The following is a 40616-nucleotide window of genomic DNA, read 5'->3' as shown; positions in this document are numbered from 1 at the left end:
TGTTCGTCTTTTAGACTCCAAAAAGCTCCTACATTGAGGAAAACTCTGTTTTCCTCATCCCCAACCTCTCACAGTCCCCCGGACTGTGAGAGCCTCGCGGGGCTGGGACGACGAACTAAATTTTTAAAAATTTAGTTCTGTTCCACCGCCAACCTATCATTTTGAAATAAGAAAATGATAGGCAACGAGCTGCTCAGGAGGAAGCTAAAAGCTCCTATCCTGAGGCAGTTTCAAACGGTGAACGCTGCGGCCGGCAAAAAACTGAATCTCATTGATTTCGACCAGCGGTTCGTTAAAGAGACCGCGGCCCGGCACTACTTTCTGATCGTTAAAGATAGTCCCAAAAGTTCCCATCGGCACATTTTGGCGGAGGCGTTTGAAGAAGGGGGTAAACTTCGTTTCAATGCTGTTTTGATAGCCGTGGTAAATCAAATGAATGCCCACGGAAGAAGCTTTGGTAAAAATGGTATTCAGATCTTTTTCTGTCAGGACAATCCGATCGCCTGTCAGGTGCACATCCGGAAGGTAGACAAACATCGGCTTCTCCTGAACCTTGGCGGATTGGATGAGACTGAGCAGCTCTCCGAAGAACTGGACAACATCGGCTTCTTCCACGATGGTGTCAAAGCATTCTTCCATACCGGCAAAGCGGCCGTCAATATCCACTGCTATACGGCTGACCCGACCGGCAAAGCTGCGAAAGGCTGCCAGCAGGGTCTGCTCCATGCTGTAGGTCTGTGCAGGACTGTCATCCATCAGCAGGACAAAGTCATAGGCCAGCGGCTCAAGGGAGCGGACTTCTACACTTTCTTTGTCATAGCCAATCGGAATGCTCAGAACCTGACGCGCCTCTTCAACTGCTGCATCCTGCTCAAAGTCATCAAAGCTGATGTCACTGGCCAGCATAGGAATAGCCTGCGGCCTGTCTCCCTGCCATGACTGACTGATTCGCTCAATACTGGCTTCCAGCTGCTGAAGCCGCTCAAGGTCAGTCTCTCCTTCGGCAGCAAGATAGACCTGAAAACGAATCGGCTCTTCCAAGCGGACCTGACCGCGGCCGGGGATGACCTGGTCAGCCAAAGCATCAAAGCCAATCACTTCTTTCTTGCTGTCCTTGTCCACCAGATACAGGACCAGCTGGGTGGCAAAATGGCTGCGCATATTTAGTTTCATACTGGTATTGCGCAGGACTGTCGCGATTAGATAGATGCCCAGACTGGCCCCCTCGCGCAGAACCTGATGAAAGAAAGGCTCAATCTGCTCTTCCAGCGGATGGTCGCGAACCGTATCATAGGAGTCAATGATATTGACAATCAGCGGCAGAGACACTCCGGTCTTTTGCTCGTACTGCTCAATAGAGGTGACCCCATACTCCGCCAGCAGGTCCCGGCGTTCCTGCAGCTGCTTCTGCAGGCGCTTGAGGAATTTCAGCAACTTTTCCGCATCATCCAGAGTAGCAATGTCCGCTACATGCGGCAGGTCTTTCAGCGGGAAAAGTCCCTTGGTTCCAAAGTCAAACAGATTAAAATGAAGCTGATCCGGCTGGTTGAGACGGGCAAAGTTCATGACCAAGGTCTGCAGGGCCTGTGACTTTCCAAAACCGGGCGAAGCGTAAATCAGAGTATGGCCAAATTCCTCCAAGTCAAAATCAAGCACGCGCTGGCTCTGCTCTGAAGGAATATCCATCAAGGCAAACGGAGCCTTGTACTGCTTTGCTTTCGTCCACTTGGCAGTCAAAATCGGAGAGACAAGGCTGTCTTTCAGCGGCGGCAGCCAGGGCTTGCTCGGCATGCGCAGCTTGACAGACTGGGCATACTGGGCAATGTAGTCCACAACGGCATCCAGCTCCGTCTCATCAGAACTGCCGTCAGTCTCTTCTTCATTCCGATAGGACAGATCCACCGTTGCCAGCTCATACTGGCCCAATTCATTGATGGTCCAAAGCCGATTGTCCGCTTCCTCCTGCCGGCTCTGAGCCGCCGGTGCATAGGGGGCCCCGCTCCATGCGGATTGGAAAAGCTCGTAGATTTCATTATTCCCGACCTGCAGGTAGGCGCGCCCGGGCTGGGTGATGCTGGCTGCGTCAGGGGTCTTGATGATTTCATTTGAATCCGCTGTTTCGGCTACTTTCAGAGCCAGCTTGAAGCGGGAGTTGGACCAGATTTGGTCATTGACAACGCCGGAGGGCTTCTGAGTCGCGAGAATCAGGTGAATCCCCAAAGAACGGCCGATCCGGGCTGTAGATACCAGCTCCGTCATAAAGTCCGGCTCATTCTGCTTCAGCTCAGCAAACTCATCGGAAATCAAGAAGAGGTGGGGCAGGGGTTCTGTCGGAAAGGTCCCTTCTTTCCCGTCCCGGCCTTCCTTATAGAGTTTTGTATAGCCGTTGATGTGATTGACACCAAACTGGCCAAAGAGACGCTGCCGTTTCTGCAGCTCTGCCCGGATAGAAGCCAGAGCCCGCTGCGTTCCGGCCCCATCCAAGTTGGTAATCCGTCCCATCAGGTGCGGCAGGCGCTTGAATAAATTTGCCATACCGCCGCCCTTAAAGTCAATGGGCAGAAAGCCAATATCCTCCGGACTGAAGTTTAGGGACAGAGACAGGATGTAGGACTGCAGAATCTCCGACTTCCCAGAGCCGGTCGTGCCGGCAATCAGGCCATGAGGTCCATGAGCCCGCTCATGCAGATTGAGAGAGACCAGATCATCCTTCCCCCGCACACCGAGCGGTACCGCCAGACTTCTGGATGTATCGCCGCGGGCCCAGCGGCTGGCAATATCCAGCTGAGCCACTTCTTCTGCACCGTACATTTCTAAGAAAGTGATGGCATCCGGAAGGGCATTTTGCTGCTTTTCCTCATGGACGAGATTGCTCAAACTGCGCACGGTCATCTCGTAGTCATCTGTCATAGGATAGGGTCTGAAGGCTTGATTGACATAGTTCCCTTGGTTGTTCACCAAGGTAGCTGTATCGCTGTTTTTGACCTCGATCAGTGTGGTCACTGTCTCCGACAGCTGCCGACGGCTTTCCTTGAGCCAGATGACTGTCACTCCCAGAGCAGGCAGGTCAGGACTGGACAGATGCTCATTGATAGCATGGCCGGACAAGAGGCGGTCATCAGAAATCGCGATGACCAGCTGCGGCAGAAACAGCTGCTCCTGCTGGCTTTTTTTCTCCTGCCGGCGGGCCTGCAGAATCTGATAGAGACTGGTCAAGACAGCATCCTTGCTGCGTTCGTCATAGACAAAGGAGCGGACATTGATGGCCGGCATCTGAAAGTGCGGCAGGAAGCGCCACTTCCTCCATATCTGCCGGTAGTCAGCAGGCGACAGCAAATGAACAAAAATCACATCCTGATAAGAATGAAAGGCCGCAATCTGCAAAAGAAGCTGCTGCAGAAAGGACTGGCCGGTATCATGCTGGGCTACAAGACCGATAACATTGCCGGCCAGATTGGTCGTAACAGGAGCCTGCTCATGCTTTTCATATTTTTTCAGCACATTCTGTGAAAAAACCGTTAGGTCGTCTTTGGTCAGAAAATCACTCTGATAGACAAGCTGCAGCTGACTGTCAACCTCTCCCAGCCCAAGCGACAAAGCCATGAAATCTTCATTGGAAGGCAGGCGCTCATAAAGCCGGCCGTCATACTGCCGAATCATCTTCATAAGATCGTGCAGGTGGGGCTGACGGTAAGAGAGAATCGCTCTCTCTTCCAGAAAATGCCGGTGCAAAATGGAGATTTGCTTCAGTAAATACGCCTGGTAATCTTCAGCCCGTTCTTTCTTTTTCTGCTTGTATTCTTTTTTATCAGAAAAGTAGCCAGTGATGGAAAAGGTCGCCGTCAGGACGCTCATACCGCCCATGGTAATCATCATCAGGCCGTTGCGCCCCAAGAGAGTGACCAGCAGCACAGAAAGAGCAATCATCCCTAAAGGCGGAATCAGGGCCCGCCAAATAGCATTTTTAGGCTTGGTCGGAGGAACCGGGGCTTTCTCCAGCCTCTGCTCATCCTCATAAACTGTCGGCAGGATACGGGGACTGCGATGGTAATGGGGAAAGCCAGCCTGATAAATGGTCTTTCTGCTCTCAACGAGAGTGGTCTTTGGATGCAGGCGCGGCGCGGCAAAGAGGGCAGAAATCTGCCACTGCTCTTCCCGCCGCTCAATAAAATGATGGCTGACAAAGATTCGGTCGCCTGTCCGAAAGGGCACAATCCTGTCCACAGCAACCGGCCGATCATTGAAATAGAGCAGCTGGCCATTAGGATACAGGTAGGCCTTGTCCCTTGCAAAGAGGACAGAGGCCTCTGTTTCAATCACAAGGTCCGCTGCTGCCTCATCCTTGGACAGCAGAAAGTCCCCGCCGGGAGGAAAGATATACTGCACTGACAAATCTTCGGCTGTCTCAAACAGGAAAACGGTGCAGCTCTGAAGAACGGTCTGTCCCTTCGCCAGCTCCTCCCCATCAGCATAGATCCTGCCGTCCGACATGTGAAAGATCACATCTTCTGCTGCCGCCCTTTGGCCTTCAGAGAGGGTGAGGACAGCGAGTTTCCTGCCGCATACAATGATTTCAGTCTGATTCAGCTCATCATCCAGCAAACTGTCGCCCAGCTGGTGAAAGAGAGTTTTATCCTTTTTACTCATCCTGTCCACCTACCTTTACGCCCAATTTCTTAGACAGTTCTTCGATTTCTTTGCGGTATTCATCCAGTTTTTTCTGCTTCTCTGCCCCTTTCATTTTCTTGTCTTCACGGGTCTGCTCATATAGATTTGTATAGGCATGCAGGGTCAGCTGGTCATCGCCGATATTCTGAGCCAAGTCCAATGCTTTCTTATAATTTCCCCGTCCCAGGAAAATCCAGTAATCCAGCAGGTTGTCTTCGCTGGAAGGAGTGATGGTATTGAGCACACTTGCTTTTTGTTCCTCAGATAAATCATCTAAATGGACATAGGAAGCAGCCAATACATACTTTGCTTCTCTGCCCAGACGGCCGGTCTGGAAGACCTCCAAATCATCAGCCACATCATCATAATGCCTGCCGATAAAATGGCTCTGGGCCTTCACTGTTGCTTGCTGGACGGGCAGAGACCAAAAGTAGAAATAGGCAGCGAAACCGCCCAGCAGCAGGGCCGCTGTCCCAAAGATCCCAGTCCCAAATGTAAAGAGATACCAATTCCGCTTGCTTACAAGCCTCTTGCTCTTCTTCTCATCCTGGCTGGCCTGATGGTAAGCTTTATGAATATAGCGAACCACTTCATCATAGCTCTGACAGGCAGCAATCTCCTGCACCTGCTGGTCTCTGACGGCTGCGATTCCATCAATCAGCAGCTCAAAATCAAGCTTGGGCCGCAAAATCGAGACGACCAAGGCCTTGTACACCATGAGAAATTCTTCCGCACTCAGAGCAGCTGGCCCCATCATATTTTTCAGCCCATAGTGAAGCAGACGGATGCTGCCGCCCCGAACAAAGATATTCTTAGGATGGAGGTAAGGCACTTTAAAGCTGCGCTCATCCAAGGACAGGCTGTCCATTTTCTGAGCCAGTTCCAGACGTTTCAGCTCAGGCAGCTCCTCCTCCGTCAGCTCAGCAAGGCTGCTGGAATAAGGCGGCTTATCGTAAATCAGCGACAAAGCCCCGCTCTCTTCTAAGCTCACGGCTGCATCTGCATAGTTTTCTATGGCAGACAGCTGTTGACGGACAAAATGGCTGGCCGGCAGGATGACCTTGACCTGTCTCTTGCTGTACTTTATCTCAATCTTGTCATCCATCTACCACAACCCCCAATACATCGCCGTTTCCCAGAGGATACTCTGCCAAAGGCCTGTGCTGCTCCATTCGGAGCTGCTTATAGACCGGCTCCAAATGCCAGTGCTTCGCTGCAAGATCCAGCTGCTGTACCAGACCGTTTTCTTCGATCAGCTTTTTCAGCTCTCTTAAAGACAGCAGGCAGGAAAAACGCAGGTCCAGCTCTTTGTCATCATGCTTAATCGTCACCTTTAAATAGCCTTTTGCCATGAAAAATCCTTCCTAAATATACACCCAGTCCGGCCATCAGGCCGATAAAGAGGCCTGACAGTAGGATGACCCAGACAGGCATCGTTTCTGCCTCCTCCCTCTCTACTGCAATATGATCCGATACCGCATAGTCCTGAAAAAGAGCTTGACGATAGGCCTGAGTCGGCAGTTCAGTGCTGTCCAGCAAGCCAGCCGTTGCAAAATTGGCCCTATCAGCTGCACCAAGCATTTCCTTGGCATCTGTTTTGGCCTTGGTCGCCTGCTGCTCAGTCCTATCCATAAAAAGATTGGGAGCATAGTGATGTTCGATTTGATTGCCGCCCGAGCGCTGTTTTTTCTGCGTAATGGAGTCTGTTTTCAGGTCTAATTGCCCCTCTTGGGCATAGACCGTCCCATTAGCCGAGAACAGCAGCAGGAGCAGGATTAGTGCAAAAAAATTTTTTACCATCGGCCTCATAATCATTCTGTTTTCCATTTGCCTTCTTTTCTCAAGCGTATGAATTTGATTTTCTTCAAAGGTAGCTTTCCTTCCCTTGTCAAGCTTAGGCAGCTCCTGCTCTGGAAGCCGGGTCAGTCTGGACTGCGAGAGAACAGGCTATTCCAGATATTTCTTGGCATACTCCTGATAGTTGGGGGTCTTTTTCTTGTTCATGGCATAAAGCATGGTTCCATACAGGTCATCTTCGGCCGAATCCGGCTCAATCATGATGGCAGTCTGGTCATCATCTTTCTCAGGAAAGATAACGGAATAATTCTTGCCGTTCTGCTCAATCTGATAATAGGTCACCCCGCCTTTCTGCTTGACTGATTTCTGCTTATAATCAAATTCCTCCCCATTTACCGTGACCTTATCTTTTGCAAAGTGAATAGTGGAGTTGCTGCCGTCGCCAGTCTGCGCTTTCCAGTCCCCCTGCAGACGGTCAGACTGACCGCCTGAGAGCAGGCTGCAGGCCGAAAGCAAGAGAAGACAGGCAGACAGGAAGCCTATGAGGCCTAAGGAAGATGTTCTTCTTTTATTCATGAATGGTCACACTCCTAAAGATATTCTGAATGGCTGTATAGTCAGGATTCTCAGCCTGACCCAAGAGACCGACCGTTCCCGTAAAGCTGATCATAAATGTGACAGGGCCGCTTTCCACAAAGGCAGCTGCCAAAAACTGAGCCAGCGGACCGGAAACCTCATCGATATAGGCATATTCGACCACCTGCCACTGCAGGCCGTTGACCTCATGCAGACCGTCTGACACCAGCCTGAACTGGTCAAGCCCCTGACTGTAGTCCTCGATCTCAGCCCTGTAGGCGGCAAAGTCATAAGCCCGGTCAACGGTCCGGATATTCATCAGAATATTGGGCATAAAGCCGCTTTCTTGGGGCTTATGCAGCGAGAGGACCGAGCCCGGCAGGTTCCAGTCCTGCCAGCCGCTTGCGGCTTCCAGCCGGATGCTGGGAAAGGCTGGAAAAGCTGCGCTTGGAAATGTTCGTAAAGTCATCTTATTCTTCTCCTTTATTTAAGGCAATTAAATCATCCAGTCTGTCGTGGATGGTATCAACATCTAAATTTTCGCTCAGATAGTCGCAGAGCATGCCCTTTTCATAAAATACATTGACCGGCAAATCCGCTGCTTCCCTTTCCGGAGAGGCCAGCAGGACGATACTGAAGATGCCGCCCGGACCGGTTCTGTCAGCGAAACTGCCTTCAAAGCTATAGGTAAAGGCCCGAAAAGCTGCGCCCTGATAAACACCCGATAGGACATAGGCTACTTTAATATCGCCGCCCCGGCCGAAAGGATAGTGGGTAAATGCAGCATATTTTTTAACATAGGGATTCTCAAACAGGCTGAGATACTGCTGATCGGTCGTTTTATTTTTTGAATACTCTCGGTAATACAGATTTCCCTGCGCCTGATCAAAAACATAGCCATGCTGTGCAGCGAATTGCTCATAGCGCCTGTTCTTTCTGGCTGAACTGCTGATTGCCCAGTAAACGACCCAGCCGACCAAAGCAAACAGCAGCAGCATCAGGATGATAAACAGCATTACAAAGTCCATTGCACTCTCCTACCATTTAAATTGAATACCGTTTTTTGCGAAATTAGCCACATCTTTTGCTGCCGAAGCATAGTCAAAGTCCACTTTGACACGGCCGCCGGCACCGCCGCCCCAAGCACCGCCGAGACCCAGATCCAGATTCACATGCCCGTCTCCTATTTTCACGCCGCCATTGGCTTCTGCACCGGCACCCTTTTTCACACTGCCTTCAAGACTGACAGTGGTATAAGCAGCCTTGCCGTGAACTTCTCCTTTAGCTTCTGCTCCGGCAAAAGCACCCGCACTGGCATTGGCATCTATCCCTCCAGTTGTTGTCGCTTTCAGCTTGGCATCCGCATTGGCTCTGGCTCCCGCAAAGGCCTCTCCCGAAGCGCCCACATTAACTTGGCTGATGCCATGACTGGTATCGCCCAAGGTCAGATCCGCTTTAGCCTTGCCTTCAGCGCCAGCCTTAGCCGAAACAGAACCGCTGGCATCCAGCCCAGTGTAGTCCAGTTTTGCTTTGCCGTTGGCATCCGCCCAGACACCGGCTTTGCCTTCTACACTGCCGCTGCCCTGGGCCGTCAGCAGACCGCCTGAACCGACCTTAAAGCCGCCGCTGGCCGAAGCAGATACGCCCAGCAAAGCATTGGCGTTGGCAGAGATGTCGATACCGTCCTTGGTGACATTGGCCTTCATATCGGCAGCTGCTCTGGCCCCTACAAAGGCCTTGCCTTCACCGTTGAACTTGACGCCTGCGATTTCGGTCTCGCCTTTTTTGCTGACATCCAGCAGATAGGCCTTGGCTTCTGCACTGCCGTCAGCATGAAGCTGGCCTTGGTCGTCGACCCAGATTTTGCCTGAGGCTACCGCACGCTTGCCTATATTGTCCATGATGAACTTCTCCCACCATGAAATGCCTATATCCACAAAACTGTTCAGGGTGGTGGAGACATTTTTTAAAAGTTCTACGGGAGTGGAGTTGGAGACAGCTTCAGCAATTTTGCTGACTCCCTGCAGAAATTCGCTGTTTTCATAGAATTTCTTGGCGTCCGCCGATGCATAGCCGCTTCCGGTCAGACCTGACAGCGATTCCAATGTTTTGGTCTGGGAAAGCAGCAGGTCAGCCAGCTCATTTCCTCTTCCCCAGCCGTTAAAGGATTCCATATTGGTCTTGGTATCTGTCAAGACGGTCTTGCCCTCTGATAAAGGAGTGCTAATGGTCGAACTGTCCGGGTTGGTCAGGGCAATAATATCCGCAATAGAGGAGTAGATTGATGCTGTCTCTGTATGAATGGTCGAGATGCTGTTTTCAATGCCGGAAAACTGCTCCAAAAGCCCCTGCAAATAATCCGTGTCAATGATGGCATCTGCTGCATTCTCAGACACTGTGCTCTGAAACTGCTCCACGGTCTTGTCATACTGCGCGGATAAGGTGGCTAAAGCGCTGCTGAAATTGGTCAATAAAGGCAGCTGATAGTTGGTAATCTTAGCATCAATCGCTGTCTTAACGTCCCCTGACAGGCTGTCTGAGCCTGTCAGTCCTGTAAAGGAGGTCTTTGCCGTATCGATCTGACTGTTCAGATTGGTAATGGACTGGCTTAAAGCTGTTTTCTGACCGTGAACCTCCGTCATATCAATCTTCATACTGATCCTCCTTTTACATGGTAAACCTCTGAAACAATGCTTCGGCTGAAGTAGTCCTTGCGGTACTGATTCTCCACATACTGCTCATCAATCGCATCGCTGTAGCCTTCCTGCAGCACCTGCTTGATAAAAAAATTAGGCATATAAATGGGATCCACATCTGGCCGCAGACCGTATGGATAGAGGCTTGCCAGATAATCAGCATATTCCTGCTTTTCCAGACCGACCAGCAGGCGCCGTCCCAAAATAACAGCCAAAAAGGGAATGCCGGCTTCGTCCATGGAAGCGGCCAAAGCTTCAGGGAGCAAATCTTTGTTGAGCTCCACAATCGTCCCCAAGGGCAAAACCGGAGACAGCAGCAAATCCGTATAGGCCAGCCAGGACCGAAAGTCAGACAGCTGCAGCTCAATCTCCCTGTCCAGATACAGGACTGTTGCCCGGTGCTCCTCCCAATCCAGCACAAGCTCAATAGAAGAGCCTAAGATACTGCGGTAGAGATAGGATGTCCCCTGCTTAAAGAAGACGGCCTGAAGCTCGCGAAAAGCGCCTTCCTGTCTCACCAAAGACAGTCCCACATCTTTTAATACTTCTCTGTCAGCTTCCTCAATTGGCAGGCGATTCAGCGACAGCTGGTAGAGCGCTCTGCTATCACTCATTGTCAAATTCCCCTTTCCTTGTACCGGCTCTAACCTCGAGCCTGTGCTTTGTTTTTATCATCCTTTACCTTATTTTCTGCTGCCTGGTTCATATGAGTCACATCTGCAGCAGTATAGGTCCTCAGACTGCTAAGGGCTGTATTAAAGCTGCTGATGTCCTCATTGAAGCCGGTAAAAGGTGTCGTGGTCGTTGTTGAAAAGGTCAATGAAGCCAAGTCCGCTATTCCAGAAATACTGGTATCTACCGTACCGGTCAGTCCTGACCAAGTTGCATAATCTGTACCTGTTTTTGCCATCTTGCTGCCCTCTTTCATTCGCTGACTGCCGCATTGGCAGATGCCTGATAAGAAACCATGTTGTTATAAGCCGTATTAGCCGCAGTTTGCAGTTGTGACGATTGGGTCTGCAGTTCCGCAATCTTATTGGCTATACTGGTCAAATTTGTGTCATGGCTGCTTTTATTGGTCCTTGCAGCCGAAAGGGCCAAAGCATACTGTTCCGCATATTTGTTTTTGCGGTCTCCCCTGAACTGCGAAGAATCCTCGCCTTCAATATCGGACAGCTTATCGACAATATCCGTTTGAAAACTGTTAATCTGTGTGGTTAGATTTGTTTTAGCAGTTTCTAAGCGGGAAATCTGTGCATCAACCGCTGCCTTCTGCGATAGGGCTTGATTGTAGTTGGTCGATTCTTGATTTGCTAAATTTTGATAATGGGCTGCTGAAGTATCTGCCATCCCTGCTTCCCTCCGTTCTATCCACTAAATAAAGAGGGCTAGGACATCATCTCCCAGCCCTCCATCTCCAGAGCACTTTATACTCAATGAACATCATCAGCAAACGATGCAGGAGCAGACAGCTCAAAAGCTCCAGCGGAGGTTTTGAGCTAGCAGATCAAGCTTCCGCGCTAGGAAGCAGCAAAAGCAAGGCGATTGGACGAAAGCTGCACTTTCGTCAGCTGCTGCCTTCCTGCCTCGCCATCTCATGTCTGGGTTCGGGCTGAAAAGACCTTCCCTGCTTTTCAATTTCTGGGCAGGGGCTAAAAAGGTCCCCCGGACCTTCCCTGCTTTTCAATTTCTGGGCAGGGGCTAAAAAGGTCCCCCGGACCTTCCCTGCTTTTCAATTTCTAAGCAGGGGCTAAAAAGGTCCCCCGGACCTTTTTAGTCTCCCAATGTTGGAGCTGGCGTCGTTTGAAGAGATTTTCGAAGAGGGTTACTGCAAACCAAAGCTGCTGGCATCTGCCGCATCCCGTTCGGATACAGTATGGGCATAGCTCGTCAGCTGCTGGTTGATAGATGTCAGCAGTTCTTGAAATTTCACTACATTCCCATGCAGCTGATCATACTGCTGCAGGTAGGAATTAAAGGCGCTGCCTTCCCAATGTGACTGCATTTGACCATTGGCAGAATTAACGGACTGGATCGCTGCTTCGATTTGGTCGCGGGCACTTGAATAAACCGCTGCCTGCGCGATGAGTTCTTCTGGTGATAATGAAACTTTAGCCATGGTTGGCCTCCTTTTAAGATAAAAATTTAAAACAATTCCAAAGAACTATTTTATTATTACAGAATATTATACTATTCAACAATAGGCTGTCAACCGAAATTCCAGCTTCTTAATCAACTGTAAATGAGAAGTAAATTTATTCATTTCGCCGTTGATGCAGCGTCATATTTTCACTTGGCAGTAACTGACTGTAATATTTTACCTTATCCCTGCTTTTCGCTGCTGACACCCTCAGCTGCAAAGCAAGGGAGAGCAGCAGGCGAGAGAAATGTGACAGTTCGGTAACTTTTTTTCAGCAGGTTTATCCGCACATCCCTGACTGCTTTGCCGTCCTGAGACGGGGAATTGCCTAAAACCGGCCAGCCGGCAAACAGAAAGGTTTTTCAGCCTGCCAGTTTATTCATGAATGGTCACAGTCCGAAAGACATCCCGAATGTCTATATAATCCAGATTCTCAGCCTGACCCAAGAGACCGACCGTTCCCGTAAAGCTGATCATAAATATGACAGAACCGCTTTCCACAAAGGCAGCTGCCAAAAACTGAGCCAGCGGACCGGAAACCTCATCGATATAGGCATATTCGACCACCTGCCACTGCAGGCCGTTGACCTCATGCAGACCGTCTGACACCAGCCTGAACTGGTCAAGCCCTTGACTGTAGTCCTCGATCTCAGCCCTGTAGGCGGCAAAGTCATAAGCCCGGTCAACGGTCCGGATATTCATCAGAATATTGGGGATAAAGCCACTTTCTTGGGGCTTATGCAGCGAGAGGACCGAGCCCGGCAGGTTCCAGTCCTGCCAGCCGCTTGCGGCTTCCAGCCGGATGCTGGGAAGGGCTGGAAAAGCTGCGCTTGGAAATGTTCGTAAAGTCATCTTATTCTTCTCCTTTATTTAAGGCTATTGCGGTTTCATTTTACCATGGATGCTTCCAATATCCAAATCCTTGCTGACACGGATGCACACCATCAGACTCGATGAACAGCAGCAAATCAAGCAGGAGCAGACAGACCAGGAGGCAGCCAAAGTATTGCTATGAGCTTGCAGGACAGACCGGCCCAGTCAATATCAAAGAAGAGGGCAGACTGGATTTTATACTCTTTGGGTATCAGTATTGCAGAAAGCGAGCGATTTCATCTTTGCTGATTTCTTTGCCATACTGACAGACCGGGCAGGTCAGATAGTATTTTCTGGCATAAGGGAAGGTCGGAATCCAGTAGAGGGTAAACTTGCGGCCGACTTCGGTAATGTCCCAAGGCGCTGCATGCTTGCAGTTGCTGCACTCAATCGGGCTCTGGGTCTGCCCTACTTGCTTTTGATAACCTTTGTGTCCCCAGACAATCATCGTCATTTCCTCCTTTATCAGTTGGACCGCAGGGCTTACCCCCCTGCCGCCGTCTTCGAAAATCAACTCCATACGCGCTCATTCGAAAACAAGAGCATGAATTCGGCAATATAGTCTTTTCCTTTGCTTTTAGCAGTGAAACTGACCGAGGGACAGTTTCAGCCTATCGCTTAAATCCAGGACGATAGGGCAGCGAGCTCATCCACAGCCTCTCTACCTCACTATCTTGTTTCTAGGTTCGGACTGTTACAGCAAGGCGAGTTAAGGACGGAACAAAAGATAAACGAAATGACCATATCACCAAAATGGGTTGATAAAATCCAAAAATTCACCAACATCATCCAGAGCTGACTGGTAGTCAAACTCTAAGTCAATCTTAAAGCCAACACCAAACCCGAGAGCTGCATCAACCTCTATGCTTGTTCCTATCTTCCCATTACCGGCCTCAAAACTGGCATTGGCTTTAGCACCGACACCAACCTTTCCTTTCACTCCAACTGTGCCTTTAGCATAGGCCACTTTCGCGCTGTTTTCTAATTTGGCTTCTTTTCCGGCAAAAGCCTCAGCTCCAGCCTCAGCCTTTATTTTCCCATAGGTTGCAGCTTCAAAGCTTGCCTTGGCTTCTGCACGGGCGCCGGCAAAGGCTTCTTTGCTGACGCCATATGTGGCATGCGTGATACCATATTTAGTATTGCCTATTTCAGCATCAAATTGAGCTTTCGCCTTAGCGCCAGCCATGGCATCGGCAGAAGCTTCCACCTTCACTCCTCCTCTGCCGATGCTGGCATTGGCTTTGGCACTGGCTTGGGCGCCGGCAAAAGCACTTGCTGAGCCGCTGAATTTAGCATGCGCCATACCGTTATTGCCCATTATTAACTTACCTTCCAGCTTGGCTTCGGCTCCAGCCTTAGCATCTGCTGTGGCATCAATCTTGAGGCCTTTTTTATCAAACTTGAGGGTTCCGTCAGCATTGGCCCAAGCTCCGGCCATAGCGTCCGCTTTCGCATCTCCTTTGGCAGATAGGATGCCTGAGCCAACCTTGAAGCCGCCATTTGCCGAAGCAGACAGCCCAAGCAAGGCCTCCGCATGCGCTGTCAGCTCTAACTTTTCCTTCTCCACCAGCGTTTTCTTAAAACTGGCCGCCGCCTTAGCACCGATAAAGGCTTTTCCCTCACCATTGAACCGAACGCCAAGAATTTCAAAGCCGCCCTTGGTATTGAGATTGGCCAAAAAGATTGCCGCTTCTGTGCTGCCGTCTGTCTTGAGCTGACCTGTTTTGTCCACCCAAATCTTGCCCGAGGCCACAGCATGCTTTCCTTGTCTCTCAATCATAAACCGCCGCCACCAAGACACATCCGATTGGCTAAAACTATTCAAGGTATTGCCTACATTGGTCAGCAGCTCCACCGGAGTAGAAGAGTTGGCGGTCATTTGGTCGATTTGATTGGTCCCCTGCAAAAAGCCAGTCTGATTGTAAAAGGCTCTGACATCATTCTCAGTATAGACAATATCAGAAATATTGGATAAAGTAGCAATCATCTGGTCCTGAGAAGACAGCAAATCTTCAAATTCATCTCCCTGTTTCCAAGCATTAAAAGCTTCCATGTTTTTCTTGGTGTCGGTCAAGATGGTTTTCGCTTCTGACAGCGGAGTTTGAATGGCTGAGCTGTCCGGATTGGCCAGAGAGATAATATCTGCAATGGAGGAATAGATGGCTGAAGTCACCGTATCAATACCGGATATACTGGCCTCAATCTCCGGAAACCTGTCCAAAAGAGTCTGCAGGTATTCCGTATGGATCACAGCATCCGCCGCATGCTCAGATACCGTGCTCTGAAACTGCTCAATGGTTCGGTCATACTGCGTCGAAAGCACCGTCAGCGCATTGATCAGATTGAGAAATATGGGCGCTTGGTAGTTATTGATTTTGGCGTCAACAGCTGACTTGACCAGACCTGTCAAACTGGTCGAACTGACAATTTTTGCAAAACCATTCTTAACCACATTCAGCCGGACAGTCATATTGGTAATGGAAGTATCTAAGGTCGTTTTTTGATGATGAACCTCCGTCATATCAATCTTCATGATGTTCTCCTTTTATACTCAAACTATGAACATGCACACTTGGCAGGAGCAGACAGGATGGCTGCTGCTTTCCCGGCCTGTCACGAGCATTCCTCCAGAGCTTTCTCTCCCTCCTGCACGAAGCTGACGGCGCGTAGGGTTAAAATTGAAAGAATGGAATCCAGTTTGAAGAAGGGCGAAAATACTACTGCATCTTATACCCTCTAGCCTCAGCCTGCCTGCGGTCATCCTTTGCCTTATTTAGCCCTACCGTGTCCATATTGTCCAAATCATCGAAAAGATAGCGCATATAGCTTCTTTTGCTATTGTTAAAATGGGCAATCGCAGCGATAAAGCCAGTGAACGGCTTCAGGTCTGTCGATGAAAACTGCAAATCGTCTATATTTAGGGCCTCCAGCCCATCACAGAGGCTTCTGGTGGAGCCCAAAAGCGATTGCCATGCTGCATAATCTGTACCTGTCTTTACCATCCGCTTCCCTCTCTATTCTGTATTGGCTGCTTGAGCAGAGGCCTGATAAGAGACCATCTGGTTATAAGCTGTGCTGGCTGCAGACTGCAGACTGGCAGACTGACTCTGCAATTCCGCAATTTTTGCTGCAATACTGGACAAATTACTGTCATGGCTGCTTTTATTTTTCGATGCCGCGGAACTGACCAAAGCTTGCTGTTCCGTGTATTTATTTTTACGTTCGCCCTTGAATTGTGAGGAATCCTCTCCTTCAATCTTAGACATTTTGCCAATCACATCGCTTTGGAAATGATTGATTTCTTTCTTTAGGTTTGTTTTGGCGGTTTCTAAGCGAGAAATTTGTGCATCAACCGCAGCTTTCTGAGACATCGCCTGATGATAGCTTGTGGATGCCTGACTTGCTAAATGTTGATAATGAGCTGCTGAAGTATCGGCCATTTCTGCACTCCTTTCTGTGATCGTTTTTTGAAAATCAAAGATGGCAAGGCCAGCCTCTTTGATGAACCCCCGGCTGCTGGACACCTGTTTTCTTTAGCTGCAGCCTCCAACAGCCCGAAAGGCTGTTGGAGCCATTAAAGAAAGAGGACCAGGACATCATCCCAGCCCTCTATTCTTAGAATCCTAATGCAAGCCAAAGCTGCTGGCATCCGCTGCATCGCGCTGAGACACTGTGTTGGCATAGCTCTTCAGCTGCTGATTGATGGAGGTCAGCAGCTCTTCAAACTTCACTACTTCGCTTTGCAGCTGATCATACTGCTGCAGATAAGAATTAAAGGCGCTGCCTTCCCAGTGTGACTGCATTTCGCCATTTGCTCCCTGAACAGCCTTGATTGCTGCATCGATTTGGTCGCGGGCTCTTGAATAGACCCCCGCCTGTGCAATAAGTTCTTCTGGTGACAATGAAACTTTAGCCATGATTCTTCTCCTTTTATTGTGTTATAGTCTTTTAGTTTGCTTTTAGGACTGTTAAAGCAAGGCCAGTTAACGACGGAATAAAAGACAAACTAAATGGCGATATAGTAATACTCAAAGAACATCAGCAGCAAACGCCTACTCCTCAAAAATCAAAAGCAACCTTTGGCAGCACCAAGAGTCAGAATAGCTGTTGGAAGTTGCAGACCGAGCAAAGGCAGTTTGCGCCAAAGAGCCTGTCCGCAGCCTCAAAAATCCCACCGGAGCTTTTGAGCGTCTCACTGCCTCGCCTGATTTCGATTTTCATTGAGTATGAGCAGGAGCGGACACCGCGGCAGTACCTGCTGCCGTATCCCGAAAAATCCCAGAAGGCTTTCTCTGACTCCTGCACAAATCAGCCGCAGATTGCACTGGAATGGCTGATTTAGTTTGAAGAGATTTTCAAAGAGTATGACTAGACTAAATCGTCTAACCACCCTTAGTCTACCATCTATTTTTCTCTTTTCGCGATTTTCTCAAATAAGAAATTTTTTATTCTGTTTTTTCCTAAAAGAAAAAACACCCTCTTAGCTGGAGACAAATCCAACTAAAAGGGTATTCCTATTTCAGTCCGGCCGCCAAAAGACCAGCCGCCAAGCGGGCAAATTCTTCCAAATCCAGCGCTTCTCCGCGGACGCTGGGAGACAGCTGAGCAGCTTCCAAGGCTGCTGTCAGCTGAGCCTTGGTCTCTTCTGACTTGCCAAAAGCACTGGTCAGGTTATTCCAGAGGGTTTTGCGGCGGTGGGCAAAGCTAGCCTTGGCCACCTTAAAGAAAAATTTCTCGTCACTCACCTCAACAGCCGGCTGCTCCCGCCGCACCATCTTGAGAATGGCCGAGTCCACATTGGGCGCAGGGACAAAGACGGTTCGCGGCACGACAAAAGCGATCTTGGCCGTCATATAATACTGAACCGCAATGGACAGGCTGCCGTAGGCCTTGGTCTTGGGCTGGGCCGAAATCCGGTCGGCTACTTCCTTCTGCATCATAACGACAAACTCACTGAAAGGAATGCCGCTCTCAATCAGGTGCATGAGGATAGGCGTCGTGATATAGTAGGGCAGGTTGGCCACCACCTTGATGGGCAGATCAGGATTTTTAAACTCAGCTATGTACTGAGCCAGATCCACCTTGAGAATGTCCTGATTGACCACCTGAACATTGTCAAAATCCCGCAGGGTATCGGCCAAAATCGGCACCAGCCGCTCATCAATCTCAAAGGCCATGACCTCGGCCGCTCTCTCTGCTAAAAACTCGGTCAAGGCTCCAATACCGGGCCCGATTTCGATGACATTGACCTGCTCATCAATCTCAGCCGTACCCACAATTTTCTGGAGAATATTGGTGTCAGTCAGGAAATTCTGACCGAAAGATTTTTTAAAGGTAAACCCGTGGCGCTCCAGCACGGCCCGGGTCACACTGTAGTCTGCGATACGCATGTTGTCTCTTTTCTAATTTTTTATTTGGAAGTCAGCTGCTCTAACAGTTCACAGAGTTTTTCCTGCTCCGCCTCCTGATAGGCAAAGGAATTGGCCTTGACCTCTCGGCATTTTTCATTGTAAAGAAAGCCTTCATAGCCGTCCTCTGTGGCTAGCATTGTATAAACTCTTGCCATTTGCTCAGGGCTGATGGAAAACTTGGATTTGATTTTATAGAGCTTCCTTGCCAAAACTTTGAGATGGGCATAGCGCCTCATATCCACCTTGACATTAGTCACACGGACAGCCTGAATCTTGATGGCTGTCCACTGCCTGCGCAGATAGAGCGAAAGCATCAGAAGGGCCAGCTTGTTCTGATAGTAAGTCTGGGCAGGACTGTAATGCTTTTGTCCCTTTAAATTATCAAAATCCAGCTTGAGGAAGGGATAGAGCATCAGTCCCTGAGAGGAAATATTGAGAATCCGGCCGTCCTCAGACTGCTCCAGCAAATCTCTGAGAAGCTGCGAGAGCAGAAAAGGCGCTGCCACATTGGTCGCAAACTGCTTTTCCAGCCCGTCTTTGGTGATGATGGGCTCCTTGACCGATAAGTCAAAATCCGCCGCATTGTTTATCAAGACATCCAAGGTCTGCTGCTCCTGCCTGTAGCGGCTGACCGCCTGCCGGATGCTCTCCATATCGGCAAGATCAGCCAGCAGATAGCTCACATGAGGATGGCCTGTTTGCTGGATAATTTCCTGACAGGCCCGCTCCGCCGCCTCTTTTCTCCGGCAAAGCATGGTCACCTGCCAGCCTTTCTCCGCTAATTGTTTGACGGCCTGATAGCCAATCCCGCTGTTGCCGCCTGTAATAAGGGCTTTTTTCATGACAATCACGCTTTCTATCAAAAATGAATGATACCAAGGGCAAACAGCAGCCCCACAAGCAGTACCAGCAATATGACGATGGCCAGGCCTTGCCCGTCTGATGAACTTTGTCCAATCATCTGGTCCGCCTTCTCTGCCTCCCTGTCCCTGTCTCCCCTTTCCAGCACGTTCAGGTGCTGAGAGGAAAATGCTGCCTCTGTGACTTTCCGCTCATCTCCGACAGCATAAATCACCATATCGCCTGTCGCGTAAAGCTTCAAATCCTCTGTCATCCGAAACTGATCCGAGCCCGGCTGCAGATTTTGGTCCAGGGTTTTAAATTTCGCCCTGATTTCCTGCATGGCTGGCTCAAAGTCCTCCTCCAGATAAAGCAGGTCAGACAGGTCAAAACAGCACACATCATCCGCTCTGCCATTGAGCTCAACCAACTGGACAAAGACATCATAATCACTGACAGCATCAGGAAAGTGCTCTCTGATAAAGTTCCGATGCCTTTGGGCATTCTGCAGGGCCTTTTCATAGGGAAGCCGGAGCTCAAAAGCCTGCTTCTGATCCAGCGAATCAAAGCGGTCAAGATGCCCGTGCTGGAGAAGCTCTCCTCCCAGCCGCCACATATCAATGGCTGCCTCCAGACTCTCTTGATCCCAGAGAAAATACCAAAAATCCGGAATTTCCTCATCGTTTTCGCTTATGACCGCTTGATCCGTCCCTTTTTCAGCAGAGGGATTCTGCAGATAAAAGACCGCATTTTCAATCAAGCCTTCTTGCATGCTCTCATCTCCCTTCCTGAGGGTAGGCAGACATGGCCGCTTCCACCTCTGCCAAGGTCACTCCAAAGAGCTCCAGCCGCTTGAGCAGCTGCTTGCCGTTGGAATAGCCGATGCGGAGTTCCTCGCCCAGAAATTCCCGGCGCTGGCGGCTGTCAGAAGCCATGAGCAGGCCCAGCCGCAGCAGGTCGCTCTTGCTAATATCAAAATTTTCCTCATCGTCAAAATGGCCGACCACTCCGCTCAGGGCTGCCTGCAGGTCTTCAAAAGAAGCGTGTTCTACACCCAGTGAGCGGCCCTTGCTCTTGGACTTGGGCGCTGCCTCCCCTCGCCTGAGAAAGGCATGTTTGGCCGTCGGCACCGCCTCCATAATAATCCGGCGGATGCGCTCGCCATTGTAGTCGGGATCGGTAAAGACAATGACCCCCCGCAGGGCATTGAGCTTGTCAATCCGCTCCAAATCCTCTTCATTGATGGCAGAACCCCGGGTCTCGTAAGTATCCACCTCATAGAAACGGCGGAGATTGGCCGTGTCGTCCTTGCCTTCAACGACCAGAACTTCCGAAATCTTTATTTTCTCAGTCAAGGCCAAACACCTTCTTTGCATTAGCATAAGTTGCCTGCGCTGTTTCTTCCACGGTCAAACCGCGGAGCTCTGCAATTTTCTCCACCACATAGCGGGTATAGGCCGTCTTATTTTCGCGGCCACGCTTGGGCACCGGTGCCAGATAGGGCGCATCCGTCTCGACCAGTATCTTATCCAGCGGCAGCTGGCTCGCTGCTTCCTGAATATCGGCCGCCTTTTTAAAAGTCACCACACCAGAAAAGGAAATGCTCATGCCCAGCTCGACAAAGCGCTCTGCCATTTCCAAAGAGCCTGAGTAAGAGTGCATGATGCCGCCGCGAGGTCCGACGCCCTCGCTCTTGATCACCGCATAGGTGTCTTCCAAAGCATCGCGGGTATGAACCACAAAGGGCAGATCCAGCTCTTTCGACAGCTGAATCTGCCGGCGGAAAACCCGCTCCTGCACTTCCTTGGGCGCTGTCATCCAGTGATAATCCAGCCCAATCTCGCCCAGCGCCACCACCTTAGGATGGCGAAGCTTATCCAGCAGATAGCTTTCAACCTGGTCATCATAGCTGCCAGCCTCAGTCGGATGCCAGCCCAGGGTGGCATAGAGCTGGTCATAGCGGTCCGCCAGCTCCAAGGCCCGCTCGATGGTCGGCCGGTCAAAGCCCACCACATTGTGCAGGACCACTCCCATCTCTGCAGCCAGTTCCAGCTCTTCCGCCTCCCGGCCGGCAAATTCTTCCACATTCAAATGCGTGTGTGTATCAAAAATCCTCATGGTTTACTTCCTTGTATTTCCTGTCCTTTATTATACCAAAAATGACCTGAAAAATCAGAAGTCTCTTCAAAGCAGAAAAATAAGACAGCTGCCATTCAACAGCTATCCGAATCTGCCTTCAAGTTCTTCATTGGAATAATCAAGTAGAAAGACAGTGCCAGCATTAACACAAGCGGGAGGAGAATATAAATAACCCCCAAACTGCTGGCAAGAGCTATTAACAGCATGGATAAAACACTCGGAACAGCCATACTAAATAGATTAATAGCCGACTGGATGGCTCCCATTGCTTCTTCTGGAATCATACTGAATACAGATTTCTGCAATCTAGGACTCAGCAGACCGACTGTAACTGAGCAAGCAAAGCTCGCTATCAGGACAAGTAAAAAGTTTTGCCAGAAAAAACCGCAAAGAATAAAACCTTCACATACTTGGCTACTATACATAGCAAGCTTAGTCGAAAGTTTTTTCAGCAAACCGCCACTCAAAATATTTCCTAAGATCAGACCAGCGGAACTTAGAACAATTAACACGGCAATGGACTGACCGACCTGCAGATTCCAAAAAGGCCTTTTCAGCAATAAAAGAGTCGCTACTGGCGTCAGAATGTTCAGAGTGACCTGCCCAAAGGTTGAAACCAATAACAACCTCACAACGTTTTTCAATCCCAGCAAGACTTTAAGAGAATTCAATAAATGCTGCCAATAATTTTCTCTATTTAGCTCCTTGGCACTGCTGAACTCCGGTTCTAAGTCCTGTAAGCTTTTACTAATATGCCAAAACCCAAGGTAAGCTAGCAAGAATGTCAGAGCATTTAGTCCTGTCAAAGCTCCAATACTCATCCAAGCAATGAGAAAACCGCCAGCTAGATTCCCCAAAATATGAACCAAACTCATACTAGCCTGCCGAAAGCCCATTGCAGAGGTCATATCTTGCTTAATCACCTTTACATAAACTGGGGTCAGCATGGCACCTGAAAAATAACTCATGCTGTCCGACAGGAAATTAACCAGACAGATCACAAGCAAAGCGACAAGGGAAAAATTCTGCCTCAGCAGCATAAGCATCACCAAACCATATAAAATCACCTTGCCGAGCTGTATCAGCAGGCACTTGCGGATGCGATTCTTCTGAAAGTCCGCCGCAACTCCAGTAAAAACTTGAATTAACTGAGGTAGCGTTTCAGAAAGAGAAATCAATAAAACCGCAAGTGGAGCAAAGGAATAGGCGGAAACATAGTTCATCAAAGCCAAATAAAAAACAATGTCTCCAAAACCTGAAATCCATTGATTGATGAGCAACTGGCGAAAATTTTTGTTTTTTGCAAAAACAATCATACGGCATCTCCTTTACTCTTGTTAGATTTTTGTTTAACAAATTATAACAATTAATTAATCGATTGTCAAATTTTTGTTAGATTGTTGTTTTACAAAAAGAAGACCTAGAATGAATCTAGGTCTTCTGAAACTATGTTAGGTCCTGTTTGAACTTCTCTATAATTTTTTGAATCAGTTCTTTATTGACCGTGTATTTAACCGCATCTTCGCCCACGGCAAGCTCCAGCAAGCCAGAGTTTAAGAGTTTCTGCGTATGAAAGGAGATAGAGGCTCTTGTAAGCCCCAGTTTTTTAGCTATATCTTTATTCTTGGCATGCGGCTGAATCAATTCAATCAAGACTTTATAGCGGGTTTCATCACCAAGAGTTTTTAAGCTCAGAGCCAATGTTTCATCGTTAAGCTCCGATTCCGCCTTTGATAACTGGGAACTTCTCGTCGAAAGGACTAAGGAATAGGAAGTGAAATCAGGAACCTTTTCGAGAAAAGAGTCAATAAACATGGGTGACAGAACAAAGACTTGTGTGTCCTTTTCAAGAAGCTTAGCGTTCTGCTCTTCATCATCCATCACATCAGATAGGCTAAATTCTTGTTCAAAAGCTAGAACTTCCTGCTCAAACTGCTCATAAATAGGCTGATAAAGCTCAAACACTCTTTCCAGCAAGGAAACTAATTGATCCCGAAGCTTCTCTGGATGCTGAATAGCTTGGTACCAGTACCATTTATTTTCCGGAGACTTGTCACTATTCTCTATAAAAGCCAACAGCTCTTCAGGATGTCGTTCGGCAACTTCTCCAGCAGAAAGCTTAAGCGATAAGCAATAGATGATTTGCTCTGTGTCTAGTTTTTTCAAACATTCTAACAAGTCATGCAAATTGGCCGGCTCTTCTCCTTTCTCTAGCAAGTAGAGGTAGAGGAGCGGAGCCAGTCCCACCGTAGCTCCTTCAAACAAACTAATCGCAATAAGCTCGCTTTTCAAAGGTAGTAAATCCTGATAGAGCTTATCATAGTGCGGCTGTACATCAAGAAGCAGCTCCTTTTGATTCTGTCGTAAATCCTTCCACATATGTTTATTATCCCTTGAAACGATGGCAGGCACCATGAGAAATTCATATAACTTACTATGATAATGAACAAGCTTTACGCCCACAGATTCTTCCCTCCTTACATATACTCCGTCTCTGACCGAAAAGAGTATACATTTCTTGTTTTTCATTATACCAAAAATCAGGCAAAATATTCATCCCCTTCTGCTCTGTTCATCTCCTGACAAGAAATCCATCTCTATAAAATAAGAGATTTTTAGAAACTTTCATCTAGTCCTTAAGACTGATTTTACCTTTTTTCGATATTTTCTTATTGATTATCGATAATATTCGTGTTATAGTTACTAAGAAATGAAACGTTAGTCGGAGGAAATTATGACAGACAAACTGAAAAAGACTGCTGAAGATACGAGCATCACTCTTACAAAAATCAGTATCAGCCTTTTATTTATTGCTTCCATTATCCTGATAGCCCTAGGACCTTGGGTCGTCAACCTAGTTATTGAATTTCCCTCTCCTTTCTTTCAAGGAGAGACACGCTTTTGGATCTTGCTGCTGTTTGGCTATGTCCTAGGCTGCCTAGCGCTGGCCTGCATTGTCCATCTCTATCGGCTCCTTAGCCGCATCGGTAAAAATCAGGTCTTTATCACACAAAATGTTCAGTACATGCGCTATCTTGGCTGGGAAGTCGGCACTGTCGCTCTTATCTCCCTCTTTATGGGACTGACAGCCTATTTGCCCATGCTCTTGGTCACTGTTTCTTGCAGTATCTTGACCCTGATTATTCGTGTCATCCGCAATGCCTTTGGCAAGGCCATTGAGCTGCAGGATCAAGTGGACTACACTATTTAGGAGGTCTTATGATTCAGATAAATTTAGACCTTGTCATGGCGCAAAAGCGCATCAGCGCTAGCCGTTTAGCAGAGTTGATTAACCTAACACCAGCCAATCTATCTATCCTAAAAAATAATCGAGCCAAGGCTGTCCGCTTCTCAACACTCAACGCTCTCTGCCGTGAACTAGACTGCCAGCCTGGCGACATTTTGGAGTATATCCCTGATGAGGAGGAGAAATAATTATGGAATATCCAGCACCAGAACAGATGAATGTCCAGCCTTGTCTGCCCGCAGAAGCAGAACGACAGACCATCTTCACAGGCCTAGAGGACAAGCAACTGCGATTCTTTAAAATCAGCTATCTAATCCTATATCTCTTAACCTACTTTTACTCTGCTGTATTTTTTAATTATCAAACTGCATCCTTTTTCCCTTTTGCAATCGGTCTTATATTATTAAGCGAAGCCTTAATCAGGAAATTGGCCTATCCATCACTGCAGATAAAAAATCTTGACAGCAGATTAGAGGCTAGAAGCTTTCTGATCATGACGCTAGCTCAAGCCCTAGCTTTAAGTCTCTGGGGACTTCATCGCCAGCTAGAATTTTTTCAATTTCTGGCCATCCACATCTCATTCGCCTTCTATATTCTGTCACGTACCGGCTGGTTAAGCCAGGGACGTTTGGGGATTCTGGTCTGGTTTGACACCATTCAAGCCTTCTGCATCCTGCCCTTTAAAAATTTCATTGCTGCTATTCTAGTCTTTATAGAAGGCAAGCAGCAGGACTCTTCCGACAGTTCTGACAGTCTGTCTTCAAAGAAAGCTCAACAGCTCGCGATTATAGTCAGCAGCCTCTTTGTTGCAGGAATTTTGGTCTACTTTGTCTGGTCCCAGCTAAGTCAGGTTTCAGACAGCTTTGCCTCCTTCTTCAGCAATACCGCTGATTTCATTGAGAATCTACTTGACTCCCTCTTTTCAAGTCTTGATAGCAGCATGATTCTCTTCAAGGCCTGCCTGGCTGTCCCTGTCAGTCTGTACTTGTACGGCCTCCTAGCTGGCAGTCTGTTAGGCAAAAAAGATACTAAACTTAGCTACAAAAAATTTCAAGCAAATATCCGCCCTTTGCGGGTAGCCCCTGCTTTCGCAGCCTACATTATCATCGGCAGCCTCTGCCTGACCTATGCACTCTTCTTCCTGACGGGTCTGGGTGAGCTCGGCCAGCTCCTAAGCGCCGGAACAGTAGCTCAGGCTATTTCTCCGCAGAATGCTTCGACTGTTGCCGTAGCTGGCTTCTGGCAGCTGGTTCGGGTCTCTATCCTTAACTTTGCGGTCCTAGGTGTCTTCTATCTGATTGCCAAAAAACCGCTCTGGGACCAGAAAGGGACGCGATTCGCAGCTACTATTCTCTTTATCTTTACGGGTCTGCTGGCCTTGCTAGCTGGCTGGAAATTATTTGGCATCTACATCTATCTCTACGGACCAACACCGCTGCGCTTGATTTCAGCATGGTTCATCCTAGTTCTCTTAGTCTGGTGCCTGCTGACCCTGATTCGTTTCTACAAACCTATCCAAGCTATTCGCATCGGTATCTTTTACGCCCTGATAAGCTTTACCTTGCTTTGCTATCTTTATCCAATGCTTTTACCAGTGGCAAAATAAGCAACTGTGCTTAACTATACACTAAAAACTAGAAAGAAAATCAGTTTCTTTCTGGTTTTATTCTCTTTTTTATATCATTTACCGGCATTCGATAATAGACCGCTCACCTTTCTAATTCAAAGGAAAAATAATTATAGCCTAAAATCACACGTCAGCAAATGATCATTGACCATGCCAATTGACTGCATAAAGGCATATATGGTCGTAGAACCAACAAAAGAAAAACCTTTCTTTTTGAGTTCTTTGCTAATTTTATCAGATAGATCTGTTCGAGCGGGTACCTCTTCAATACTGGACCATGAATTGACAATCGGTTCATTCTTTACAAAAGACCAAATATAAGAATCCAAACTACCATATTCTTCTTTTAATTTTAAATAGGCTTTAGCATTTTTTATAACTGCCTTTATTTTCAGCCTATTTCGTATCACTCTTTGATCACTAAGCAATTCTTCAATCTTTTGCTCGTCATAGTTGGAGACTATTTCAGGATTGAAGTTTTCATAAGCCTCCGTCATTGCCTCCATTTTAGCTAAGATTGTTTGCCAGCTCAAGCCCGCCTGCTGACCTTCTAAAATCAACATTTTAAAGAGTTTATGCTCGTCATGCACAGGTCGCCCCCAGTCATGATCATGATAATTTCTCTCAAGCTCACTATTTTCAGCCCAATCGCATCTTTTTGTCTGAACCATCTATTTTCTCCTTATAGTTTGATTTTCTCAACTTGATTATTTTCTAAAACCAAGAAGGCGTCAGAAAAAGATACTTCGAAAAGTTGCAAGGAGTTGCTATGTTGCTCAATAATATCCTGATAATAAGGATACTTCTGGATAAAAACGCTTCTTATATCCTCAATAGAAAGCTGGCTTTCTTTGACTCTTCCTTGAATCCGGACATACCTCCCATCACCTTTCGGGACTGTTGTAAGAGCAATACGATTATTGATTGCCAGCTCTTGGATTTTATGACTATTTTTAAATGAGATAAAGAACAATTTCTTTGTCTCCTCATCATAGTAAAAATTGACAATTCTTACATTTGGGATATCCTTTACAGAAGTAGCTAGAGCCATTTCTGTCTGTTCTGCCAATAAGGTCTTAAAATATTGATTCATATTTGACTCCTTTATTATTTTCTCTAAAACTAGTATAATATAAAAAGGTATCATTTTTTGAAACCATTTAATAAAAATATGGAGTTTCTCATGAATAAATCTCAAAGAATTAACGATATGCTTATTTTCCTCAATAAGAAAAGACAATTCAATCTAAAAGATATTATGAATCGATATCATATTTCAAAAAGCACTGCCCTTCGTGATATTGCCAGCCTTGAAACGCTGGGAATTCCTATTTATTCTGACTTAGGCCGGAATGGCAGTTATAAAATTCTTAGCAACGACTTGTTATCTCCTATTATTTTCTCCATAGATGAAATTTCTGCCTTGTATTTTTCCATGCTAACTCTGGAAAACTACAATATGTGTCCTTTTGATATTGACCTGCAAAAATTAAAAGAAAAATTTGAAAACTCGATTTCAGAACAGCAGTTAAGCAAGATCACAAAAATTGAGAAAATCCTTCAACCAGAAGTCAGAAAGACAATCAACAACTCTCAGTTGCGAATAATTCTTGATATTTTATTGCACAGGCAGGAAGAATTTTTTCCAATTAAGTATGAACAGCAGTCTCTTCAAGTTCAATTTATCAAACTATATAGCCACAAAGGAGACTGGTATGTAGAAGTCATAAATAAAGACACTGGACAAAAAGAGGAACTTTTTTGCCAGTCTATTGAATTTTACCCATAAAGTTAATACAAAAAAACCAGCGGTCTCGAGTCTCCGCTGGTTTCTTGATCAATCGTTTGGATTAGGCTGCCAAAACTTTGCGTCCTTTACGACGGCGGGCTGCCAATACGCGACGACCGTTTTTAGTAGACATACGGTGGCGGAAACCATGTTTACGCGCACGACGGATTTTACTTGGTTGATAAGTACGTTTCACGATGAATACCTCCTCTTAGATTCTTGTATTCGTTTAGCCGGCTAGTGTGATCAGTTACTAAACATACTGTATTATTCTATCTGATTATCCCTCTTTTGTCAATAGCCACTGAAAATAAGTTTCTATTTGGGAACGTTATCACAAAGTTCGAGTAGCTTCATAAAAGGGGATGAGCGCTTCCATAGCTTCCTGCAGATTTGCCAAAACCTGATCTCTGGAAACGGCCTGAGACAGATTCACATCATACTTGACCAAGACCTTGCGGACGGTGCCATCCTGAATCTGACCAAGCAGCTGCTGGCGATTTTCTTCGCTTCCTTTCAACCGCTGGCTGACACCCTCTATCTGGGCAAAATAATAGGCCGGCTCCTCAATAGGCACTTCCAAGACCTGGTTCTGCTTGTCCAGACTGGTCTCATCCTTCTTGCGCTCTATAAAGCTGACCTCCAAGGAGACACCGAAATCCTCTGGATTGCCATATAAACGCAGGGCAAACATGGGCTCGGACAGCTCTCCGTATCCTCTCAGGTAGTTCCAGAAATGCGACCGCAAGACCTGGGCCTGATTCATCCAGTTGCTGGTCCGCTCCAGACTCAGCTTAGGGTAGAGAGCCTGAAAATCCTTGACTAGGTCCGCAAACTCCCGGCGGGCCGCCTGCCCCTTGACCTTGAGCTCTAGCATGGCCTCCCGCAGTTGACCGGCCTTATCCGGTGAACGATACTTACTTCCTTGATAAGATAAAAAATCTTGAATAGCTGGAAAAAGCGACATAGGAACTCCTTTCAATATGCAAAAACCAGCATCTCTGCTGGCCTTCTCTTTATTCACTGTCAACATCCACAACCACATAGCGGTTGGGCTCGTCGCCTTCAGAGTAGCTGGTGACACCGTCAATCCGCGAGATAATCCGGTGAATAATCTTGCGCTCGCTGTTGGACATGGGGTCAGTCTGCTGGCTGCGGCGTTCTTCCAGAGCACGCTGGGCCAGCTTCTGAGCATAGCTTTGCAGGACTTCTGCCCGATGCTCTACATAATCATTGACATTGATAGAGATATAAAAACTCTTGGAATATTGATTGTAGAGGTAGTTCTGAGCCAAGAGCTGCAGAGCTTTCAGGACTTTTCCGTGATAGCCAATGACCCGGCCTGGTTCATTGGTATCAATCTGCATATTGATGGTCCGGCGGTTATGGCTGCTGGAAATGCTGGCCTCAACGTCCATTTCGTCAACAATCTTCTGCACATAGTCCGTGACACTGTCCACCACTTCTTCGATATGATAGTTTTCTTCAACCTGAATGCCCAGATCAGAAAAGGAAGATTCCCCTGATTCTGCAGCCGTTCGGCTCTTGGCAGCACGGTCAAAAGCAATGACCTTGTCTGCCTTTTCCTCCTCGGCAGTTTCTTCAATAGCCCGGCTGGTTTTCAGGAGATCAATGGTCCCCGTCTCTTCCAAAATCGTATTGGCCTGCTGATCATTTTTGAGGATTTTGGCCTTGACTTCCTCGGAAATCACTTCGCCTTCGCCCTCTACCTTCTTGATAGCCGCTACCACGCGCCCCAGATCCACCGTAGCTTCGCTGACCGTCTGCACCGGCTCGTTCTGAGCATTGATCTCCTCAGGGACTCCCTTGACAGCCTTTTGGTTGGCCTTGACAACGGTCGTCTCTGCAATGGGCTCCACATCCACCTGAGCCGGTTTTTTGCCAAAGAGTCCTAAGAACCCTTTTTTCTCACGGGAAATCACCGTGATATGCGCCCGCATACGCGGAATATCCAACGTTTTTAATCCATTTTGAATTGCTTCTTCAACACTTGCTCCTGTAAAGATAACCATCTGCAAGAGTCCTCCTTCTTACTTTTTCTTTTTCTGTGCCTTTTTCAGAGCACGTTTCTTTTTCTGCTCCAGCTGGCGTTCTGCCCGTTCCTTGGCTTCCCGCTCGGCAATCATCTTGAACGGATTGCTCAGCAGCAGGGTCTGTCCCACCTGATAGGCATTGGAAACTGCCCAGTAGAGGGCCACACCGCTTGCAGCATACACCGCAAAGAAGAAAATCATGACCGGCATAAAATAGAGCATAAAGGTCATACTGCCGTTTTTCTCAGGCAGGGCCTTATTGGACAGCCAAGTGCTGAGAAAGGTAAAGAGAGCCGCCAAAACCGGCAGAATAAAAGTCGGATCTGTTTGGCCGAGATTGAGCCAGAGGAAGTGGCCGGTCTTTAAAAATTCCACCCGGGTCAGGGCCTGAAAGAGAGCCAAAAGCACCGGCATCTGAATGAAGAGGGGGATAAAGGAGGCAAAAGGATTGATGCCCATCTCCTTGTAAAGCTGCTGTGTCTCATCGTTTAAAGCCGTCCGGCTCTCCATATCTTTGCCAGGATATTTTTCCTGAAGCTGCTTGATACGAGGCTGAACTTCCTGCATCTTGCGCGTGGAAGTGGTCTGAAACTGGAAGACCGGCAGCAGCACCGTCCGGATAATCACGGTAAAGAGGATGATCCCGATACCCGTGCTGCCGTTGAAAGAGAGAAACTGAATGGTCTTTGCAAAGAAATAAACCAGCTGCTCCCAAAAGCCTTCTGAACTGGAGGTCACTTGACTGGTCCCGCAGGCCGTTAAAAAGAGCAGGGAAGCAAGCAGCAAGATTCCTAATTTACTTTTCTTTTTCACACATGAGTCCTTCCTGATAAAGATTTGCAATTTTCAATACGTGCAGTAAATTTCGTTCTATTTGGCGGTAGTCCAGATCTTCTACACCCTTGCGGGCAATGACGACGAAGTCTGCTGTAAGCAAGCCTTTCTGATACTGCATCAAGACATGGCGGATTTTCCTTTTAATGCGGTTGCGGACGACAGCATTGCCCAGTTTCTTGCTGACAGAAAGCCCGACACGAAAATGCTTCTGATCCTTTTCCAGCTTATAAACGACAAATTTCCGATTGGCAACATTCTGTCCTTTTTTAAAAATCGCATTGAAATCTTTTTCACTCTTGACGCGATAGCTTTTTCTCAAAACTCAACTCCATCCACCAAAATTAATTCTATTATACCATATTTTCTCAAAAAGCCAACAAGAGCTGTCATGGCGCTGTTTTTGCTCATATTTACATGTTTTTCTGACCAAAAAAACACCGCAGTTCTGACGGTGTTTCCTATATTTTATTGGCTGTTTAAATCTTTTTTGGCTCGGGCCAGTTCCTGTCGGATCTGCTCAAAGCCGGTGCCGCCCAAGGAGTTTCGCTTGCGCACAGCCGTCTGCGACTGCAGCACCTGATAAATATCTTCCTCAATCAGCGGCGAAACTTCCTGATAGCGGGCAAAGGGAAGGTCCTGCAGATAGCTGCCGCTCCTGCTGCACTCCAGCACCAGCCGGCCGACAATCTCATGCGCCTCCCGGAAGGGCAGGCCTTTTTTAGCCAGATAGTCAGCCAGCTCAGTCGCATTTGAAAAATCCTTCTCAGTCGATTGCAGCATCTTGTCCTTATGGACTGTCATGCTGGAGAGCATACCAGCCATGATGTCCAGCGACTTCTGAATGGTCTCAACGGTGTCAAACATGCCTTCCTTGTCTTCCTGCAAGTCCTTATTGTAGGCTAGGGGCAGGGATTTCATGACTGTCAGAAGGCTGAAGAGATGGCCGTAGACCCGGCCGGTCTTGCCTCGAATCAGCTCAGCCATATCGGGATTTTTCTTCTGCGGCATGATGGAAGAGCCGGTACTGAAGGTATCCGACAGGCTGACGAAGCCATATTCGTAGCTGCACCAGTTAATCAGCTCCTCACAGAGACGGGACAGATGCATCATGAGCATGCTGCTGTTGGACAGAAACTCTAAGATAAAGTCCCGGTCGCTGACCGCATCCAGCGAATTATGGTAGAGACCGCTAAAGCCCATTAAGGATGCTGTCTGCTCCCGATCAATGGGAAAGGTCGTCCCGGCCAGAGCAGCCGCCCCCAGAGGAGACAGGTCTGTATGCTTGAGATTAAAGGCATAGCGCTCACTGTCGCGGCTGAACATCTGATAATAGGCCAGCAGATGATGGGCAAAGCTGATGGGCTGTGCATGCTGCAGATGGGTATAGCCCGGCATAATGGTCTCGACATGCTCCTCAGCCAAGGCCAGCAGCACCTCCCGCAGATGCAGAAGCTTCTCCCCTATCTGTCCCAGCTGGTCCTTGAGATAAAGGTGCATATCCGTTGCCACCTGATCATTGCGGGAGCGGGCTGTATGAAGCTTGCCGGCCACCGGCCCGATTTCCTCCGTCAGCAGGGCCTCCATATTCATATGAATATCTTCATTGGTCACATCAAAGGCAATCGCTCCGGCTTGGTAGCGCTCCAGCAGTTTTTCCAGACCAGCCCGAATGGCCGCTGCTTCCTCCGGCTCAATAATGCCCTGAGCTCCCAGCATCTGGACATGGGCCAGACTGCCTTTCAAATCATAAGGAGCCAGCTGATAGTCAAAGGAAATACTGGCACCGAATTCCTCCACCCAGCTCTCCAAAGCGGCTTCAAAACGGCCGCCCCATAATTTATGGTTTGCCATAGGAAAGCCCCTTTCTATTTGTCCTTGTGAGCCTGAACCTCTGCGTGAACCTTAGACGGCAGCCCCCACAGCTTGATAAAGCCGATCGCTGCATCCTGATCAAAGGTATCTGCGCTGGTGTAGGTCGCCAGGCTCTCATCATAGAGAGAATTGTCCGACTTGCGGGCGACCACAGTGGCCGAGCCCTTATACAGCTTGACTCTGGCTGTGCCGTTGACGACCTGCTGGGTCGACTTGAGATAGGCAATCAGTGCCTCTGTTGCCGGGTTAAACCAAAGACCGTTGTAGATGAGATTGGACAGTTCATTTTCAACAATCGGCTTGAAATGCGCCAATTCCCTGACCAGAGTCAAATCTTCAATCTCCTTGTGGGCTGCAAGCAGGGTCACTGCCCCGGGACATTCGTAAACTTCCCGCGACTTGATGCCCACCAGACGGTTCTCCACATGGTCAATCCTGCCGACACCGTGTTTGCCGGCCAAATCATTGAGCTCCAAAATCAAGTCTGCTAATTTCAGCTCTTGGCCGTCAAGGGCAACCGGAACGCCGGCCTTAAATTCAATATCAACGTATTCCGGACTGTCCGGAGCGGCTTCCGGAGCAACCGTCAGGTCATAGGCATCTTCCGGAGCCTCATTCCAGGGATTTTCCAAAACGCCGCATTCATTGGCCCGGCCCCAGAGATTCTGGTCTACCGAGTAAGGGCTGTCCAGATCCGCCGGGATGGGCACACCGTTTGCCTTCGCATAGTTAATTTCTTCTTCCCGGGACCACTTCCATTCCCGCACTGGGGCAATCACTTTGAGCTTAGGGTCAAGCGAAGCAATAGCCACTTCAAAACGGACCTGATCATTGCCTTTGCCGGTGCAGCCGTGAGCAATGGTCGTCGCTCCGGTCTGATGGGCAATTTCTACCAGTTTCTTTGAGATGAGCGGTCGGCTGAGGGCGGACACAAGAGGATATTTTTGTTCGTAGAAGGTGTGTCCCTGCAGAGCAACTAAAACATAGTTTTCTGCAAATTCGTCCTTAACATCAATAACGTGCGACTCAATCGCTCCGACTTTTAAGGCTTTGTCGTGAATGAAATCCAAATCATTTCCCTCACCCACATCCATACAGACTGCTATGACATCATAGTCCTTATCCAGCCAAGTAATGGCTACCGAGGTGTCCAATCCACCCGAATATGCTAGAATGACTTTTTCTTTAACCATGCGATTACCTCAATCCTTCTACTACTTTTTATTTTTAAACATTCTACTGCATGGAAATACGAATGTCAAGAGGAAATTGATATTTATTGAAATAAAAACGTTTTATCAATTTTTATTCACATGTTTGCATACCGACAGGCACACAAAAAAGCCAGCAAAAACTGACTCTTCATTATGGACTGATGGAACTGTCCCCTGTCAAGCAGACACTGAAAGAATAAAAGATTCAGCCAGAGCTTTTTCCTCATTTCATTAGGGCGAAACCAGCGGTCCAGCTGATTTCTTCACGCATCGCAAGAGTAATTTGAAGAAATCCCATTGCTTCTAGCTCACGGGCTCGTTTGAGAGCACCGGCATCTACCGTCTGCAAGCCCCCTGCTTGGATATAGGCTGCCAAGTGCCCCTTGGCTTCCTCATCATCTGAAGCCAGCTCTACGACGGCCGGCACTTCTTCTGCCACTTTTTGACTGGCCAATGTTGCAGCAAAGTTGGTATTAAAAGCTTTCACAATCCGTGCCTCCGGAAGCAGTTTGGCCAGCTCTTCTGCTGCTGATGTTCCAGCTGGAACCAGCAGTTCATCCATGGTTTCAAAATTGACAGGATTTGAGATGTCTACGATTATTTTTCCTTTCAGAGCTTCCTTATTAGCCGTGACAATCCCTGCCACTGCCCCATAAGGGACCGCTAAGACAACCACCTGCCCTAGTTCCCCTCTCGGCCCTTCCTTGCCAGCAAAATCAACGCTGTGACCTCCTGCTTGAAAGACGCCGGCAATCGCCTGCCCCATATTTCCTTGACCAAAAATTGTAATAGTTGCCATTTTCTTTTCTCCTTTTGCTTTATTTTTTAAATGTAACTATTTATATTACAACTACCATTATACGCCATTTTGATGTAATGTCAAATGTTACAGCTTGTTTTTTTAACTTTCGCTTCCAACAGCCACCAGACTGGACCAAAGTTGGGAGCCATCTCCCTTTCTGGCGGCGAATCAGACTCCCATGATGTCTGTACCCTCATCCACAGAGGGACCTGTCTTTTTGGAAGACACCGCATAAAAAGAGAGCCGGCAGCCGCCAGCTCTCTTGATGCTTATCTCCTTATCTATTGTCAGCAATCTTCTTCAGCATATTCTCAAGATGCTGGATAGATTTTTGACGCCCTAATAAGTAAATGGTGTCCGGCAGTTCCGGCCCGTGCATTTCGCCGGATACAGCAATCCGAATGGGCATAAAGAGGTTCTTGCCCTTGATGCCGGTCTCTTTTTGGACTGCCTTAATCTGCGGGAAGATGTTTTCGGACTTGAAGTCCTCTTCAGACATGGCTTCCAGCTTCTCCTTGAAGGCCGTCAGCACTGTCGGTACCGTTTCACCGGCCATGACTTCTTTTTCAGCCTCGGTCAGCTCTGGGAAGTCTGCAAAGAAGAGGTCGGTCAGAGGCACGATCTCGTCCACCGACTTCATCTGCGGCTGGTAGAGCTGCACCAGCTTTTCAGCCTTGTCCGTCAGACGGCCGGCTGCTTCCAGATAAGGCTTAGCCAGAGCAAAAATGGTCTCAAAATCTGCATTTTTGATGTAGTCATTGCTCATCCAGTCCAGCTTCTTCTGGTCAAAGGCAGCAGGCGACTTGCTCAGGCGGTTTTCATCAAAGAGCTCAATCAGCTCCTGACGGGAGAAAATCTCGTCTTCGCCGCCGGGATTCCAGCCCAGCAGCGCAATGAAGTTAAAGACTGCTTCCGGCAGATAGCCCTTCTTGCGGTAGTCCTCGATAAACTGCAGGGTATTGGTGTCCCGCTTGGACAGCTTCTTGCCGGTTTCGCTGTTGACGATCAGGGTCATGTGGCCAAATGCCGGTGCTTCCCAGCCCAGAGCTTCATAGACCATGAGCTGCTTCGGTGTATTGGCGATATGGTCATCCCCGCGGATAACGTGGGAAATCTGCATCTCATGGTCATCTACCACCACAGCAAAGTTATAGGTCGGATAGCCGTCTTTCTTCTGGATAACCCAGTCACCGCCGATATTGCCGCCCTCAAACTCGATCTCACCCTTGACCATGTCCTGCCACTTATAAATGCCGGCTTCATTGACAGCCAAGCGTACGGTCGGCACGATACCGGCTGCCTCCCGCTCTGCGATATAGGCTGCTTTTTCAGCCTCAGTCATGCCCAGAAATTCATTGATATAGCGCGGAGTTTCCCCGGCTGCTTCCTGGCGTTCCCGCTCCGCTGCCAGCTCTTCCTCGGTCACATAGGACTTGTAGGCCTTGCCTTCTGCTAAGAGCTGATCGATATATTTCTGGTACAGTTCCAGCCGCTCAGACTGACGGTAGTTTGCATGGGTCTCTGGACTTTCGTCCCAGTCCATGCCCAGCCAGCACAGATTTTCCAGCTGTGAGCGCTCGCCATCTTCCACATGGCGCTTGCGGTCTGTATCCTCGATCCGGATAATGAAGGTCCCGCCATGATGACGGGCATAGAGGTAGTTAAAGAGCGCAGTCCGCGCATTTCCGATGTGTAAGAGTCCAGTCGGACTTGGTGCATAGCGCACTCGAATCGCTTTTGTCAAAGTTCCATTCTCCTATTTGCATTTTGGGAAATCAATCCCACTCCGATTTTCAAACGTAATCATTATATCATACTCTGAGGGCAGTATATGACTTTACAGCCTATTTTACGGCAGGCGCTCTTCCAGCTGAAAGTCAATCGGCAGCCATGCCAGAACCCGCTCCATCTGCTTTTCCCAGTAATACCATTCATGCTTGCCCGGACTGTGGCTGTAAGTGATGTCGAGTCCTAACTGCTGCAGATTTTTCACCGCATGGTTATTGGCCGTATAGAGGAAATCTTCCTCCCCGCACCAAGCCCAAAGCTTCGTCTTTTTGTCAGACTGCTTGGCCAAGCTCTCCAGCGAATAGGGGCTGCTGGTCCAGTCTTCCAACTCTCCGAAGATGCCCCGCCAATAGGCCGGCCTTGCCAGCTCCGTATCATCTGGATGGCTGTCATGAAAGCTCAGAGCGCCAGAAAGACTGGCCGCATACGAGAAGCGGTCACTCTTCAGAGCCAGCATAAAAGCGCCATAACCGCCCATGGAAAGACCCGCAATGAAATTCTTCTCCCGCTTATCTGACATATTGGGAAAAAAGCGCTTAAGCACCCGAGGCAGCTCCTCAGCGATGGCTTGGTAGTAGTCATAGCCATACTGGGTATCGGTGTACCAACCGTTGCTGGTATTGGGCATAACGACAATCAGGTTGGTAGAGCGCACCAAACGCTCGATATGAGAACGTTTGAGCCAGCTGTTGTGATTGCCGTTCATACCATGAAGCAGGTACAGGACAGGAATGTCCTTGTCGTCCGGCCTGTCCACACGAACTGCGTCCGGATAGAGGACATTGACGCCCCATTCCATCTCCAAAACCTCAGAATAATACTCAATTTTCATCACTGCCATTCGCATTTCTCCTTCGTCTCTTCCTGACAAGAAAAAGCCGAAGCCCGACTTTTCCTGTATTTGTGTTCAGATTTTTACCGCACTTCCATGACGACCGGTAAGATAGCCGGACGGCGCTTGGTTTGGTCAAAGAGATACTTAGCCAGACTGTCTCGGACCGCTCCCTTGAGCTCGCCCCAGTCAAAGCCGTCCTGAGCCAGATAGTCTTCCACCGCCTTATTGATAATGTCTGTGCTTTCCCGCAGAATGTCTCGGCTCTTCTTGACATAGACAAATCCGCGGGTGTGGACCTTGGCCTTGGAAATAATCTTCTTTTCCTTGCGGTTGACCGTCAAAGCCACGATGAAAATGCCATCCTCTGACAGGACCTTGCGGTCGCGCAGCACGATATTGCCCACATCACCAATAGCATTGCCGTCAATCATGACATCGCCGGCCGCCACTGCCCCAGCAGGGACAAAGTCGCCCTTGTCGTATTCCATGACACTGCCGCGTTTGGGAATAAAGATATTTTCTGGCAGAATGCCGATTTCCATAGCCGCCTTAGCATGAGCGTCCAGCTCCCGGTACTCTCCCTGAATAGGAAAAAGATAGTCTGGCTTGAGCAGATTGAGCAGGAGCTGCAGATCGCGCGCATTGCCATGACCGGACACCCGCAGGCTCTGCGTAATCAGCTTGACAATACCGCCCGCCTGGTAAATCATGTTTTCCACCCGGGCTACCACCGCTTCCTTGGCAACGGACGGCGTGGTCACGATATAAATCAAGTCGCCTTCCTTGATTTCCACATAGCGGTGACGGCCGATGGACATCTTGCGCAGACCATTGATCGGCTCACCCATCCGGCCAGTTTCCAGAATAATCAGCTCATGGTCTTCAAACTTAGCCATTTCCTTGGGCTTGATTAACAGACGTTCGTCCACCAAGGACAGCTTCTTGAGCCGAATGGCTGTACGGACAATATTTTCAATATCAAAACCAGTCAGAACGACCCGACGCCCAGTTGCAGCCGCAGCATCAAAAACCTGCTGAATCCGTGACAGATTGCTGGCAACTGCAGCCACGATAACCCGGCCGTCCCAGTCAGAAATCGTATCTTCAATCTCCCTGCCGACCTCGCTCTCACTGGCCACCTGAACGGTGCTGTCCGCATTGGCTGAGTCGCTGAGCAGGGCCAGCACTCCTTCGCGGCCAATCTCAGCCAGGCGGCCAAAGTCTGTCGCATAGGACTCGCTGGCTGACTGGTCAAACTTGAAATCGCCGGTATAAACGATATTGCCCTTTCGGGTCTTGATGACAATGCCCAGACTCTCCGGGATGGAGTGGGTCGTGCGGAAAAAGGAGACGACGGTCTTGCCGAACTCAATCTCCGTATTTTCATCAATGACATGGAAATCATTGAATTTTTTGACTGCATCGTGGTTTTTGACAAAGAGCTTAGCCAGCTCAATCGTTAACTCTGATCCGAAAACCGGCACTCTGGCATCCGCCAAAAGATGCGGCAGGGCTCCGATAGCGTCCGCATGCCCATGGGTCAGAAAGACACCGGCAATCCGCTTCTTGTTTTCAACCAGATAGTCCATATTGGGAACGACATAGTCCACTCCCAGCTGCTCATTTTCCGGGTATTTCAGCCCAGCATCCAATACAAAAATGGAATTGTCCACTTCGGCAACGTAGAGATTTTTCCCATTCTCACGCACGCCGCCTAAAGCAATCAGTTTAATCTTGCTTTTGCTCATGATTTCTCCTCTGATGATTTTAAATTTTTCTAAGCAACTCCGCAAGCCAATCAGATGCTGCTCAAAGTCGCATGCTCCCTGCAGGGATCCATCCTGCGGCCACGGTTCTGGGCTGCGGTCCTGCCTGACGGAGTTTTTTTACTAACGGTCCTTGGAAAACCAAGTCGAATTACAGTTTTGCAAACACAGTTTGCATATCTTATTCATTATAGCATTTTTCCAGCCTTTTTTCAAAATAAAGAAAAATTGTTTTTCCTTTGTCAATTAGAAGGGAGCTATTTTTCTAACCACGAAAAAAACACGCCGACAGCAGAAAAAGAAACAGCCGCAAACTGTCTCTTTTTAGGGTTAGGCTTTGCCAGTCAGATTAAAACGGACAAAATAAACCATCATTGCCGCTGTAACCAAGAAAGCCAGTCCGACCGTTGCCAGAGCATGGGCAGAAAAGAAAATCAGACTGGCTGCCAGGCCTAGAATCGGAAGCGCCGTCTCTATAAGCAGAAACCTCATTGAGAACCTGCGTTCCAGCTTATTATAAGGATTGTGGGGCAGAAGGCCAGACATAAAAAGGGCCAGTCCGGCATAAAAATAAATCGTCGAGAAAAAAAGGTTCATCTCTGAATTTCCAAAGAAGCTTAGAGAAACCGTAATAAAGCTGAGGCCAAAGAAAATCGGATAATGAAGATAGATAGCCCGAATCCCCATCTCCTCTCTATTAACATCCAGCAAATGGTCAATCTCAACGATATAAATCATAAAGAGATTGGTCACGATGAGGAAAATAAGGACAGACAGGAGGGAGAAAGCTTCACTGCTGAAATGCTCGGAAATCCCAATCAGCATCTCCCCAAAAGTGATAATGACCAGAAGCGACAGCCGCTCAATCAAATGAGGAAAATTGATGGGACTGAGGTCAGCTGAGACAAAGCCGCGATTGGGATTATTGAGAAAGCCGGGCAGAATCCAGGTCACCAAAATTCCAATCACTGCTACCCAAAGACCGATATGATATGGAAAGAGCAGAGCCAGAAAGAGGCTGGCCGAGCGAAGCCCCAGAATATAAAAGAACTGCCGGATCAGACTGCGGTCCGAGGCCTTGTCAGCCAGAACATACTCCACGATATACTGGATCAGCAAGAGGCTGGAAATCAGGGCCACAGGCAGAACAATCCAGACAAAATTTTCCTGCCAGTCTCCGGCTACAGCCCTAGACGAGACCAAAAGGCAGATCATCTGCAGAAACATGAAAACGATGTTGCGCAGGCTATTGCTGCCGAACCGGTTGGTGTAGACCGTCTGTACCATCCAGGAATTGACAAAGATAATCAACCCTATGAGGAAGCTGGACAACGACTGCAGACTAAGAACGCCATGGTGGGCATGGTGGATGATGGAGGTCAACTGACTGATGGTATAGACATAGACCAGGTCATAGAAAAGCTCGGTCAGCTCAACCTTTTTATGCTTGATAAGAGACATAGTTTCTCCTTGTATTTGATTTTCAACTGTATTAGTATACCACACCAGACGGGAATGTAAAGCCAGCCTGACCATGAATCAATAACCCTGTAGCTATTTTCGTTCCTGCTAGACTGACCGCTTCTCATTTCGGCCTGACTCTAGGACATTTGAAGGCATTTTTTGAATTCAGGACACAACAAAC

At 48.3% G+C, this 40616-nt stretch carries 43 protein-coding genes; 4 read left to right on the top strand and 39 right to left on the bottom strand.

The features are described from left to right. Positions 1-204 precede the first annotated feature (204 nt). The 25 genes from essC to DHL47_RS10670 all read right to left on the bottom strand — a co-directional run bounded on the left by essC (position 205) and on the right by DHL47_RS10670 (position 23669). On the bottom strand, positions 205-4647 hold the full coding sequence (gene essC / locus DHL47_RS10790) for a type VII secretion protein EssC (protein WP_209551884.1): 4443 nt from the start codon (positions 4645-4647) through the stop codon (positions 205-207). Continuing rightward, the gene (gene essB / locus DHL47_RS10785) at positions 4640-5773 is read right to left on the bottom strand and encodes a type VII secretion protein EssB (protein WP_128834768.1); all 1134 of its coding nucleotides are present in this window, start codon (positions 5771-5773) and stop codon (positions 4640-4642) included. Before essB ends, essC begins: the two co-directional genes overlap by 8 nt. Next, positions 5766-6020 (bottom strand): hypothetical protein, encoded by a 255-nt coding sequence (locus tag DHL47_RS10780; RefSeq protein ID WP_128834770.1) that lies wholly within the window; start codon positions 6018-6020, stop codon positions 5766-5768. Before DHL47_RS10780 ends, essB begins: the two co-directional genes overlap by 8 nt. Then, complete coding sequence (locus DHL47_RS10775) at positions 5989-6468, bottom strand: type VII secretion protein (protein WP_209551883.1); 480 nt, start codon at positions 6466-6468, stop codon at positions 5989-5991. Before DHL47_RS10775 ends, DHL47_RS10780 begins: the two co-directional genes overlap by 32 nt. Before the next feature lie 147 nt (positions 6469-6615). Next, the gene (locus DHL47_RS10770; protein WP_128834774.1) at positions 6616-7041 is read right to left on the bottom strand and encodes a glycosyltransferase; all 426 of its coding nucleotides are present in this window, start codon (positions 7039-7041) and stop codon (positions 6616-6618) included. Beyond that, positions 7034-7510, bottom strand: a complete 477-nt coding sequence (locus DHL47_RS10765; RefSeq protein ID WP_209551882.1) for a hypothetical protein — start codon at positions 7508-7510, stop codon at positions 7034-7036. The genes DHL47_RS10770 and DHL47_RS10765 overlap by 8 nt, the downstream gene beginning before the upstream one ends. Position 7511: 1 nt before the next feature. Then, positions 7512-8069: a hypothetical protein gene (locus tag DHL47_RS10760; RefSeq protein ID WP_209551881.1), complete on the bottom strand. Its 558-nt coding sequence runs from the start codon at positions 8067-8069 to the stop codon at positions 7512-7514. 9 nt (positions 8070-8078) lie between these two features. Continuing rightward, positions 8079-9695 carry a T7SS effector LXG polymorphic toxin gene (locus DHL47_RS10755; RefSeq protein WP_209551880.1) on the bottom strand — a complete coding sequence of 539 codons (1617 nt, stop codon included), beginning with the start codon at positions 9693-9695 and terminating at the stop codon, positions 8079-8081. Further along, positions 9692-10351, bottom strand: a complete 660-nt coding sequence (locus DHL47_RS10750; protein ID WP_209551879.1) for a DUF4176 domain-containing protein — start codon at positions 10349-10351, stop codon at positions 9692-9694. Before DHL47_RS10750 ends, DHL47_RS10755 begins: the two co-directional genes overlap by 4 nt. A 29-nt stretch (positions 10352-10380) precedes the next feature. Beyond that, positions 10381-10647, bottom strand: coding sequence for a hypothetical protein (locus DHL47_RS10745; RefSeq protein WP_209551878.1), 267 nt, complete (start codon positions 10645-10647; stop codon positions 10381-10383). Positions 10648-10661: 14 nt separating this feature from the next. After that, a complete protein-coding gene (locus DHL47_RS10740; RefSeq protein ID WP_209551877.1) occupies positions 10662-11087 on the bottom strand; it encodes a DUF5082 domain-containing protein in 426 nt (141 codons plus the stop codon). Positions 11088-11562: 475 nt separating this feature from the next. Continuing rightward, entirely contained in the window at positions 11563-11856 is a 294-nt protein-coding gene (locus DHL47_RS10735; RefSeq protein WP_209551876.1) for a WXG100 family type VII secretion target, read from the bottom strand. Between the two features lie 396 nt (positions 11857-12252). Then, on the bottom strand, positions 12253-12729 hold the full coding sequence (locus tag DHL47_RS10730; RefSeq protein WP_209551875.1) for a hypothetical protein: 477 nt from the start codon (positions 12727-12729) through the stop codon (positions 12253-12255). Between the two features lie 232 nt (positions 12730-12961). After that, complete coding sequence (locus DHL47_RS10725; protein ID WP_128835334.1) at positions 12962-13198, bottom strand: zinc ribbon domain-containing protein; 237 nt, start codon at positions 13196-13198, stop codon at positions 12962-12964. 297 nt (positions 13199-13495) lie between these two features. Then, on the bottom strand, positions 13496-15283 hold the full coding sequence (locus DHL47_RS10720; protein ID WP_241209278.1) for a T7SS effector LXG polymorphic toxin: 1788 nt from the start codon (positions 15281-15283) through the stop codon (positions 13496-13498). A gap of 184 nt (positions 15284-15467) precedes the next feature. Continuing rightward, positions 15468-15752, bottom strand: a complete 285-nt coding sequence (locus DHL47_RS10715) for a hypothetical protein (protein ID WP_128834789.1) — start codon at positions 15750-15752, stop codon at positions 15468-15470. A gap of 12 nt (positions 15753-15764) precedes the next feature. Further along, a complete protein-coding gene (locus DHL47_RS10710) occupies positions 15765-16190 on the bottom strand; it encodes a DUF5082 domain-containing protein (protein ID WP_209551874.1) in 426 nt (141 codons plus the stop codon). Positions 16191-16373: 183 nt separating this feature from the next. After that, a complete protein-coding gene (locus DHL47_RS10705; protein ID WP_128834794.1) occupies positions 16374-16667 on the bottom strand; it encodes a WXG100 family type VII secretion target in 294 nt (97 codons plus the stop codon). A 597-nt stretch (positions 16668-17264) separates the two neighbouring features. Next, a complete protein-coding gene (gene rsmA, locus DHL47_RS10700) occupies positions 17265-18140 on the bottom strand; it encodes a 16S rRNA (adenine(1518)-N(6)/adenine(1519)-N(6))-dimethyltransferase RsmA (RefSeq protein ID WP_209551873.1) in 876 nt (291 codons plus the stop codon). A gap of 20 nt (positions 18141-18160) precedes the next feature. Then, a complete protein-coding gene (locus DHL47_RS10695) occupies positions 18161-19003 on the bottom strand; it encodes an SDR family NAD(P)-dependent oxidoreductase (protein WP_209551872.1) in 843 nt (280 codons plus the stop codon). A 17-nt stretch (positions 19004-19020) separates the two neighbouring features. Next, positions 19021-19773, bottom strand: a complete 753-nt coding sequence (locus tag DHL47_RS10690; protein WP_209551871.1) for a hypothetical protein — start codon at positions 19771-19773, stop codon at positions 19021-19023. Between the two features lie 4 nt (positions 19774-19777). Further along, on the bottom strand, positions 19778-20356 hold the full coding sequence (gene rnmV, locus DHL47_RS10685) for a ribonuclease M5 (RefSeq protein WP_420853847.1): 579 nt from the start codon (positions 20354-20356) through the stop codon (positions 19778-19780). Next, positions 20349-21119: a TatD family hydrolase gene (locus tag DHL47_RS10680; protein WP_209551870.1), complete on the bottom strand. Its 771-nt coding sequence runs from the start codon at positions 21117-21119 to the stop codon at positions 20349-20351. Before DHL47_RS10680 ends, rnmV begins: the two co-directional genes overlap by 8 nt. Positions 21120-21214: 95 nt before the next feature. Continuing rightward, the gene (locus DHL47_RS10675; protein ID WP_209551869.1) at positions 21215-22456 is read right to left on the bottom strand and encodes an MFS transporter; all 1242 of its coding nucleotides are present in this window, start codon (positions 22454-22456) and stop codon (positions 21215-21217) included. A gap of 130 nt (positions 22457-22586) precedes the next feature. Then, positions 22587-23669, bottom strand: a complete 1083-nt coding sequence (locus DHL47_RS10670) for an ArsR/SmtB family transcription factor (RefSeq protein WP_209551868.1) — start codon at positions 23667-23669, stop codon at positions 22587-22589. Between the two features lie 205 nt (positions 23670-23874). On the opposite strand from DHL47_RS10670, the gene DHL47_RS10665 reads away from it, so the two are divergent. Genes DHL47_RS10665 through DHL47_RS10655 form a run of 3 tightly spaced genes read left to right on the top strand, consistent with a single transcriptional unit; the run spans position 23875 to position 25993 of the window. Continuing rightward, positions 23875-24351, top strand: a complete 477-nt coding sequence (locus DHL47_RS10665; RefSeq protein WP_209551867.1) for a DUF2975 domain-containing protein — start codon at positions 23875-23877, stop codon at positions 24349-24351. Positions 24352-24359: 8 nt separating this feature from the next. Further along, a complete protein-coding gene (locus tag DHL47_RS10660) occupies positions 24360-24575 on the top strand; it encodes a helix-turn-helix domain-containing protein (RefSeq protein WP_209551866.1) in 216 nt (71 codons plus the stop codon). Between the two features lie 2 nt (positions 24576-24577). Beyond that, entirely contained in the window at positions 24578-25993 is a 1416-nt protein-coding gene (locus DHL47_RS10655; protein WP_209551865.1) for a DUF4153 domain-containing protein, read from the top strand. Positions 25994-26124: 131 nt separating this feature from the next. On the opposite strand, the gene DHL47_RS10650 is transcribed toward DHL47_RS10655, so the two are convergent. Both DHL47_RS10650 and DHL47_RS10645 read right to left on the bottom strand, forming a co-directional pair. Continuing rightward, entirely contained in the window at positions 26125-26685 is a 561-nt protein-coding gene (locus DHL47_RS10650; protein WP_209551864.1) for a DNA-3-methyladenine glycosylase I, read from the bottom strand. 11 nt (positions 26686-26696) lie between these two features. Beyond that, positions 26697-27161, bottom strand: a complete 465-nt coding sequence (locus DHL47_RS10645; protein ID WP_209551863.1) for a pyridoxamine 5'-phosphate oxidase family protein — start codon at positions 27159-27161, stop codon at positions 26697-26699. A gap of 24 nt (positions 27162-27185) precedes the next feature. Here DHL47_RS10645 and DHL47_RS10640 point away from each other — a divergent pair, with 24 nt between their 5' ends. Further along, positions 27186-27803: a helix-turn-helix transcriptional regulator gene (locus DHL47_RS10640; protein WP_128835338.1), complete on the top strand. Its 618-nt coding sequence runs from the start codon at positions 27186-27188 to the stop codon at positions 27801-27803. A 61-nt stretch (positions 27804-27864) separates the two neighbouring features. Here the strand turns inward: DHL47_RS10640 and rpmH are convergent, their stop codons facing one another. From rpmH to DHL47_RS10580, 12 genes are all read right to left on the bottom strand, one after another. Continuing rightward, a complete protein-coding gene (gene rpmH / locus DHL47_RS10635) occupies positions 27865-27999 on the bottom strand; it encodes a 50S ribosomal protein L34 (RefSeq protein WP_002893904.1) in 135 nt (44 codons plus the stop codon). Between the two features lie 138 nt (positions 28000-28137). Continuing rightward, positions 28138-28770 carry a ribonuclease P gene (locus DHL47_RS10630; RefSeq protein ID WP_209551862.1) on the bottom strand — a complete coding sequence of 211 codons (633 nt, stop codon included), beginning with the start codon at positions 28768-28770 and terminating at the stop codon, positions 28138-28140. Between the two features lie 49 nt (positions 28771-28819). Beyond that, positions 28820-29836, bottom strand: a complete 1017-nt coding sequence (gene jag / locus DHL47_RS10625; RefSeq protein WP_128834821.1) for an RNA-binding cell elongation regulator Jag/EloR — start codon at positions 29834-29836, stop codon at positions 28820-28822. Between the two features lie 18 nt (positions 29837-29854). After that, positions 29855-30670 carry a YidC/Oxa1 family membrane protein insertase gene (locus tag DHL47_RS10620; RefSeq protein WP_209551861.1) on the bottom strand — a complete coding sequence of 272 codons (816 nt, stop codon included), beginning with the start codon at positions 30668-30670 and terminating at the stop codon, positions 29855-29857. Further along, positions 30654-31013, bottom strand: a complete 360-nt coding sequence (rnpA, locus tag DHL47_RS10615; RefSeq protein ID WP_128834826.1) for a ribonuclease P protein component — start codon at positions 31011-31013, stop codon at positions 30654-30656. Before rnpA ends, DHL47_RS10620 begins: the two co-directional genes overlap by 17 nt. A gap of 146 nt (positions 31014-31159) precedes the next feature. Further along, the gene (argH, locus tag DHL47_RS10610; protein WP_209551860.1) at positions 31160-32545 is read right to left on the bottom strand and encodes an argininosuccinate lyase; all 1386 of its coding nucleotides are present in this window, start codon (positions 32543-32545) and stop codon (positions 31160-31162) included. A 14-nt stretch (positions 32546-32559) separates the two neighbouring features. Continuing rightward, complete coding sequence (locus DHL47_RS10605; protein WP_128834830.1) at positions 32560-33759, bottom strand: argininosuccinate synthase; 1200 nt, start codon at positions 33757-33759, stop codon at positions 32560-32562. Between the two features lie 244 nt (positions 33760-34003). Then, positions 34004-34579, bottom strand: a complete 576-nt coding sequence (locus tag DHL47_RS10600) for an NADPH-dependent F420 reductase (protein WP_128834832.1) — start codon at positions 34577-34579, stop codon at positions 34004-34006. A gap of 280 nt (positions 34580-34859) precedes the next feature. After that, complete coding sequence (gene gltX / locus DHL47_RS10595; RefSeq protein ID WP_209551859.1) at positions 34860-36326, bottom strand: glutamate--tRNA ligase; 1467 nt, start codon at positions 36324-36326, stop codon at positions 34860-34862. Positions 36327-36431: 105 nt separating this feature from the next. Continuing rightward, on the bottom strand, positions 36432-37211 hold the full coding sequence (locus DHL47_RS10590) for an alpha/beta hydrolase (protein WP_209551858.1): 780 nt from the start codon (positions 37209-37211) through the stop codon (positions 36432-36434). A gap of 74 nt (positions 37212-37285) precedes the next feature. After that, positions 37286-38953: a ribonuclease J gene (locus DHL47_RS10585; RefSeq protein ID WP_128834838.1), complete on the bottom strand. Its 1668-nt coding sequence runs from the start codon at positions 38951-38953 to the stop codon at positions 37286-37288. A gap of 348 nt (positions 38954-39301) precedes the next feature. After that, positions 39302-40432, bottom strand: coding sequence for a low temperature requirement protein A (locus tag DHL47_RS10580; RefSeq protein ID WP_209551857.1), 1131 nt, complete (start codon positions 40430-40432; stop codon positions 39302-39304). Positions 40433-40616: the final 184 nt, after the last annotated feature.

This window comes from Streptococcus panodentis, from assembly GCF_017884005.1.
GTDB lineage: Bacteria > Bacillota > Bacilli > Lactobacillales > Streptococcaceae > Streptococcus > Streptococcus panodentis.
The sequence above is the reverse complement of the archived record's forward strand: the minus strand, read 5'-3'. Positions and strand labels throughout refer to the sequence as shown.

What these genes read in the sequence shown, in the direction of transcription:
- DHL47_RS10765 (WP_209551882.1), bottom strand. Translation starts at nt 7,510, where the DNA reads ATGACTTTACGAACATTTCCAAGCGCAGCTTTTCCAGCCTTTCCCAGC.
- DHL47_RS10780 (WP_128834770.1), bottom strand. Translation starts at nt 6,020, where the DNA reads ATGGCAAAAGGCTATTTAAAGGTGACGATTAAGCATGATGACAAAGAG.
- DHL47_RS10645 (WP_209551863.1), bottom strand. Translation starts at nt 27,161, where the DNA reads ATGATACCTTTTTATATTATACTAGTTTTAGAGAAAATAATAAAGGAG.
- DHL47_RS10730 (WP_209551875.1), bottom strand. Translation starts at nt 12,729, where the DNA reads ATGACTTTACGAACATTTCCAAGCGCAGCTTTTCCAGCCCTTCCCAGC.
- DHL47_RS10675 (WP_209551869.1), bottom strand. Translation starts at nt 22,456, where the DNA reads ATGATTGTTTTTGCAAAAAACAAAAATTTTCGCCAGTTGCTCATCAAT.
- DHL47_RS10660 (WP_209551866.1), top strand. Translation starts at nt 24,360, where the DNA reads ATGATTCAGATAAATTTAGACCTTGTCATGGCGCAAAAGCGCATCAGC.
- DHL47_RS10605 (WP_128834830.1), bottom strand. Translation starts at nt 33,759, where the DNA reads ATGGTTAAAGAAAAAGTCATTCTAGCATATTCGGGTGGATTGGACACC.
- DHL47_RS10760 (WP_209551881.1), bottom strand. Translation starts at nt 8,069, where the DNA reads ATGGACTTTGTAATGCTGTTTATCATCCTGATGCTGCTGCTGTTTGCT.
- argH (WP_209551860.1), bottom strand. Translation starts at nt 32,545, where the DNA reads ATGGCAAACCATAAATTATGGGGCGGCCGTTTTGAAGCCGCTTTGGAG.
- DHL47_RS10590 (WP_209551858.1), bottom strand. Translation starts at nt 37,211, where the DNA reads ATGGCAGTGATGAAAATTGAGTATTATTCTGAGGTTTTGGAGATGGAA.
- DHL47_RS10580 (WP_209551857.1), bottom strand. Translation starts at nt 40,432, where the DNA reads ATGTCTCTTATCAAGCATAAAAAGGTTGAGCTGACCGAGCTTTTCTAT.
- DHL47_RS10705 (WP_128834794.1), bottom strand. Translation starts at nt 16,667, where the DNA reads ATGGCTAAAGTTTCATTGTCACCAGAAGAACTTATTGCACAGGCGGGG.
- DHL47_RS10735 (WP_209551876.1), bottom strand. Translation starts at nt 11,856, where the DNA reads ATGGCTAAAGTTTCATTATCACCAGAAGAACTCATCGCGCAGGCAGCG.
- DHL47_RS10670 (WP_209551868.1), bottom strand. Translation starts at nt 23,669, where the DNA reads ATGAAAAACAAGAAATGTATACTCTTTTCGGTCAGAGACGGAGTATAT.
- DHL47_RS10655 (WP_209551865.1), top strand. Translation starts at nt 24,578, where the DNA reads ATGGAATATCCAGCACCAGAACAGATGAATGTCCAGCCTTGTCTGCCC.
- DHL47_RS10695 (WP_209551872.1), bottom strand. Translation starts at nt 19,003, where the DNA reads ATGAAAAAAGCCCTTATTACAGGCGGCAACAGCGGGATTGGCTATCAG.
- DHL47_RS10770 (WP_128834774.1), bottom strand. Translation starts at nt 7,041, where the DNA reads ATGAATAAAAGAAGAACATCTTCCTTAGGCCTCATAGGCTTCCTGTCT.
- DHL47_RS10715 (WP_128834789.1), bottom strand. Translation starts at nt 15,752, where the DNA reads ATGGTAAAGACAGGTACAGATTATGCAGCATGGCAATCGCTTTTGGGC.
- rsmA (WP_209551873.1), bottom strand. Translation starts at nt 18,140, where the DNA reads ATGCGTATCGCAGACTACAGTGTGACCCGGGCCGTGCTGGAGCGCCAC.
- DHL47_RS10680 (WP_209551870.1), bottom strand. Translation starts at nt 21,119, where the DNA reads ATGAGGATTTTTGATACACACACGCATTTGAATGTGGAAGAATTTGCC.
- DHL47_RS10720 (WP_241209278.1), bottom strand. Translation starts at nt 15,283, where the DNA reads ATGAAGATTGATATGACGGAGGTTCATCATCAAAAAACGACCTTAGAT.
- essC (WP_209551884.1), bottom strand. Translation starts at nt 4,647, where the DNA reads ATGAGTAAAAAGGATAAAACTCTCTTTCACCAGCTGGGCGACAGTTTG.
- DHL47_RS10775 (WP_209551883.1), bottom strand. Translation starts at nt 6,468, where the DNA reads ATGGTAAAAAATTTTTTTGCACTAATCCTGCTCCTGCTGCTGTTCTCG.
- DHL47_RS10745 (WP_209551878.1), bottom strand. Translation starts at nt 10,647, where the DNA reads ATGGCAAAAACAGGTACAGATTATGCAACTTGGTCAGGACTGACCGGT.
- DHL47_RS10665 (WP_209551867.1), top strand. Translation starts at nt 23,875, where the DNA reads ATGACAGACAAACTGAAAAAGACTGCTGAAGATACGAGCATCACTCTT.
- DHL47_RS10585 (WP_128834838.1), bottom strand. Translation starts at nt 38,953, where the DNA reads ATGAGCAAAAGCAAGATTAAACTGATTGCTTTAGGCGGCGTGCGTGAG.
- DHL47_RS10630 (WP_209551862.1), bottom strand. Translation starts at nt 28,770, where the DNA reads ATGTCGCTTTTTCCAGCTATTCAAGATTTTTTATCTTATCAAGGAAGT.
- DHL47_RS10690 (WP_209551871.1), bottom strand. Translation starts at nt 19,773, where the DNA reads ATGCAAGAAGGCTTGATTGAAAATGCGGTCTTTTATCTGCAGAATCCC.
- DHL47_RS10640 (WP_128835338.1), top strand. Translation starts at nt 27,186, where the DNA reads ATGGAGTTTCTCATGAATAAATCTCAAAGAATTAACGATATGCTTATT.
- DHL47_RS10600 (WP_128834832.1), bottom strand. Translation starts at nt 34,579, where the DNA reads ATGGCAACTATTACAATTTTTGGTCAAGGAAATATGGGGCAGGCGATT.
- DHL47_RS10750 (WP_209551879.1), bottom strand. Translation starts at nt 10,351, where the DNA reads ATGAGTGATAGCAGAGCGCTCTACCAGCTGTCGCTGAATCGCCTGCCA.
- DHL47_RS10710 (WP_209551874.1), bottom strand. Translation starts at nt 16,190, where the DNA reads ATGGCCGATACTTCAGCAGCTCATTATCAACATTTAGCAAGTCAGGCA.
- DHL47_RS10755 (WP_209551880.1), bottom strand. Translation starts at nt 9,695, where the DNA reads ATGAAGATTGATATGACGGAGGTTCACGGTCAGAAAACAGCTTTAAGC.
- DHL47_RS10650 (WP_209551864.1), bottom strand. Translation starts at nt 26,685, where the DNA reads ATGGTTCAGACAAAAAGATGCGATTGGGCTGAAAATAGTGAGCTTGAG.
- DHL47_RS10725 (WP_128835334.1), bottom strand. Translation starts at nt 13,198, where the DNA reads ATGATTGTCTGGGGACACAAAGGTTATCAAAAGCAAGTAGGGCAGACC.
- essB (WP_128834768.1), bottom strand. Translation starts at nt 5,773, where the DNA reads ATGGATGACAAGATTGAGATAAAGTACAGCAAGAGACAGGTCAAGGTC.
- DHL47_RS10740 (WP_209551877.1), bottom strand. Translation starts at nt 11,087, where the DNA reads ATGGCAGATACTTCAGCAGCCCATTATCAAAATTTAGCAAATCAAGAA.
- jag (WP_128834821.1), bottom strand. Translation starts at nt 29,836, where the DNA reads ATGGTTATCTTTACAGGAGCAAGTGTTGAAGAAGCAATTCAAAATGGA.